Here is a 57,671-nt window from a genome sequence, read left to right on the forward strand (position 1 = left end):
CGAACCAACATCTGGACGTCGGCTCCAACACCATCACGGTGGTGGTCACGGCGGCAGATCATTCAACCAAGACGTACACCTTGACCGTCATTCGCGCAGGTTCCAGCAACAACGACCTGAGCAATTTGACAGTCAGCGCGGGCACCCTTGATCCGGTCTTCGCTGCGAAAACCGTTTCCTACACGGTGAATGTCGGCAACGAAGTCACCGATGTAACCGTCACTCCGACGGTTGCTGATTCCACCGCGACCGTAACCGTGAATTCGAAGGGTGTCGCCAGCGGCGATGCTTCGCAGCCGATTGCTCTGCATTCCGGCGAGAACATCATCACCGTGACGGTCACCGCTGAAAACGGAACGCCGAAGACGTACACGATCACCGTGAACCGCGCTCCGTCCGGCAATGCCGACTTGAGCAACCTGCAACTGAGCAGCGGTGCTCTGAAGCCTGTCTTCGCTTCCGGAACGATCGCGTACACCGCAACGGTGGGCGCATCGGTCAACAATTTGACCGTCACCCCGACCACTGCTGATTCCAACGCGACCGTAACGGTAAACGGTGCAATCGTCGCCAGCGGTCAAGCTTCTTCTGAAATCAAGCTGAAAACCGGCGAGAACCCGATCACCGTCGTGGTCACCGCGCAAGACGGCACGACCAAGACGTACACCGTGACGGTCACCCGCACTCCTGCGCAAAACAACGGGGGCGCAACTCCGGGAACCGGAAACGGTAACGGAAACGGCAAAGTGACGGTCGTGGTCACCGGCGGCGGTTCCAATCCGGGCTCTTCGATGGAAGACCTGACGAAGAAAATCGGCTCCACCCTGAACATGTCCGCGACGATCCTCGGCACGGACGGCAAACCGCTGAACCTGCCGGCCATCCCGATCGACAGCAAAGGCACGTTCCAACTGCCGAACGTTCCGGCCGGCACGTACTCGATGGTCTTGAACGTGGTCGCTCCGAACGGTGAAAAACTCGCCGGTCAAAAAGCGACCCTGACGATCGACGGCAGCGGCTCGGCCACCATCCAAATTCAATTGATCGACCCGTTCGGCGTCGTCCGCGATTCGATCACGCACCAACCGATCGACGGTGTCAAAACCACGCTGTACTGGGCTGACACCCAACTCAACCGCGACAAAGGCCGCACGCCGAACACGCCTGTCCCGCTTCCGGAACTTCCCGACATGGCTCCGAACCAAAACCACAACCCGCAAACCACCCGTGACGGCGGTCAATACGGTTGGATGGTCTACCCGGATGCCGATTACTACATGATCTCGGAAAAAGACGGCTATCTGCTCTACGACAGCCGCCAAGACCTCCGGGATGAAGCGCAAGGCGACACGAGCTACATCCGCAACGGTCTGATTCACGTCGGGCAAACGATCGTGCAAATGAACTACGACATGACGCAAGCGTCTGCCGCTTCCGGTGTCCACAAACCGTACATCTACGGCTACCCGGACGGCACGTTCGGCCCTGACCAACACCTCACCCGCGCCGAGTTGGCGGCGATTCTCGCACGCCTGCTGCCGGATGACGCCGGCAAATCGGCAACGCCGAACTTCACCGACCTGCAAACTTCGCACTGGGCGTACAGCTCGATTGCGAAAGTCTTCGGTCAGAAGATCATGATCGGCAATCCGGACGGCTCCTTCCGTCCGGATGCAGAAGTCACCCGTGCCGAAATGGCAGTGGTCATCGCGAAGCTCAAACAGCTTCCGACCGCTCTGGACACGAACTTCTCCGACATCGGCAGCCATTGGGCGCGCCAATTCATCGCCCAGGCGGAACTCGCAGGTTTTGTGACCGGATACCCGGACCAAACCTACCGCCCGGACCAAGCGATCACCCGCGCCGAAACGGTTGTGATCATGAACCGCGTGCTGGGGCGCCACGTGCAACACGTCGACGCACCGTCCCTGTGGTCGGACGTTTCCCCGGACTTCTGGGGATACGCCGAGATCATGGAAGCGGCGCAAGAGCATGACTACCAACTGCTTCAAGACGGCACCGAAGTCTGGAAGCAAAACTAATCAACAAAAAAGCTGACGTCCTCAGGACGTCAGCTTTTTGTTAGGGCCGGCAGAGCAATAATCTTCGAAATCACCTGTTCCGCCGGCATCGGACGGAAGTAGATAAAGCCCTGCACCAAGTTGCAACCGTGCTTCCAGAGAAAATCCACCTGTTCCTCCGTCTCCACCCCTTCGGCGATGACTTCCAAGCCGAGGGTTTGCGCCATGGCGATGATCGTGGAGACGATCGGAGCTTGGCTGGTTCGGGATTCGATGCTCTGCACAAAGGAACGATCAATTTTGAGGGTTTGAATGGGGAATAAGTTTAAGTACTGCAGAGAGGAATACCCGGTGCCGAAATCGTCGATCGAGATGGAGATGCCCAGTTGGGACAAGTGGGTCATCGTGTCCTTGACTCGTTCCACGTCCCCCATGACCACGCTTTCGGTGATCTCCAATTCCAAAAGCTTCGGCGGCAACCCGGTCTGCCGGAGTTTGTCCAACACTTGTTCGACGAAGTCCTCTTGGTGAAACTGCATCGCCGACACGTTCACCGCCACCCGCAAGGGATGGCCTTCGTCTTGCCAAGCCTTCGCCTGCTGACAAGCCAACTCCAGCGCGATCTCGCCGAGCTTGATGATCAGCCCCGTCTCTTCGGCAAGCGGAATGAAGTCGCCCGGTGAGACGACGCCGCGCTCCGGGTGCATCCAGCGAATCAGCGCTTCCACGCTGTCGACGCTGCCGTTTTGAATGTTGACTTTGGGTTGGTAGTACAACACGAAGTCTTTGTTGGCGACGGCGATCCGCAAGTCGGATTCCAACGAAAACAGCTCGGCGGGGTCGCGGTCGGAATGGCTGTAGATCTCGATGTGCTGGCGGCTGAGCTTGGCTTTGTGGACGGCAGCGCCCGCGTGTTTCAACAGCGTCTCCGCGTCATGGGCGTGCGTCGGATACAGCGCCACACCCACATGCGGGGTCATGAACATCTCTTTGCCCTCAATATCGAACGGTTGACCCAATGCATGCAGCAAGTACGAGAGAGTGTCCATAATGTCCGCGAACGTCTTGCGGTCCGAAATCAAGACGGTGAATTCGTCCCCGATCAGACGGGAGACGACGAGCCCCCGCGCGGAACACTCCTCTTGCAGACGCTCTGCCACCTTGATCAGGAAGCGGTCGCCGAACGCATGCCCGAACGAGTCGTTGATGTTTTTGAAGCGTGAAATATCCAAATATAACAAAGCTGAAATCGTACGGTTCTTCTGCGCGCGAACGATCGAGTCTTCAATCGCCTGCGTCATCCATCGCCGGTTCGGCAGCCCCGTCAGATCATCGTGATACGCCATCCGCTTCAAGCCGTTTTGCATCTGGTTGAATGCGGTCACGTCCTTGATCATCCCGTAGACGCCCACCACTTCTCCATTGACGAAGATCGGAAGTTTGAGCGCTTGCACTTCGACTTCTTCTCCCCGCACGTTCAGCAAACGTGTCTCATAGGTTCCCGTCGTCAGGCCCAATTTGGCCAGGCGGAACTTCTCAGCCGAGAGCTCGCGGTCCGCCTCGGAAACAAGCTCCAGAAACGGCCGGTACAGCAACTCCTCCAAACTATGGCCCGTGATCGTGCCGCACGCTTGGTTCAGCGACACCAACCGGCCCTCCAGATCGAGCGAGAAAATCGCATCAGGATGATGATCGAACAGCGAGCGATACCGCTGCTCGCTCTCTTCCAACAGTTGCTTGGCAAGTTTGCGTTCGCTGATGTCCCGTCCGATGCAGATCACGTGTGTGAGGTTCCCCGATTCATCGAGCACCGGCGAACCCGTCACCTCGGCGTCAATCCAACCGTTGGCAGACAAAAACCGCGTCTCGAGCCGAATCGTCGATTGCGTGTCCAGCACGTTTTGAAACATCGCTTCGGCAAGTTCCACATCCGCTTCATGCACAAAATCAAAAGCGCTCCGGCCCACGGCTTGGCTCGCATCCACGCCCAAGACGTTCATATATGAAGGAGAGGCGTACTCGATCACAGCTTCTCTGGTCAAAACGGTGATGATGTCGGTCATATAGTTGCTCATCTGGTCTAGATGGTAGGACAGAACCTTGAGCGCGCTTTCATCCACGCTGTCTCTGTTCTTGACCATATTCGAACCCACCCCTTCCCCACCCTCTGTCACTCTCGCACTACTTCGACAAAAAATCCAAACTTCCTCCATTCATAAACCATTAATAAACCGGATTAATCCCCGAGAAGAGAAAAAGCTGACACCCTACTGGGCATCAGCTTTTCTTCCTTGCGGGCAAGCGTTCAATATAGGAACGGGACAACCGTTCCAATTCCAAAACTTTGGTCATGGAAGAACTGTACTCCTCGGTACCCTCTTGGCGTTCATGGGATTGGAGGTTGATCGTCACAGAGCCGTCCGACAGATACAGCAGATCGTCTTGCACAAACGACCCCGTCGGCAGGTAGAACAGTTCGCCGATGCGGTTGTGCGTCTGGTTGAGCAAGTCTTGCCCGAAGTGAATCTGGTCGCCAAGCGAAATTCCAAGCAAGTTGGCGAGCGTCGGCAGCGTGTCGACTTGACCTCCGACGTTATGCAACGTTTCGCCCTTGACGCCCGGCACGTGCATGATCATCGGGATGTTCAACATGTCGGTCGTGTCGTACGGATGCCCGGTCAACTTGGCGATCGCTTGGCGGTCTTCCTCCGACGCCGACTCGGCGTGAAACGCGAAGTGGTCGCCGTAGAGCGCGATCACGGTGTTGTCCCAGAGGCCGTTTGCTTTCAACTGGTCAAAAAACGTCCCCAGCGCCGCATCGGTATAGTGTACCGCATGCAGGTAATCGCCGAGCATCGTGCCTTGGTCTTCCGCCGGCACTTTCAAGTCATCGGCACCGTCCGGCAGTTTAAACGGATGGTGGCTGGAGAGCGTGACGTAGTTGGCGTAGAAGGGCTGGCCGCGGTCGGCGCGCTCCTTCAAGAGCGGAATCGACTTGCTGTACAGCACGTTGTCGCTCGCGCCCATGCCGATCACGTCGTCGCTGCCGAAATAGGATTTGTCATAATACTGGTTGTAGCCCATGTTCGGATACATCTGGTTGCGGTTGTAGAAACTCGCATCGTTGACGTGCATGGTGAACGCGTCGTACCCGTTGCTCTCAAGCAGTTTCGGGAGGCTCGGGAAGTCTTTGTCCTTGTAGATCGTCGACATCGCGCCGTTCTCCAGCGGATACAGCGACGTGTTGGTGATGAACTCGGCGTCGGACGTGTTGCCTTGCCCGATCATCGAGTTGAAATGGTCGAAGTACAGGCTTTCCCCGAGCAACTTGTTGAGGTTCGGGGTGATCTCTTGCCCGTCGATCTGCTTGCCGAGCACGAAGTTTTGGAACGACTCCAACTGGATGACGATTAGGTTCTTGCCTTTCGCCGCCCCGAAATCGCGCAGTTGCGCCGGGTCGGTGATCTCCTTGAGGTCGTTGATCGTGTCTTGCGTGATCGGACCGGTGTCGTACTGGTTGCTGCGCGTCTCCTTGATCGCTTGAAACGCTTCGGCGTTGAGGAGCCCGACATCCTTGGCGAGCTTCGACGGGTCGAGCGAGTCTTGCTCGCTCTTGGCGTAGATGTTCCACGTCGACACCAAGAGCGAGAGCGCCAGCACGACGCCCCAGACTTTGCGCGGGAACAGCCCCGGCGTGGTGAAAATCGGTTTGCGGATCACCGTCAGCACCAGCACGACCAGCAAATCGATGTACATGATCGCATCGGTCGGGTTCAACAGCACCGCGATCGAATCTCCCACCGATTCGGCTTCACCGAGCAGATACAGCGACTCAATCGGCGGAATTCGGTGGAACTGCCGGTAGTAGACCAGCACCGCCAAGTAGATCGTGGAAAGCAGGAAACTGAGCAGGAAATAGACGACGTTCTTGCCCCGTCGGAACAACAGTTCCACCAGCCCGAACAACAGGACAAACGCACTGAGCTCCACCCCCACCACGCTCCAAAACGTGGTGTCTTCGTACATCCACTGCCGCACGTGCAGGGATTTCAGGATCATAAACACCGTATAGAAGACAAAAGGGCTTCGCAATACCTTCAGCAACAATGGCTTCATGGTTTTGTCAACCTTCTTTTCGTTAAGATTGCCCCCTAGTGTACCAAACCCAGATGACGAAATCATGTTGAACGCAAAAAAACCCGGCATCGCCGCCGGGCCTTTTTTTACCAGAGAATTTATACGGTTTTGACTGTCTGCATAACATCGCGGGCGAAGCGCTCCATCTCTTCCAGTTGCGGAGAGAATTGCAGGAGCAGCAGGTCGACGCCGGCTTCCTCGTACTCGCGGATCTTCGCTTGAATCTGCTCCGGCGTGCCGATCAGCGCCGGGCGCAGGCCGCGGTTGGAGACGCTGTAGTCTTGGAGCGTGATCTGCTGCTCCAATTGCGATTTCGACGTGAAGTCTTGGAAGCCCGCGTAGCCGCTGAGGTCGTCCTTGACGTCGGTGATGCGCGCCAATTCCGCTTGCGCTGCTTCTTCGGTGTCGCGGCAGATGATGTACGCCGCCATGCCAAACGATGCGAACGGCGGGAGGCCGGCGTCGGCGCGGCGTTTTTTCATGTCGGCGATCTTGGTGCGGACTTCCTCCACCGTGCCGCCGTGCATGACGTAGGCGTCGCAGGACTCGGCGATCAGTTTCTTGCCGCGCTCCGATTCGCCGCCCGCGTAGAGGATCGGGTTCGGGCGCTGCACCGGCTTCGGCGACAGTTTCGCGTTCTCCACGTTGTAAAAACGGCCCTGGTACGAGAAGGTTTCCTGCGTCCAGAGACCTTTGAGCACGTCGACGAATTCCTGCGTGCGCTCGTAGCGCTCGTCATGCTCGGCAAAGTGGCCGCCGTACTGGCGCGCTTCTTCCGCCCACCACGCCGAGACGATGTTCAGGGTGAAGCGACCGTTTGAAATCCGGTCGATGTTCGCCGCTTGCTTGGCGCAAACCGCCGGGTTGTGATAGCCAGGACGCACGGCGGTCATGATCTCGATCTTCTCGGTGACGGCGGCGAGCGCCGCGGCGGTCGACCAAGCTTCGAGCACGTCTTGCTCCGGGCCTTTGATGTCGTTGAGGTAGAGCTCGGCGATCAGCGTCGTGGAGAAGCCCCACTGCTCTGCTTTTTGAATGACTTGTTTTGCGTAGTCGAAGGTCGGCGGCATGTTCTCGTCGTCCACATTGCGCAGCCATCCGCCGAAGATCGGCAACCAGAATCCGTATTTCATCTCACTCACTCCCTTACGTGTTCGATTCTCAGCAGCAGTTGCAACCCAATCCGTGGCGATGGTGCAACGGGTCGGCCGCAGCGGCGATTTCCGCTTGCGGCGACGTGATTTCCCGGACGTATCGGGTCAATTCCACAGTCATGTCATAGTAATTGAACGGCGTGATCAAGTAGAGGCCGTTGAAGTGTTGAACGGCGACGTCGAGCAGTTCCTTGGCGATCTGCACGCCTTCGTGACGGGCTTCCACGCCCTCGAAGCGCTTGATGCGCTGAAGCGTCGACTCGGCGATTTTGATCCCCGGCACTTCGTTGTGCAGAAACTCGGCGTTGCGCGGGCCGGTCAGCGGCATCACCCCGATGAAGATCGGCACCGGGATGTGCTTCGTGGCTTCGCGGATCGCCAGCAGCGTCTCCGCGTCGTACACCGGCTGCGTCATGATGAAGTCCGCGCCCGCTTCCACTTTGCGCTCCAAGCGGGCAATCGCCGGTTCCAAGTTGCGCACGTGCGGGTTGAACGCGGCTCCGACGACGAAGCGGGCTTTGTTCTTCATTCGACGCCCGGAGAACGCAATTCCTTCATTAAGTTGTTTGACCATGCGAACCAAGTCGAACGAAGAGAGGTCGAACACCGAAGTCGCCCCCGGCAGGTCGCCGACGCGCGCCGGGTCGCCGGTGATGACGAGCACTTGGTTCAGCCCCAGCGCATGCAGGCCCAAGAGATGCGATTGCTGCCCGATCAAGTTGCGGTCGCGGCAGGCGACGTGCGCGATCGCCTCGATGCCGAGTTCGCGCTTCAAGATCGCGCCGAGCGCCATGTTGCTGACGCGGGTGGTCGCCAGCGAATTGTCGGCGAGCGTGATCGCATCGGCGCCCGCTTCTTGGAGCGCTTTGGAGCCGGCGATGTACTTCTCGATGTCGAGATCGCGGGGCGTGTCGTATTCGACGATGATCGTGTGGCGCTGCTTCACCAAGTCGACGATGTTGGCGGTCGGCGGGAATTCGATGCGCGGGGTCTCGCGCTCCGGCGTTTCCACGCGGGTTTGCAGCACCGGGTTGATGCGCGGCACGCGCTTTTGGCCCGCCACGGAGTCGGCGATGGCTCGGATGTGTTCCGGCGCGGTGCCGCAACAACCGCCGATCAGCGCGACGCCTTGGTTGAGCAAGCGCGTCGCATAATCGCCAAAGTAGGCGGCGTTTGATTTGTATTGAACTTTGCCGTCGATCATGCCGAGTCGCCCGGCGTTCGGGTAGACGGAGATCGGCATGCCTTCGGGCACGATCGCTTTTTCCAAGGAGCCGAGCATTTCGGCAGGACCGAGGCGGCAGTTGAGGCCGACGACGTCGGTGCCCGCCGCTTGGAGCTGGCGGAACGCTTGCGTCAGCTCATAGCCGTCGCGGGTGCGGCCGACTTCAAGAAGCGAGAGTTGCGAAATGATCGGCGTGCCGCTCGACGCCGCCAGCGGGCGGATCACATCCAAAGCGAGCAGCAGCTCTTCGAGGTCGTAGAAGGTCTCGAGGATCAAGCCGTCCACGCCCTCATGAAGCAGCGCGACCGCTTGTTCCTCGTAGATGTCGCGGTACTCTTCCCACTCCGAGCCGCGCACGCGCCCGGCGAGAATCGAGCCGACGGAGCCGATGACGAACGCCTCGCGCCCCGACTCTTCCACCGCTTGACGGGCGATCTGCACCGAGGCGCGGTTGATACGCGTCGTGCGGGTTTCCAACCCGTAGCGGGCGAGCGAATCGCGGTTTGCCGCGTAGGAATTCGTTTCGATGACGGTGGCCCCCGCCTCCAGGTACGCCGCGTGCACGTCCCGCACCCAGTCCGGCTCCGTCAAACACAACTCTTCGGTGGACGCGCCGATCGCATTGCCCTGCAAATAGAGCAGAGTCGCCATCGCGCCGTCCCCGACCAACACATCAGACCGCAAACGCGCTCGAAACGCATGCTGTGAATTCACTTGGTTTTCCACCCCTTCTTCTGCTCGTGTGAGTTCGAAAAAATAAAAAGAGCCTCTTCTCAGGCGTCCAAGAAGAGGCTCATTGTCGATAACAATGGAAACAGATCCTCTCTTATCTGCCAAAACGAACTCGCGGTCGTTTTGCTGGAATTAGCACCATGTATTGCAATGAATACCGGTTGCCGAGGTTTCGCAGGGCCAGTCCCTCCACCTCTCTGGATAAGAGTTGCTGTATGAAGTTTGTGAACATTCAACCTTGTTTAGCATACATCGGATGTCTACCCCTGTCAATGAAAAAGGGCGGAACCTCCGCGGCCCCGCCCTTTTTTCCAAAAAACGAACTGGCACGCGCGTACCGGCTCTTAGTTGTAATTCACCCACACGCTCTTGATCTGCGTGTAGTTCTCCAGCGCGTACTGCCCCATCTCGCGGCCGATGCCGGAGTGTTTGTAGCCGCCAAACGGAGATGCGGCGTCGAACATGTTGTAGCAGTTGATCCAGACGGAGCCCGCTTTCAGCGAGTTGGCGACGGTGAACGCCGTTTTCATGTTCTCCGTCCAGACGCCCGCAGCGAGGCCGTAGGTGGAACGGTTGGCGCGGCGCACGACGTCTTCGATGTCGTCAAACGGCATCGCCGCGACGACCGGACCGAAGATCTCCTCTTGCGCGATCGCCATGTCGTCTTGCACGTCGTAAAACACCGTCGGGCGAACGAAGTAGCCGCGCGCGAGGTCGCCTTCGCCGCGCTCGCCGCCGATGGCGATCTTGGCGCCTTGCTCCAGCCCTTTTTCGATGTAGCCGGTGACGCGGGTTACCTGCTCTTCGGAGACCAGCGGCCCCATCTGGGTTTTCGGGTCGATCCCGAAGCCTTGGCGGACCGAACTTGCGTGCGTGACCATGTCGGAGAGCACGTTGTCATACTGGCTTTTGTGGATGAACAGGCGCGAACCCGCCGAGCAGACTTGGCCTTGGTTGAAGAAGATCGCCTGCATCGAGCCGCGTACCGCACGGGAGAAGTCGGCGTCCGGGAAGATGATGTTCGGCGATTTGCCTCCGAGTTCCAGCGACACGCGCTTCAGGTCGACGGCGGCGTTGCTCATGATCAGCTTGCCGACTTCGGTGGAGCCGGTGAACGCGATTTTGTCCACGTCCGGGTGCGTGACCAGCGCGTTGCCCGCCGTTTCGCCAAAGCCCGGCACGATGTTGACGACGCCCGCCGGGAAGCCCGCTTCTTGGACGAGTTTCGCGAGGTAGAGCGCGGAGAGCGGCGTTTGCTCCGCCGGTTTCAAGACGACGGTGCAGCCGGTCGCGAGCGCCGCGCCCAGTTTCCACGCCGCCATCAACAGCGGGAAGTTCCACGGGATGATCTGCCCGACGACGCCGATCGGCTCGCGGCGGACGTAGTTGTGCATGTTCGGCACGTTGACCGGGATCACGTCGCCGTGAATTTTCGTCGCCCAGCCCGCGTAGTAGCGGAAATGTTCGACGGTCATCGGCACGTCGAAACCCTTGGCTTCGGAGATCGGCTTGCCGTTGTCGAGCGATTCGATCTCCGCGAACACGTCGGAGTCGCGCTCGATCAAGTCTGCCAAGGTGTAGATCAACTTCGCGCGCTCCGCCGGCATCATGCGGTGCCACGGGCCCGCTTCAAACGCGTCGCGGGCGCACGCGACGGCGCGGTCGATGTCTTCCTTGTCCCCTTCGGCGACGTACGCGAGGATTTGGTTGTTCGCCGGGTTGTAGACCGGGAACGTTTTGCCGGAGACAGAATCGACGAATTGACCGCCGATGAACATTTTTTTCACGGTCTTGGATTTGACGAAATCGACGGTGCGCGGGTTGAGTTTATGAGAAATCGCTTCCACTTGGTGAATCCCCCCTGTCCTTCTATGTACAGCCTTCTAGAAGATATGAGGGGATCTGACAAAAAAGACCCGCTCGCGTGAGGGCGGCGGGTCTCTTTCTTAGAACGAGTTTTTGACGACGATTTGGTCGAGGCCGAAGCGGGCGGACGGACGAGCCGGTTCTGCCGCTTTGCCAAGCGAGATCAGGACAGACGGGATGTAGCGGGACGGCACGTTCAGCGCTTCGACGATTTTCTCTTTGTCAAAGCCGCCCATCGGGCAGGTGTCGTAGCCGTAGGCGCGGGCTGCCAGCATCAGCTGCATCGCGATGTACGACGAGTTGCGGATCGCTTCGTCGCGCGCGCCTTGCGGGTTGTTGTCGTACGCGGCGTTGATTTGGCTGAGCAGCGTGTCATAGACGTCTTGCGGGACGAAGCCTGCGTCCAGCGCCGGTTTGAAGACCGGCACCGCGTTTTTGTCCGCTTCGAGATCGCCGAGCACGAGGATGACGGCGGACGCATCGACGACTTGACGTTGTCCGTAGGCGATCGGGAGGAGTTTTTCCTTGACGGCTTGGTCGGTGATCACGACGAGTTTCCAGTGTTGCAAGTTCCAGCTCGACGGCGCGGTCGCCGCCAGTTCGAGGATGGCGTTCAGTTCGGCTTCCGGAATTTGATGGGAAGCGTCGTACTTCTTGACAGCGTGACGCTCGCGCATCACTTGTTCTGCGGTTGCTTGGTTATGTACGGATTGGCTCATGGGTGCACGTCCTTTCGCATGATTCGTTTCTAGAGTACCCAGTTTCGTATCGATCATAACAAAGTCGCTTTCCTTTGTAAAGTAATGAGATGGTAAAGCGCCATCTGTGTCGTTCTGTGTTCGTTCTGTGTTAGTATAGGAGGGAATGAAGCAGGAGGTTACAGATGGCGGATTACATTTCGGATTTGCGGGCGATGGTCGGCAATGCCCGCGTGATTGTAAACGGCGCGTGCGTCATGGTGTTCGACGGCGAGGGTCGTTTGCTGTTGCAACAGCGCCGAGACAACGGTCTCTGGGGATTGCCCGGCGGCCTGATGGAACTCGGGGAGAAAATTGAGGACACCGCCCGCCGCGAAGTATGGGAAGAGACCGGGCTGCGGCTTGGGAAGCTGGAGTTTTTCGGCGTGTACAGCGGCAAGGAGCGCTTCGTGGACTTGCCGAACGGGCATCAGTTGGCGATGGTGCGGTTTGCGTTTACCTGCCGCGAGTACAGCGGGACTTTGCAAGCGCAACCGGATGAGTCGCTGGCGGTCGGCTGGTTTGCGCTGGACGATCTGCCCGAGAACTTGTTCCCCAACCAGCAGGAAGTGATTGACGATCTGCTCTCCGGCAAGCCGACTCCGATCCTCGATTGAGGAAAAAACGACCCGCCCGCGAGGCTGGGTCTTTTTTTCGGAAGGTTTCGGGAAGTCGTTGTTGAACTAGTGGTTGAACGTTCAAACAGTTGACAGGAGGACAGCTCAATTATGCCCATTCCTTTCAATAGGAAGTCTTTTCCGCTCTACCCGTTGACCGCTCTCGGCACCGCCGCGATGATCTATGCGCTGGTGAATTCCCAGTGGCTGCATCCGTCGTTCTTCATCACGCTGGCGTTGATGTTGGCGCTGGTTGAACTGTTTCCGATGCGGGTTGGCAAAATCAATTTCGCGTTCACGTTTCCCATCCTCTATGCGATGCGCTTTGCAAACGACGCCGAAGCGACGCTGGTGATTTCCGTGTTGATCGTGGCTTCGATCAACATGATGCAAGGCAAACCGTGGCAGAAAATTCTGTTTAACATGTCGACACGGGCGGTGGCGCTGCTGTTGGCGCAATTTGCCACGATGCTGTTGCCGCACTTCGTCGGGACGGCGCACACGGTTCCCAACGCCATTCTCGATCTGTCGGTGTCGTGCTTCGTTTTTTCGACGGTGACGACGCTGCTGGTGCGGTGGTATCTCTATGGAAACGCCGACCCGCGTGAAAAGCATATGTCGTATTTGCTGTTGTGGTTCGTTTCGGTGACGATGGGCATCTTGTATGACGGGTTGATGCTGTGGATGGCGTATGACCCGGCGTACGCCGGGCCCGGCTATGTGGGGACTTTATTCTATTTCATTCCGTTGGTCGCCGTGACGTATGTGGTGCATTTGTTGACGAACTTGACGCGGGCGAACAAGTCTCTGGAGACGCTGTTCGTGGTGTCGCAGTCGATCAACCAGCAAAACGACTTGCCGACGATGTTGTCGCAGGTGATTTCCGAAGCGAAGAAGTTGGTCGGCGGCTCGCACGGGATGCTCTATCTCGTGGAGTCGGACGGGACGCTCAAGCGCGTGATCGGCACAACAAACGTCAACCCGCTCAAGCGCATCCCGATGCAGGTCGGGATCGTCGGACTCGTCGCGCACACCGGAAAGCCGATGCTGATTCACGATGCGGAGCGCGACACGCGGGTGTTGCGCACGGAGACGCAGGAAGACACGCGCTCGCTGCTCGTCGTGCCGATTCACATCGAAGACCGCGTGGTCGGCGTCATGTCGCTTGGCAAACAAGCTCCCTATGCGTTTCGCGATGACGACCTCAAGATGATGACGATCTTCGCGACGCACGCGGGGGTGGCGATGCGAAACGCGCAGTATATCGAGGAGCAGGAAAAACGCCTGCTCTTGGAAGAGCGCAACCGACTCGCCCGCGAGATTCACGACGGACTGGCGCAAGATTTGGCGTCGGCGATTCTGCAAGTGGAGATGTTGAAGCGCAACGCGCCGCATGAGATGCAGAAACCGTTGATCGACTTGCAAGAGAGCGTGCGCAAGACGGCGACGATGGTGCGCCACTCGATTTACTCGTTGCGCCCCGCACCGTACACGCACGTCGGCCTCGTGCCTGCGCTGCGGGCGCACTTGGATGAAGTGCGGGCGGCGACGGGCATACAGACGCACTTTCAATCGAAAATCTGTGCAGAGAAGCTGCCGTCCAAAGTTTCCCAGACAGTGTTTGCAATTTGCACGGAGGCGGTGAAGAACGCCGCGAAGCACTCCAAAGCGACCGATCTGTGGGTGACGCTGGAATGCGACGGGACGACGGCGATGTTGCAAGTCAAAGACAACGGGGTGGGCTTCCACTTCGGACAGGCGATCTTGCAAGCTGCGGACCGGAAGAGTTTTGGGATTGAGAACCTGCACAGCATCGCCGACGATGCCGGAGGGATGCTCGATTTCGTGACGGCGCCGGGCGAAGGGACGCTCGTGACGCTGGAAATCACACTTGAGGAGGAAGAGAGCGATGAGTATTCGCGTGTTGCTTTGCGATGACCATACGATCCTGCGCGACGGATTGCGCAACCTGCTCGAGGGCGAGCCGGATCTGGACGTGGTCGGCGAAGCATCCGACGGTCACCAAGCGATCGAGGCCGTGCGGGAGTTGCAGCCGGACGTGGTGTTGATGGACATCAACATGCCGGGCATGGGCGGCTTGGAAGCGGTCGAGAAATTGACGGCGGAGATGCCGGACATCCGGATTCTGATCTTGACGATGTACAACCAAGAAGAGTACCTGTTCCGCACGATCCGCGCCGGAGCGAAAGGCTATTTGTTAAAAGACTCGCCCGTTTCGGAAGTGGTGGAAGCGATTCGCAAAGTGATGAGCGGCGGGTCGGTGCTGAACCCGAGTCTTACGGACAAGCTGCTGGCGTCGTACCGCGAGCCGAAGGAAGAGACGGCGGAGAAGCTCTCTCCCCGGGAGTTGGAAGTGTTGACGGCGCTGGTGCAAGGGCTGTCCAACAAATTGATCGCCGAGCAGTTGTTTATCTCGGAGACGACGGTGAAGCTGCACATCAGCAACATCTACCGCAAGCTCGGCGTGAAGAGCCGGTCGCAAGCGATCATGTATGCGGTACGGGAAAAGCTTGTGGTGTTTTAAGAAAAAAAGCCCCTTTCGCAACCGGAGACGGATCCGGGCGAAGGAGGCTCTTTTTTTGTTCGCTGTCGGGCTGGGCAGTCGAGTTTAGTCGACACCCAGCACCCAGCCTTCCATGCCCGCCCGCTTCCGTTCTTCGTCGTTCAACTTCGGGTGGAAGAGAGGGAGCAATTCGTCTCGCTGATCCAATTCGGCCAGCGCCGTCACGCAAGCCTCGGCGTCGTTCTCATCGGTGCGTTGTCCGCGGTTGTAGAGCGTGGGGTACACCTCCACGAGCACATGCCCATGCGCCGGGATCTCCCAACCGTCAAACGGCCACGCGTGCAGCAAAATCCCTTGCTCGCGGCAAAAACGGCGCAGGTGCGCGAGGTACGGCATCCCAAACAACGACTGCAACCCGACCGCTCCGTTGCCGCCCAACTGATAGATCGGCTTCAGACTCCGATTGCGCGTTTCCACCAGTCGACGTTCCGGCAGCCTCAGTTCCGCGTGCGGGAAGTTCGGTTTTTTCACCTGCGCGCGGAAGTGAGCCCCCCAGAACGGGCCGGTCGAGTGTCCGGTGCGCGCGGCGATCACGGCGTTCGCTTGCGCCGCCCAGTCGCGCGGGTTCCACTCCGACAGACACGACGCCGCCGACTTCAACAGAGCCAGCAAGTCGTCCCACGACCGCTGCGTCTCTCCCGTCACCGCCTCGTAAAACCCCAGAGGAAAACTGTAGCTGTGATCCACGCCGAGCAGAATCCGCTTCTCCCCCGCCCCTTGCAACAAGCCTTTCCACGCTCCAAAAAGCGACGCCCGCGTATGATGCACAAGCGTCACGTCCCGCCCGTCGCCCTTCGCCAACACGATGTGCTTGCGCTGACCCGCCAACGTCTTCGCCCCGCTGTAATCGGCAAACGCGTACCAATCAAACATCCGACCCAAACTTCTCACGCTCCATCTCTTGAATCACCGTCATGCGCTCGGCGAGGTTCGAGCAGTGAAATTCCCACTGCACGCCGTCCGGGTCGAGGAAGTTGACCGCCCGCCCGATTCCGCGCATCACCGGCTCCCGCACGATCGGCACGCCGTGCGTCCGCAAGTGCGCCACCGCTTCGTCAAACTCTTCCAGCGAGACGGTCAGCGCGATGTGGTTGACGCCCTTCTCCCCTTGCACGTTGGCGTTCGACGGTTTCTCCGACACGCAAAACCATGTCGGCCCCGATTCCAAATAGGCGTAATCCTTGCCTCTCTGCACGAGCTTCATCCGCAAGATCTCTTGGTAAAAAACGAGCGAATCCGCCAAGCTTTCCACAAACAGCGTCACATGATTCAATCCGCGTGTGGTAAACATACAAGCCCTCCCTCTACTTCCTGTACTTCCCGTCGGATGTATAGTACAATGACGACGACATTTTGGCGAGAACGTGTTGAGGTGATTCCGACTTGTTTGCAGCATGGAGACGTATCCATCAGGCGCTGGACGCCGTTTCTCTTTTTTCCCGTGTGGCGCATCTGCCGTACAGCTTGTGGCTGGACAGCGGCGCGCACGGCCGCTACATGATTCTCGCATGGGACCCCGTGCGGCAGTTGGACTTGCGCCATGACGACGCGGAGTGTCCGTTTGCCGCCCTCGATCGTCTGACAGCCGAAGCTCCGACTCTGAACGACCTGCCTGTCGACGCACCGCCCTATCTGACCGGCGTGCTCGGTTTTCTCGGCTACGAGCTCGGCTGGAACTTGGAGCGCATCGGAGAACCCAAACCCAACCCGCACCAAATTCCCGACGGCGTGCTGATCCTCCCCGGCAAAGCTCTCATCCTCGACACCTTGGAAAAAACCACCTGGGTCGTCGCCGTCACCGAAAGCGCAAACGCCGAGCAAGCGGTGGACGAACTGCTGGCACAAGCGCTGGCGTCGCACCGCGAATCGAGTCAAGCAAGCAAAGCGAGCGAGTCGGCACAATCTGCCGCATCGGCAAATCCTGCCGCATCGGCAAGTCCTGCTGTTTCGGCAAATCCCGCCGCGACAGTCAACTCCGACGCCGCGCTTCCCCGCGTGCTCCGCCCGCTGCGTCCCGAACTTTCCAAGGCGGATTATCTGGAACGCATCCGGCGCGTAAAGCACTACATCCGCGAGGGCGACATCTTCCAAGCGAATTTCACCTACCAGATCGCCGTCGACGTCGCCGACGCCGATCCGTGGGCGCTCTACTTGCATCTGCGCGAGACGAACGGCGGGCAGTATGCCGGTTATTTCAACATCCCCGGCTATGTGATCCTCAGCGGTTCGCCCGAGTTGTTCCTGCGCTGGGATCAGACGGACATCGAGACGATCCCGATCAAAGGCACGCGCCCCCGGGGAACGGACGCCGCCTCCGACCTCGCCCTGCGGCAAGACCTCGCGACCAGCGAGAAAGACCGCGCCGAACTGCTGATGATCGTCGATCTCGAACGCAACGACCTCGGCAAATTCTGCCGCCCCGGCACTGTCGAAGTGCCCGTGCTGTTTGATCTGGAAGCGCACCGCACCGTCTGGCACCAAGTCGCCGTCGTGCGCGGGAAACTGCCGCCCCGCATCTCGGCGGGCGAGATCCTCAAAGCGACGTTCCCCGGCGGCTCGATCACCGGCGCGCCGAAGATTCGCGCCATGCAGATCATTCACGAATTGGAACTCTCGCGCCGAGGCATCTACACCGGTTCGCTCGGCTTCCTCGACGCGCGCGGCTTGGCGGGCTGGAACATCGCCATCCGCACGATGACGTTTACGGACGACCGGGAAATTCGCCTCTACGTCGGCGGCGGCATCGTGGCGGACTCCGACCCCGAGGACGAATACGCCGAAACGCAAGTCAAAGCCCGCGGCATGCTCCGCGCCCTCGACGCCTGGTCCCAAGGCCGCATCCGTCCGGACTGGTACTGAAAAAAGCCCAACACGTCACCGTCGACGCGTTGGGCTTTCTCAATTCTCTGCTTTCGATTTTCTGTTTCCGATTACTTCGTGCTCACCGGCTGCCCCGCTGCGTGAGCCAGCACATTCTCGATCATCCGCAGCCCCAACTGGTTGCGGGCGCTCATGATCGACTCCGGGTGGAACTGCACCGCCGAAATCGGCAGTTCGCGGTGTTCCACGCCCATCACGATGCCGTCATCCGTCACGGCGGTCACGCGTAGGCTCTCCGGCACGTCGGCCGCATAGAGCGAGTGGTACAGCCCGACGGTGAACTGCTCGGGCAGACCTTGGAACATCGGGCTCGCCCCCTGTTGCTGAACGGTTGCAGGCTTCCCGTGGCGCGGGATCGGCAGTTGACCCAGCGAGCCGCCAAAGTGCTCGACGATCCCTTGCAGCCCCAAACACACGCCGAAGACCGGAATCTCCCGCTGCAAGCAAAGCGCGATCGTCTCGCCAAGCTGAAACTGCTCCGGACGACCCGGCCCCGGCGAGAGCAGCACGAGGTCGAACGTTTCTCGGGCGTCTTGCAAAGTTTGCCGTGCCAACGGCGAACGCAGCGTGACGACGTCGGCACCCGTTTGGCGGAAGTAGTTCGCCAGCGTGTGCACGAACGAATCTTCATGGTCGACAAACAGCACGCGCTTGCCCGCGCCCGGACGGTACGGCGGGCGGCCGGTCAACTTCTGCGGTTGATACCGGTTGCGGACGCTGCGAATCGCTTGCACCAGCGCCGCCGCCTTGGTCAGCGTCTCCGTCTCTTCGTCCTCCGGCACCGAATCGTACAACACCGTCGCGCCGACGCGAATTTCCGCGACATCGTCCTTGATGCGAATCGTGCGCAGGGTGAGTCCGGTGTTCAAATCGCCGTTGAACGTCAGATACCCGACAGCGCCGCCGTACCAGATGCGCGGCGCGTGCTCGTTCTGCTCGATCCAACGAGCCGCCGCCGGCTTCGGCGCGCCGGTGATCGTGACCGCCCACATGTGCGTAATAAACGCGTCGAGCGCGTCATACTGCGGTGCCAACTGCCCCTCGACATGGTCGACGGTGTGAATCAAGTGCGAGTACATCTCCGTCTGACGGCGACCGATCACTTTGACGGAGCCCGGCACGCAGATGCGCGACTTGTCGTTGCGGTCGACGTCGGTGCACATCGTCAGCTCCGACTCGTCCTTGCGCGAGTTCAACAGCTCGCGGATGCGGTCGGCATCTTCCACCGCATCGGCTCCGCGCTTGATCGTCCCGGAGATCGGGCACGTCTCGACGCGGTCGCCCTCCACGCGCACGTACATCTCCGGCGACGACCCGACGAGGTATTCGTTGCCGAGGTTGATGATAAACCCGTACGGGCTCGGGTTGATCTGCTTGAGCTTGGTGAACACTTCGGACGGGCGTTCCGCGCAGCGTTCAAACAGCGATTGCGTCGGCACCACTTCGAACATGTCGCCCCGGCGGAAGTGATCCATCGCCCCGCGCACGATGTCCGCATAGCGGCCCGGCACATACTCCGGCAGCGGTTCGTTCGGGAACTTCCGCTCCGTGTCGCGGCCCTCGCGCGGCAAACCCGACGTGCTGCGGCCGTTCACTTCAAATTCATAGCGCAGACGATACGCCAACCCCATCTGGTGGTCGACGACGGTTAATTCGTCCGGCAAGAACAACACGAGATCGGACTGCTCCTCGTCGCGCCGCTGCTTCAATTCCATCGGCTCCAACTGATAGATCAAGTCGTAGCCAAACGCGCCGTACAACCCCAAGAAGCTGTCGTCATCCGACGCAAACAGCTCTTGAAACGCGCGAATCACCGTAAACACAGACGCTTGGCGGCTGCGCTGTTCTTCATAAAAAAACGCATCAGACTGGCGGATGGTGCCTTGCAACAAAGTGGAAGTTCGCTCGGAGAGGGAGATGTCCGGGTGGGCATCTAAAAAATCGCCGACGAGGCCCATCAGGACCTCGCCGCGCGAATTGAGCGCTGTGAGGGTGAAGTTCCGGCCTGAAGCAGACGCTCGCACCTCCAACGCCGGATTGAGAAACCCGGTGTCCCAACGGGAGTATCGTCCCGGATACTCATACGAACTGGAGAACAACGCCCCGCGCCGCGAGTCGATCCCGTGCAGGATGTGCTCGACGGCTCCTTGCACCTCCACTTGCTCCAACGTGCGGGAGATCAGGATGCCTTCGCGGGTGGTGTAGGTCTTGACTTCAGAATCCAACTTCAAATTGGAAAGAATGCTCATGGGAAATTTCCTCCTCTGTGATAGGAGGACAACAGAACATATGCTGTTCACTAACCTCTACTCTGCTGTCCTGACTCGTCTCATCTCAAACTCTAAGCTCTGTGCTCTAAACTGGTTAAATTATAACACCGCTTCAACGGCGCGGCAATCGAAGCTTACAAAAAACGATTCACCCGCCGGAACCACTCCAACTTCCGCAGATCCACGTCCGGCGCATAGGATTTCAAAAACACCGGCACCCACGACTCGCCGACATTATAGACGACGCTCTTCACCGCGATGGCGAGATCAAGATAGCGGTCGGCGGTCCCCAGCGCGCCCCAATCGACATACCCGGAGACCGCATCGCCTGCCGGAGTCAGCATGACATTTGGGAAACTGTAATCGCCGTGAATGACGACCAGGTCCTGCTCCGTCGTCTCCGGGCGGGATTGGATCAGCTCTTGCAACTCCGCTTCCGGATTCTCGATTCCTTCCTCCATCAAGCCGCTGTGCAAATTGATCTTGGCGACTTGCAACAGCACGTCTGTGCGCATATCATACGGGCACAGATTCACGGGCAACGTTTCGTGCACGCGGCGCAACCCGGCCGCCAAGAGCGGCACGATGTCGGCCGCGCGTCCCGCAAAGTGCTCGTCGGCGGCATGCACCCCCGGCACTTCCGACATCAGCAGGTATTCAAACACGCCCTCTTCGCGGAAATCCAGCACGTCCGGCGCCGGCAAGAACTGCGCCGCCCAGCGCGTGCGCTCCGCTTCAAACGCCAAGTCCGAACCCGCCAAGCGGCTCATCATCTTGAGATACCGGGTCGGCTGCCCCTCCAACCCGATCAAGCGATGCAGCGTGGCGCCGGAGCAGCCCACGGTCAATTCCTCCCATCGGCAGTTGCCGATCACTTCCCGAAACGTCTGGTTCATTACCAAACCCGCCACCCTTCCGCCACGATGTCCATCCATTTGTTGTGCGTCTTCGCATACAGAGCGCTCAGTTCTTTTTCCAGCGCGCGCTCGTCATCCGGCGACAATTCGATGCGCGGGGTGGATTCCACGCTCTTCATCAACTCGATTCGGTACGCGCTCGGCGGATGGGTGACGTCCAAACGGGAGTCTTCCCGCAAACTGAGGCGGCGCAAACGTTCGATCTCCGTATCCGGGATGTTCGCAACTTCACTTCGCAACAGCGAGACGAGGTCTTCATGCTTGTTGAAATAACACTTGTGAATCGTATACTGGAACGTCTGCGTCCAGAACAATTTCTGCAGCATCGACTCCATCGCTTCCCGTCCGCTCTGTTGCATCGCCAACAAATCCGCGTAATACTCCGCCCGCTGCGAATCGCGGAACAGCAAGTGCACCAATCCCATGCCAGTCCAGATCAAACTATACGCGAACAAGCGCATCAAGAGCAGCACCGGCATCAGCAGAACCCCTAGCAAGCCATTGCCGAACAGCGAAACCGGATAGATCATTTCCGCCCAGGTAAACAAATTCTCGTACGCCTGCGACACATAGAAGCCGCGGTTGCTGTCTCCGTTGGCTCCGTGCGCGGTCTCATGGGCTAGCAACGCCACTTTTTCCTGACCGTTCAGCACGGACAGGAGCGGCACCCCGACCCCGATGTACTTCTTGCCAAGCCCCGCCGAGTAAAAGTACGCGTTGTAATCGTGGGAGAAGACCAACCCGTCCACGCGCTTCGTGCCCATCGAATCGGCGAGATCATCGACCAATTTGTACAGCGTCGAGAACTCGTTGCGGTCGAGGAGGTGTTGCTTCTTCGGTTTTTTCCGCCATTTTGGAAGCGACACCCACGCCAACAGCGCCACCACCGTCCCCCAGATGTAACACGAAACCATCCCCTCCGTGACCGCGACGTAATACAACCAAGCCGCCGCCGCCACAAAAATCAACGTCACCCCGTGCACGACGGTCGCGATGGCGTACGCGAGCAACTTGGCGGGCGTGAACTTTCTTTTCAATGAAGAGGCTCGTCCTTGTACTTCTCGGAACAGACCTTCGCTCATCTTGGAGCCGAGTTGCAGCATGACTTTCTCAAAGCGGTTGGCAGGCTCCCGCTTCTCTTCGTCCGCCAAGTTCCAGTTGCAGCTCGGGCACCACGATTTGTACCCCGGCGTGTGCGGCAAGCCCGCTTTGCACTCCGGGCATTCTTTCCTTGTTTCTTGCGCATTCCCCAATGCGTTCGGAAGCGTCGCTGTTTGACTCATCTCTTTGCAATCCCCCATCGCTTCGATTCAACATGTAATTCTGCAATTCTTCACTTGTATTTTATTCGCCCCGCCGCTTTCTTCAACCTCCCTAATAAAAGGCCCAAATTCCGCCAAATCAGCGGATTCAGGCTCTTCTTGGCGTTGGCGTCCGTTTTTTCGCTTGGTGGCTTGAACGGCTGTTGCGATTATGGGGGGAGTCGGAGCCGGGCAAAAGCAGTCGATTTGTTATGAGGATTCCGATTTCCGAGCAGGTTTGCTACAATTGCCCTGTTGTGTCAATTCAATAGCCGGAATGGAGGCTGTATCACAATGAAATTTTCGGAATCCCTGCGTCAGAAGGTCGAAGCGAGCTGGCAAGCGAGTTTTGACCACCCGTTTGTCACCGGAGTGGCGGACGGGTCGCTTCCTTTGGAGTGCTTCAAACATTATGTGCTGAACGACTCCTACTACCTCTCTGTCTTCGCAAAAGTACAGGCGCTCGGCGCGGCGCGCGCAGGAGACCTCTACACGATGTCGCGCATGGCGCACCACGCCCAAGGCACGTATGAAGCGGAGATGGAGTTGCACCGCAACTTCACCGTGCGCCTTGGGATCACCGATGAGCAAAAAGCGGCGTTCCAACCGGCGCCGTCCGCGTACAGCTACGCCAACCACCTGATCGCCGTCGGCTACACGGGGACGCTCGGCGAGATTCTCGCCGCGATCTTGCCGTGCTACTGGCTGTATTGGGAGATCGGCAAGCGCTATGTCGGCGTAGAATCGCCGGAGCCGGTCTACCAAGACTGGATCAACGCGTACGGCGGCGAGTGGTTCGGCGAATTGGTCGCCGAGCAGATCAACCGTCTCGACGAGTTGGCGGAAGCGGCGTCGGACGAAGAGAAGCGGCGGATGGAGCGTCATTTTATTTTGAGCAGCGACTATGAGTATTCGTTCTGGCAGATGGCGTACACACTGGAGAAGTGGCCATTTGCAGAGAAGGAGACGGTATCGAAATGAACGTGATCTACTGTTTGACGCCTGCCCCGTATTGGCAGCAATTCGAGGGCAAGGCGGAATACCTTCCCCGCGATTATGAAGAGGAAGGCTTCATTCACGCGACCAAGGGGGACGACCTGTTGGAGCGCGTGATGAACCGCGTGTATACGACGTATGAAGGCGAGTTGTTGCTGCTCGTGATCGACGAAGACCGCGTGAAATCGGAGGTCAAGTACGAGCAAGCGAGCGACGGCGACCTCTACCCGCACATCTACGGCCCGCTGAACACCGACGCGATCGTGGAGATTCGCCAGATGGAACGCGGTCCTGCCGGCTGGACGGTCTAAGATGGAGCCGATTCGGCTCGGCGCGTTGATGCAGCATCCCCCGTTGATCATCCCCGACATCGGCGGCGACGAACGCGCACTCGTGCGCGAGACGGAGCTTGCCAAACATCCGCTCCAATGAAGAGCAAGTGCAAATCGCGCTGGAGAAAGCCGGGATTGCGACTGATGAGAAAGGCGTGTAGTATTACCGGTTTGAAGTGACGAGGTATCACTAAGAAAAAAAGAGACCAGCCTTGACGGGGCAGGTCTCTTTTTAATGATCGCCGTAGAGGGCGAGGTATTCCTCCACCCCTTGAAGCGCCGCGGTGATGAATGTTTGATCCGTCGTGAACTCAGCCTTTATGGCGATCGATCCAAGGCCATAGTCGTTCCAATAGCATTCGACCTGCACTTTGCCTACCTTCTCATAGGTCAAATTCAAGATCATTTCATGCCCGATCGTCGAGAAGGACACCGTCCCCTCTAAGTTCTCGTTGCTTTGCCGCAACGCTTCGTAAAAAGCACGCACCAGTTTCTGCGATGTTCTTTCATCTTTCAAGATACGAAATGTGCCACACTTGAGATCAATCATTACTTGGAGGAGTTGACCATCATACGGGTCGTCTTCCTCAAACCCCTTCAACTCCACCCGAACATGTTCCCGTTCATTTCTCACGTTGAAAATCTCCATCTCAACCCGCCCCCTCTCTGTTTCCCCTCATTCTACCATCGCCGCTGATTCTTTGGTAAACTAATCCCAGAACTTCTCAGAAAGCTAGGTGACCTCTAGATGGCATACGCAGAAATCAACGGCACCACCCTTTACTACGAGACGGCGGGCAGCGGATATCCGTTGGTGTTCATCCACGGCTTCAACTTGGACTCCCGCCTGTGGGACGAGCAGTTTGCCGAATTGCAGAAGCATTTTCAAGTCATTCGCTACGACATGCGCGGCTTTGGACAATCCGGCCCGGCAGCGGGCGACTTTTCCAACTACGACGACCTCGCCGCACTGCTCGACCATCTCGGCGTCGAGCGCGCGCATGTTTGCGGTCTGTCGTTTGGCGGCTACTCCGCGCTGGAATTCACCGTCGCGCACCCGCAGAAAGTCAACAAGCTCGTTCTCGTTTCCAGCGGACTCAACGGCTTCCCGATGACCGATGTGCGCAAGGAAGACATCGCGACGTTCAACTCCGTTGTGCAAACGGGAGACGTGAACGCCGTCGCCAACGTGTTCGCCAACCAGTGGCTCGAAGGTCCTGGCCAAGCGCCGGGCCGCGTCCCGACCGAAGTGCGCGAACGCTTCCTCGACATGGTCTTCCACGCGTTCGCCCTGCCGAAGCCGGAGAACTTCCCGAAATTCCTTCAGCCGCCTGTCATCGAGCGCTTGCACGAAATCAAAGCGCCGACCCTGATTCTCGCGGGAGAGCTCGACTACCCGGACATGTCGCAAATCGCCACCCTGCTCCACGGCCGCATCACGCTCTCCGAACTGGTGGTGCTCCCGAACATCGCGCACATCATCAACTTGGAAATCCCCGTGCAGTTCAACGACATGGTGCTCGATTTCCTCCAGATGTAAGAAAACCGCGCCTCGCTCCGGCATCCCAACCCGCAAGGAGCCCGGCAGTACGCCAACGCGATTCTGGCAACGCTTTCCTTACCGTTTGCAAAAGAGTCTCCGACCAGCACGGGTCGGGGACTTTTTTTGCCTCGAATCTGGTACAATGAGTGCTAGAAATGGGGTGGAAATATGTTACAAATCACAAAACTGGATGAGCGCCATATCGCCGACTTGGTGGCGCTTTCAGATTCGATCGGCTGGGATTATGCCCCGCCGGAATTGCGGTTTCTGCTGTCGGTCGGTGTGATGTACGGACATGTCGACGAGGAAGGTCGTGCCGTGTCCAGCGCGGCGGTGTTTCCCTATACGGGGCTTGCGTCGATCGGCGGCGTGATGGTCGACCCGAAGTACAGGCGTCTGGGTTTAGGAACGAAGGTGATGAACCGTGTCTTGGAGGACAAGCCCGGCATCCCGGCGATGCTCGTGGCGACGGCGCAAGGGCAGTTGCTCTATGAATCGATGGGATTTCATACCGTCGGGACGCTGCATAAGTTTTTGGCGGACACGTATGTGCCCGTTGCTGATGTGCCGCTTCCGGACGGGTATGAGTTGACACCGCTGAATCCCGCCGAACTGGAGTGGGAGCGCCTCGTACAGCTCGATGCTGAAGCGATCGGAGCGGTGCGCCGAAGATTTCTGGAACGACGAGTGCAACAAGCGGTCGACGGACTTCTCCTGCGCCGGGCGGGGTCCGTTGTCGGATTTGCCCTCGCGGTCCAAGGCCCGGTCTACCGCGTCATCGGCCCCGTTGTCGCGCCCAATGCGGAAACCGCGCTTGCGATGGTCGATACTTTGGCGCGTCGCCATGACGGAGCGCTTCGCATCGACATCCCCTCGGAACAAACCGAACTGACCCGTGCCCTGCCTCCCCGCGGCTTCCGTCTCGCCAACGTCCCGCCCGTGATGCTGATCGGTGCGGAACACCTGCCGCCGCGTCAGGGCACCCTGTTCGCCATTTCCGCACAAGCCTATGGATGAGAAAAAAGGATCGATCTCGCACGGACGGCGGGGTAGATCCTTTTTTCTTCTCTATAAACGATGAAGAAGCTCGTCATACTCCTTCCAAAACTTCTCCGTGAGCTCCCGTTCCCACTCATCAAAGATCTGCTTGGGCGTGCTGAAATAAAACTCTTTGGCTTGGCGGGCGAACGACAGCACTTGCTCTCGATAGCGTTCTCTGGACATCCGAACCTGCAAACCCGGATAAAACTGTTTCCCTTCTTCTTGGCTGTACCACGTGCGAAAGTCGTCCAAGATGACATCGTCCCCCTCAAACCGCACATTCCAGTCCGCACAGACGTAACAACCCATTCCTTCCAGCAACCCGCCGCAACAGTTAAACATCGGCTGGTGACGAAACTCGACGGTGTGACGCCCGTCCCGCAAGGATTTCAGCAAGAGTAACCCAGTCACGTTAATTGTCCAATTCTGCTCCTCGTCCGAGAGCACGATGTCATGGACTTTGAGGAAGATGTGGCCGTGCGAGCAGATGTCATACGACCCGGCGTCCGGGGAACTCCACTCTTGGTGCAAGATACGAAGTTCAAACGACAAATTTTTATCTCCTCCCGACAGAAAAAAAGAACCTGAAGCGCACACTCGCGCCTCAAGTTCTCTACTTCTACCAAAACGTTACTTAACCTTCCGCGAAGCCAGTTTGGCTTGGGTGAACAGCAGGAGGTAGTCATGGCCGCCCGCTTTGGAGTCGGTGCCGGACATGTTGAAGCCGCCGAACGGATGCACGCCGACGAGCGCGCCCGTGCATTTACGGTTGATGTAGAGGTTGCCGCAGTGCATCGTCTCCAACGCTTCGGCAATCCGCACTTCATCCGTGGAGTAGAACGAACCGGTCAGACCGAACTCCGTGTCGTTGTAGATCGCAATCGCTTCTTGCCAGTCCTTCGCTTTGGCGATCGCCAGCACCGGGCCGAAGATTTCTTCCTTCATGATGCGGGCGTTCGGCGCCACGTCTGCAAACACGGTCGGCTGGATGTAGTAGCCGTTGCCCGCCTCTTCCGCTTTGCCGCCGCCGGCGACGAGACGGCCTTCGCTCTTGCCGATCTCGATATACTCAAGGATCTTGTTGTAGGCGTTCGCGTCCGACACCGGGCCGGTTGCGTAGTTCTCTTCCGGCAGCCCGATTTGCAGCTTCCTGGTCAGTTCCGCGACTTTCTCGACCACTTGGTCATACACCGACTCGACGATAATCGCACGGGAGCCCGCCGAGCACTTCTGCCCTTGGAACCCGAACGCCGACGCCACGATAGAAGCCGCCGCCGCGTCGAGGTCTGCCGTTTCGTCGACGACGATGCCGTCCTTGCCGCCCATCTCCGCGACGACGCGCTTGATCCAAATCTGGCCCTCAGCCGTCTGTGCCGCCAGTCGGTTGATGTGCAGGCCGACTTCCTTGGAGCCCGTGAACGAGATGAAACGGGTCTTCGGATGCGCGGTCAAGTAGTCGCCCACTTCTGCGGAAGAGCCCGGGATGAAGTTCAGAACGCCGCTTGGCAGACCGACTTCTTCCATCAACTCCACAAACATGTGCGCGATGACCGGCGTGATCGAGGACGGCTTGAGCAGAACGGTGTTGCCGGAGACGATCGCGGCGGTCGTCATGCCGACACAGATCGCGAGCGGGAAGTTCCACGGCGGAATGACGAAGCCGACGCCCAACGGAATGTAGGTCAGCATGTTCTCTTCCGAATCGATCTTCGGCAGCGGATGGTGAATGTTCGTTTCGCTGAGGCGAATCGCTTCGCGCGCGTAGTATTCCATGAAGTCGATCGCTTCGGCGGTGTCCGCGTCTGCTTCCGCATAGTTCTTGCCCGCTTCGAGGATCATCATCGCGGAGAACTCATGCTTGCGCTCACGCATCAACTCCGCCGCGCGGAACAGGTATTCGGCACGCTCGCGGGCCGGGACTTTTTTCCACGATTCAAACGCGGTCAGCGCCGATTGCATCGCTTGCTCGGCGAGCGCTTGCGACGCTTTGGAGACGCGGCCGATCACTTCGTCCGTTTTGCCCGGGTTGATCGACGTGATCTTGCCTTCGGTCTGAATCAACTCGCCGCCGATGTGCAGCGGGATGTCGCGTCCGAGTTGGGTTTTGATCTTGGTCAGCGCCGCTTCCATCGCCGCTTTGTGTTCCGGTTGGGTGAAGTCGACAAACGGTTCGTTCACAAACGGAGTGATCTTGCGGACTGCCGGTTTGGTTTGGGTGGTCATGTACGCCGGGCTCCTCTCTGATTCTGAATTCGTTCTCGATTAGTTCGCCACGTTTGCGGTTTCAAGCACTTGCTTGATTCGCGCAATCGCCCAGTCGAGTTCTTCGGTGGTGATCGTCAGCGGCGGTGCGAAGCGGATCGTGGTCTCGTGCGTTTCTTTGCAGAGCAGGCCCAGTTCTTTGAGCTTCTCGCAATACGGGCGTGCGCGTCCCGTCAGTTCCACGCCGATGAACAAGCCGCGGCCGCGAATGTCCTTGATCTCCGGGTTTTGGATCTCGCGGAGCTTTTCAATGAAGTAGGTTCCGAGTTCGAGGGAACGTTCGACGAGCTTCTCCTCTTCAATGACGTTCAGCGCTGCGATGGCGACTGCACAGCCCAACGGGTTGCCGCCGAACGTCGAACCGTGGGAGCCCGGTTCAAAGACGCCGAGAATTTCGCTGTCGGCTGCCACTGCCGAGATCGGGAACACGCCGCCGCCGAGCGCCTTGCCCATGATGTACATGTCCGGGGTGATCTCTTCCCATTGCGACGCGAACAGTTTGCCGGTGCGGCCGAAGCCGGTTTGAATCTCGTCGGCGACGAACAGGACGTTTTGCGATTTGCAGGTCTCATACGCTTCCTTCAAGAAGCCGTCGCGCGGGATGAGGATGCCCGCTTCTCCTTGGATCGGCTCCACGAGGAACGCGGCGGTGTTCGGCGTGATCGCCGCCTTCAGCGCGTCGAGGTCGCCGTACGGGATGATCTTGAAGCCCGGGGTGAACGGCCCGAAACCGCGGCGGTACGATTCGTCCGACGAGAACGACGTGATCGTGGTGGTGCGGCCGTGGAAGTTGCCTTCGCAGACGATGATCTCCGCCATGTTCTCCGGCACTTTTTTCACGTCGTACGCCCAGCGGCGGACGGCTTTGATGGCGGTTTCGACCGCTTCGGCACCCGTGTTCATCGGGAGGATCATGTTCTTGCCGGTCACTTGCACGAGCTTTTCGTAGAACTCGCCGAGGCGCTCGCTGTGGAACGCGCGGGAGGTCAGCGTGACTTTGTCCGCTTGGTCCTTAAGCGCTTGGATGATCTTCGGATGACGATGCCCTTGGTTGAGCGCGGAGTACGCGGAGAGCATATCCATGTATTTGTTGCCTTCCGGGTCATGAACCCAGACGCCTTCCGCTTCGGCGATGACGATCGGAAGCGGATGATAGTTATGTGCACCGAACTTTTCTGTTTGGTCGATAATTTGTTTGGTTTTGGTCATGAGGGTGTAACCTCCTTGAAATTGCCTTAGGCTTTCTTAGGATATGTAGATTGCAAAAAGCGTGCCAATCGTGAAACAAGCGATTTTTCGTGCAAGTTCGGTTTTTTTGTGCCAAAATAATTGGCAGGAGCAAAAAAGTTCGGCAGAAGGAGGCAAAAACTTTTGGCAGAGGGGCGTTTTTTTCCGATCTATGAGCAGATCTTGAACGAGATCAACGAGGGCGTGCATGTGATCGACGCGGACGGGACGACGGTGGTGTACAACCGCAAGATGACGGAGCTGGAATCGATGTCCCCGCAGGACGTGCTCGGCAAGAACTTGCGCGACGTGTTCCATTTCCCGGCGCAGGAGGAGTCCACCCTGCTGCGCTGTCTGCGCGAGGGGCGGGCGATTCGCAACGTGCGGCAGAGTTACTTCAACGATAAGGGCAAGCCGATCACGACGCTGAACAACACCTACCCGATTTTTGAAAACGGGGTGCTGGTCGGCGCGATGGAGATCGCCAACGATGTGACGAAGATGGAGCGGCTGATCCGCGAAACGCTGTTGGAGCAGGAAAAAGGCAACACGCGCTACACGTTTGCCAGCATCATCGGCGAGAGCGATGCGATCCGCGACGTGATCGAGCATGCCAAACGGGCGGCGAGGACGTCGTCCTCCGTGTTGGTGGCGGGCGAGACGGGGACGGGCAAGGAGCTAATCGTGCAGAGCATTCACAACGCGAGCCTGCGGGCGGAGGGGCCGTTTCTGTCCCAGAACTGTGCGGCGTTGCCGGATTCGTTGATCGAGGGGCTGCTGTTCGGGACGGCGAAGGGGGCTTTTACCGGGGCGATTGAGCGGCCGGGGTTGTTTGAGCAGGCGGAGGGCGGGACGCTTTTTTTGGATGAGATCAATTCGCTGAGTCTGCCGCTGCAAGCGAAACTGTTGCGCGTGTTGCAGGAGAAGACAGTAAGGCGCATCGGCGACACCAAGGACCGGCGCGTCAACGTCCGCATCATCGCGGCGATCAACGAAGACCCGATTGAAGCGATTTCGCACGAACGCCTGCGCAAAGACCTCTACTACCGCCTCGGCGTCGTCACCTTGATGCTGCCGCCGCTCAGGGAGCGGTCGGGCGATGTGGCGGTGCTGGCGGAGCACTTCATTCGCAAGTACAACCAGTTGTTTGAAATGGAGGTGGACGGGGTGAGCGACGAAGTGCGGGCGTTCTTCACCGGGTATGAGTGGCCGGGGAACGTGCGGGAGTTGCAGCACTTGATCGAGGGCGCGATGAACTTGATGGACGAGGAGCGCGAGATTGAGATGGTGCATTTGCCGCTGCATCATGTGCGGAGGAAAAAAATACTCGCGCCGATGGAGGTTTCATCGGAGGAGGCGGCTTTGGGTTCAGCGGAGACTGTAAAAAAGTCAAGTCAAGCCGGTCGTACAGGGAGCGTCGAAATCGTGGATTCCGCAGAATTCGCCGGCTCCGACGAGATCGAAAGTTCGCCCGTTCCCGGCACTCTCCGCGATAAACTGGAAGAGTTTGAGAAACACTACATCCAACAGACCCTCGCCCGCCACAGCGGCAATTTGTCGAGGGCGGCGAAGGAATTGGGCTTGAGCCGACAGAGTTTGCAGTACCGGGCGAAGCGCCTGGGACTGCGGGCGTAGGCTTTTTTTGCCAAGGGCTGTCCGGCGAGCCGTGCGATCCCATGCCGATTGGATGGAGGCTCTGAAGAGGTATGTCTGACACACATCAACACCACGAATTGCAACGCACCATGAAAAGCCGCCACTTGTTTATGATTTCGCTTGGCGGCGTGATCGGGACAGGATTTTTTCTCGGGTCGGGGTATACGATCGGACAGGCGGGGCCGTTTGGCGCGATTCTGTCCTACCTCGTCGGCGGGCTGATCATGTATTTGACGATGCTCTGTCTCGGGGAGCTGTCTGTCGCGATGCCGGTTTCCGGCTCGTTTCAGACGTACACGACGAAATTTATCGGGCCGGGCACCGGGTTTGCCGTCGGCTGGCTGTATTGGCTGGGCTGGGCGGTCACGGTGGCGCTGGAGTTGTTGTCGGCGGCGCAGTTGATGCAGCGCTGGTTTGCCGGCGTGCCGTCGTGGGTGTGGTGTTTGGTTTTTGGCGTGCTGTTGTTTTTGCTCAATGCGCTGTCGGCGAGGTCGTTTGCGGAGACGGAGTTTTGGTTTGCGAGCATCAAGGTGGCGGTGATCTTGCTCTTCATCGTGTTGGGGGCGGCGGCGATGTTCGGGTTGATCGGGTTTCGAAACGGACAAGCCGCGCCGATGCTCCATCATTACACGTCGATCGGGCTGATGCCATACGGGATTAAAGGTCTGATCTTAACGATGATTACTGTGAACTTCTCGTTTCAGGGGACGGAGTTGATCGGGATTGCGGCGGGTGAGTCGCAGGACCCGGAGCGGACGATCCCGCAGAGCATCCGCACGACGGTGTGGCGGACGTTGGTTTTTTTCGTGCTGGCGATCTTTGTGTTGGCGGGGCTGATTCCGTATCAGCAGGCGGGCGTGGTGGAAAGCCCGTTTGTGGCGGTGTTTGACGCGATCGGGATTCCGTATGCGGCAGGGATTATGAACTTCGTGATCTTGACGGCGTTGCTGTCGGTGGCAAATTCCGGGCTGTATGCGGCGACGCGGATGATGTTCGCACTCTCCAGCGAAGGGATGGCGCCGAAATCATTGGGTGCCGTAAACCGGCGGGCGGTTCCGCTGAATGCGTTGGTGTTGACGATGGTGATTGCGTTTCTGTCGTTGTTGTCGAGCGTGTATGCGGAGGAAACGGTGTATCTGTGGCTGATCTCACTGGCGGGACTCGGCGCGCAGGTCGGGTGGATTTCGATCACATGGTCGCAGTTGGCGTTTCGCAGGAAGTACGTGCGCGACGGCGGACGCGTGGAGGATTTGAAGTTTCGCACGCCGGGGTATCCGCTGCTGCCTTTGATTGCCACAGTTTTGAATGTGGCGGTGCTCGTGAGTTTGGCGTTTGATCCGGATCAGCGAATTGCGTTGTATTGCGGGGTGCCGTTTGTGGCGGGGTGTTATGGGTATTATTATGCGGTGGTGCGGAAGCAGCTAAATCGATAGAAGAAAAAAAGACTTCTCTAGATGCAGAGAAGCCTTGTTTCTAGTATATTCAATTTATGATAAAACTTTGAATCGGAGGGCATCGTATGAGTGAAATTCAAGTATCGGCTGAAAACTTGCATCAAGAACACTATCGGAATGTTTTCCTTGCACAAGATTTGCGTACAGTCATGCATACTATCAACAGTCAAGCGCGTGTTAGTTGGACGGGCAATTGCTACGATCATTATCTTGATATCTTCAACAAAATGAACTCATTTGCTGAAGGAATTGCTTTGGCACTTGAGAAGACGGCCGGCTACCTGGAAGAAGCAGCCACACTGTACGACCAAGCGGAGTCAACAGCGAAACGACAGTTTACCGGCTCTCGCTAACTTAATACTTTGATTGAAAACGAGAGTGGTTTATGGAGTTGAGGCTTCGAAACCACTCTATTTAGCGTTGGTAAGAGGCTTTACATCAGCCGAGAGAATGACGACACGCTCATCTCGAATCCCGAAAGTAGCAATGTACCAAACACTTGGCCCGTTTTTCGGAAAGAGATACCCCTGCTTTTCCAGAATGAAAAAACTAATTTTAGCGCTAAACGGTTCATCCGGGAGGATCTTCTCACTCCTTGCTTGCTCAATCACATCTGTCACTTTTTGAGGTTGGGAAAGTTGTCCAGTCTTGGAATTGTACGTAGCCACATATTGATCAGCTCCGTGGAAAAAGGAGTCCCTGTACATATTGATTACGTAGTAGTCCGGATTGGACATGAGCAGAATCGCTCCGTTCATATAGAAGCCCTTCGTAAGAAGTTCTTCTCGGATCTGATCCTTTTGTTCAAATGGCATGTCATCAGTAGGGGCATATCTTCCTTCTTTTACTTCTTGCAATCGGCTTTTTTCCCACGATACCTCATAGTAGTAGCTTGATACACTCGGCCATGATGTAGGCCCATAAGGCCCCTCCGTAAGAACAAAACATAGAAAGACCCCGACCAAAACCCACATCGAGGTAAATTCTCTCCACCCTTGCACCCATTGTACTTTTCGAAGGAAAAGAGCATAGAGAATAGCAACCCCATACACGACCGGAAACAGCGTAAAGCCCCCTACGAAGTAGTACGGCCCTAATACCTCAGGAAACAGAAGATACAGCAGGAAGGAGAGCATTACGCTCACGACCAAACCCGCAATGTTCACAATCCACCTTTTACTTTTTTCTTTCATCCTGCGGTACCTTTCCCTCGTAAACATACTGGTAGACATCCTCGCGCACTTCAGGGTCTTCGTGCATATCCGAATGGTTCAATTCATCGTACATTTTCCACGAAAATTGATCGTCGGAAGTAAATTCCTTCAGTTTTGCAGCGCTGTCCGGCAACACGACCCCGTCACCAAATGGGCCGTACGCTCGACCGCCTGCTGAGAACACTTGAGTGTCCGGATTGAAATCAGTCCGATCCTTATACAGTTCATGGATCGGGTTCGAGTCGGACCGCAAATTATTGATCGCTGGGAACCATTTTCCAATGACAGCATTCCCCAAGATTCCGCCGGGAGTAAAGTCCATCCCTACCATGGCGTACTCATCCACCTTGGACCCACCGATGGGAGAAGCTAAGGTCACCAACTTAGAGACGTCCTCTCCGCCTGTGTCCAAAATGTATTTGGTGGAAACAATGCCTCCCATACTGTGGGATACGACAATCATGTGCTTTGTGTGCGCATCCGCTTCAGCACGGGCCGCCATCAACTCATACGCTTTCTCTTGGTTCTCAAACGTCATAGATCCATCTTCAAATACAAATTGCACAACGGGGCGGTCCGTTGATTGATTCTCACCATATTCAACATTCACTTTACCATCACGTGTATATGTGTAGATAATTGAAGCCCCGCCAAAATCGTCCGCCATCGTTTTGAACGTGCCGACACCGCCTTCAAGACCGTGCATAAATACGACAGGCACTCCATGTGTGCCGCCTCGACGACGCGCCTCTTCCTGATTCTGAAACGCTAGTGCCTTCATCTCTTCCGCGCTCTCTCCATGCGGTCCTACAGCTTCGGGGTGGTCGTTATAATAATCAATCACAGATTGGTTCATGAGAATAGTGTCATTGAGGTACTCAACGAGTTGCTCGCCTTGATATCTCACGGACTGAACTCCGACGACACTTGGAGCATTGCCATTTCCGAAAAATCTTGAATTGGCAATCTGCTGAATATGATCTCCAAGTGTGTGGGCGTTCGGAATCGAGTACAGGATCGCCTGAAACTCCCGTGTCAAGTCATTATTGGTCTGCCGTTCTTCTTCTTGGATACGAGCGCGCAAATTGGAGGTTTCCGAAAACAGACTGCCACAACCTTCCGGATTCTGTTGGCTCATCCAATAGATTTCGTCTTCCAATTGAGCCAAACGATGCCTCATCCCGTTCAGTGCGTCCAAGCGGTCCGCCAGCAAATAAAGGGCGGAGGATGTCCGTTGGTAAGCCGAAACCCAGATATCCAAGTCTGAATCGGTCAGTTGCATCATCTCTTCATAAGCTTGAGCCGCAGTTCCTTTCCAAGCTAACGGCCCTTGAAACAGTTGCGCCGTATTCGACTTCAGTTGTTTCTTGCTCGTGCGAATCATTTCCGATTGCTGTGAAAAAAGTGAGGCCGCACGCCGAATCGGATAGCTTTCTCCAGAAAGACTCACGAATGTCCCCTTCTTTCTTATCCTAAAAATCCATAAACCGTATTGATAAGAATATTATATTCAAAATATAGAGAATATCAAATTCCACCCAATTTGACCATTGAGAAATTGAGTTGTGGGAATTCAATGGTTCTATAGAAAAATATTGACAGGAAATAGGTACCACAATAAGATAGTTATATAAAAAAGAAATCATATAGTGGCTTCAAAATGGTTATTACCGTAATAATCAATTGACGTCCACTCAATGGCTTAGGAGGAGTCAAAATGGATAGAAAGTTTAACGTAACAACGAGTGAACTTATTGGCGCAGCGAACTTTATGGAAAAATCTCATGGTGACATCACCACGATCTACACCCAAGTTACGAACCAAGTTCAGAGGTTGCAAGATGTATGGGGTGGTGATGCATCCCAAGCTTTCCAAGGCTGGTATCAAGAGTGGAAGAGTGGCTATGACCAAATGATGGATGCCCTTCAAAAATTCCATCAGGCGACTACCAAATCGGCGCAAGTATACGCCGACACAGAAGGTGCGGTTCAAAACGCCTTTAACCTGCGCTAATGTATTTTACGGCCAGTGCCAGCTTCTCTGGTACGGCCTTTTTTATTTCACCAAGGAGGTACTAGAAATTTATGTCCCTTGCCCTTGAAAAGTCCGCCCCGCCGCTTCTCGTCACTTTAGAAGGCTTGAACGGCTCGGTTGATGTAGAACTTTCCGGAGATGTTGCCATCTCCACGATGTTGCCCCTGTTGATCCAACACCCTCGCCTGACGTTGCCGGGTGCTCCGAGTACACCCTCTGAATGGACAATCGGGATCAAAGGCGGCCAAAAACTGGACCCGAACAACAAACTGTTTGATTACGGAATCCTCGAAGGCACGATCCTCCTCCTGCAACCAAGCTCCCAATACTCAAATCCGTTGCCGGAAATCGAGGGAGAGCTTTCTCTGCCCAACGAGAACAAACTGCTCGTCCTGAAAAAAGCGACCTCATCCCTCACCTCGATGTTTAAGAGAAAAAAGTAACACTTTACTCAAAGAAAAATCCCCTTGCACTTAACCCTGATAGTTTTGTATATTTATAACGAGGGTAATTCTTACAGATAAGGGTGATAGTAACATGGGTATCAAAAACTACAAGCAACTGGTCACAGGCATCATCATCGGTGCAGCTGTCACGACTTCCATTCCGGTCTTTGCAGGCGGCAGCGTGCAAGCAGCATTGACTTCCGTCGTCTTCAACTTCAACGGCACGCAAAAGCCGCTACCGGACGGCTATGCGGTCCTTTCTTACCAAGACCACACCTACGTTCCGGCTCGCTTCGTCGCGGAAAACCTCAACTCGGACGTGTACTGGGATGAGAACACACAAACCATCACGTTTAAAACCAAGGGCCAGTCTTCGAACTCCAGCAGCCCGTTTGGTGATCTGACTCCGGGTGGCGGTGGTACGAGCAACTCGAACGGCGGTACTACGAACAATGGTGGTACGACAAACACTGGCGGTTCTTCCGGGCACGTCGGCACTACTACTTCCCCGATCCCGGTTCTCGGTCAGTATTCGAACTATAAATTCTCTAGCGGTGCCACTTTCTATGACGTGAACCAAACCTTTACAAATGGTCCCATTCAAATGAAGGTATTGAAAGTCGCCCTTGACCCACAGTTTGATAAATATGGGGATCAGTATCCTGATTCTATGTATAAATCCCTTGCCATGGAAGTAGAATACACGAACATTTCCAAAGTACATGTATCTCACAGTGCTAGACTTGGCGGGTTTACGATTGCGGGTAACGAAAACAAATATATCCCCTGGGGCATTTTTACGGACAACTCACAACAAGAAAGCGACTATCAACCGGGCGAGAAACATAAATTTGTTTTCATTGACAAAGTCGCAGGTGACCTCAATAGCTTGAATTCGTTTGACTGGCTCATGACGGCGGTCTATTCGGATAACTACAAAGAATCGGCAGGCTCCAAAACTGTATCGATTAAATTCCGCTAGACAGGAAACTTCCCTGCGCACGGTTTGGGTCAGGTTTCAATCTAAAAAAAGCACCCCCTTCCACTACGATTAGTGAAAGGGGGTGCTTTTTCTACTCGCTCTCTTCCATAAACAACTGCACTTGCTTGTTCTTCTGATTCCGTCTCACCAAGAACCCGCGTCCCGGCGGGAACAGCATCGCCCGCTGGTTCCCGAGAATAAAGCCTTCGTTCGGATCCCCCGCCAAGATCACCCCCGGCGTGCTCATCTCCTTCAAGCGCGTCGGGAAGTTGTCAAAGCTCCGCGACGACCCGCCGACGCGTCTTGCCAGCACCGTGTGGAACCCGATATCCCGCGCTTGCAGCAGGTAATCCGCCAACTGCGTGATCGGGTTGCCCATCGCAGCCGACACCACTTCGTAGTCGTCGAGGATCAGGAAGTAATGCGGTCCGCTCCAGCCTTCCTTGGGATTCGGGGACAGCGCCGCTTGCGAAATCCGCGGATCGAGTTCCCCGCGCAACGCGAACACCGGGTCGTTGAGCATCTGCGCCGACCACGCGTAGTTCTTGATATACGGCTTGACCTCCGGATCATTCACAAACTCAAACATCATCCGGCGGAAGTCGATCACCAAGAACTGCACCTGCTCCGGCGTGTACCGCGCCATCATCCCGCGCATGAACTGCCGCAGGAACGACGTCTTGCCGGTCTCGCCGTCGCCGTACACCATGAAGTGCGGCTCGTTGCCCATCGGGTCCCACGATACCACGTCCAGCCGCGACTCCTCAATCCCGAACGGAATCGCTTTGCCTTGCAGCTGCTCCGCTTCCACTTCGCTTTGGCGAATTTGCAGCGGCAGAATCCGAATCGGCTGCACCTTCGGCCCTTTCCACGCGTCGACCGTCGCGTTTACAAACGCATCCGGAGCCGTGTCGCCCGTCACATCCAAGCGCGGCAGTGCGACTTGGAAGTAGAAACCCTCACGCCCCACACCGCGACCCGCGATGTCGCGCGGCATCACCTTCTGCGCCGCCCGGTTCACTTCGGAGTCGTTCGGCTCGTTGAGGCGCAACTCCAACCGACCCGTGATGTTGTCGCGAATCTTCATCCGCAAGTCCGCCCAGCGGTTCGACGCGAGGATGACGTGAATCCCGTAGTTCAGACCCGTCGTGACCAACTCGGTCACTTCGTTGTCCACCAGTTCAAAGTTCTCCGCCTGCAACTGCGCAATGTCGTCGATCACCAAGAACACATCGCCCGGCTGATCCAAAAACTCCCCGTTGGCGCGGCGCTCGCGGAACGTGTGCATCGTGTCGATCCCGTGCTGGCGGAACAACTGCTCCCGCTCGTCGATCAAGCCGTGCACTTGGCGGATCATGATCGGGAACTTGTCTTTGTCCGCTTTGCCGTACACCGTCCCGACATGCGGAGCCGCTTGCAGCGGACGAAGCAGACCGCCGCCGAGGTCGATCACGTAAAACTGCGCGTCCGACGGCTTGTGCGTCGCCATGAACGCCGTGATGATCGTCTTCAAGAACGTCGATTTCCCGCTCTGCGGCGCCCCGACGATCGCCAAGTGCCCCTCGTTGCCGAGGAAATCCAAAATCAGCGGCTCTTGCGCCTGCTGCAACGGCAAATCCAAAACCCCGACCGGAACCTTCAATAAAGTGCGCACCGGTCGCGTCGGCCACTCCGTGCCGTTGAAGAACGGGTAGTTCCCCGTGCTGAACAACGTCTGCAAAAACGGCTGCGGCTTCAACACGCCGTCGAGCGTCAAGTTGCGATCCAGCGGGTCCACCCATACTTGGTGCACGTCCTGCCCGAGCTTCTTGGCGTGATCCACCAACCGCTCGATGATCACTTCCATCTCCGTACGTCCGTCGGAACGCTTCTCCTTGGTCGCCGCCACTACGGTCATCCCCGGCAGTTGGAACTCCACGATGCGGCCCGACGCGTTGAACTCCCCGATCTGCACCGCCGCTTCCGGTCGGTCGGAGATCGGCGTGTACGGCCCCGATACGGACGCCGTTTTGAACAGGTCGTAGATGTGCGTGTCGACTTTGAGATAACCGACCCCCGGATACGACGGCAGATAGAACGCGTCCGGCGTGCCGATGACCGTGCGGGACTCCGCTTCCGAGAACGTCCGCAGACAGATGCGGTAACGCAGGTGCGTCTCCAGCCCTTTCAATCGGCCCTCTTCCAAACGCTGTGTCGCAAACAACAGATGAATCCCGATGCTTCGTCCGATCCGCCCGATCTTGACAAACAGATCGGTAAACTCCGGCTGTGCCGCCAACAACTCGCCGAATTCGTCGATGACGACGACGAGGTACGGCAACGGTTCCATAAACGGATTCGAAGCGCGTTTGTTTTGATACTGCTTCACGTTGTCGAGGTTGCCCGCCTCGCGCAGCATGCGCTGACGGCGATCCATCTCGCCGAGCAACGATTGGTAGAAGCGGTCGATCATCGAACCGTCGCCTTCGAGGTTGGTGATCATCCCCGCCGCGTGCGGCAGGTTGGCGAGGTCGGCAAACGCCGCGCCGCCTTTGAAGTCAACGAAGATGAAGTTCAACATCTCCGCGTCGTTGTTGACGGCAAGACCGACCACCAACGAGCGCAAGAGCTCCGACTTACCGGAACCGGTCGCCCCGATGACGAGACCGTGTACCCCCATCCCGTTGTCGGCCGCTTCCTTCAAGTCGACGATGACCGGCTGCCCGTCGACGCGCATCCCGATCGGAGCGCGCATCACCAACTCACGCGGCTTCGCTTGCCAAGTCGCCGCCGGGTCGACGTGCGCCGCCGAACGAATGTTCAGCAGGTCGGTCATCTTGACGAGGTCGGCAAGCGAGATCTGCGACGCTTTTTCACTCTGGACGAACGGCGCCAACCCGCGCGCGATGCCGTCCGAAGTGACCAGCGACAGACGTTCCGCCTGCTTGCCTTCCGCACGACGACCGCCAAACGCCATCTCTTCAAACGTGAACTCGCCCTCTTCGCCCACATGCACGCGGGACGCAAACGCCTGCGGGATCGAGTAGCGTCCGTCGACCAGCGAAAGCACGGTGATGCCCGCTTCCGCCGCCGAGTTGAACAGTTCGGCAAGCTCCGACGACTGCGAAATCAGCGTGTTGATGTCGATGCCGTCCAACACGAGGATTTGATGCGGGCCGAGCGGTCCTGCCGGTTGGTTTTTGCGTTCTTCACGGTTTTTCTTGACCTGCACGATGCGCGGCAGAATTTCTTCATTAAACATCTGGTGGAACTCCATCGCGTTGCCCGCCATGTAGCAAAGCGGGGTGCCGCCCGGCAATTTCTTGGTGGAGCGGGGACGGCGGCCGTGCGGGAGCCACTTGAACCATTGCCACTGCTGCTCGACTTCCTTGGTGAAGTAGACGAACATCTGCACATCTTCCGGCGCGTGGAACACGGCGACTTGGGTGAGCAGAGCGCGCGCCATCTCTTGGATCATGTGGCGTTTGCCGCGAATCGCCAGCGACCCGAGGTCTTTGAGCGGCAATTCGATCGGCGCGTTCTCGATCAGCTCAAATTTGGTGACGAGCGACTTCGCCCGGTAGATCAAGTTCTTGTCATACTCGGTAAACGGGTTCTCGTCCATCTCCAACTTCGCTTTGCACGACAGCGGCACCGGGCCGCGCCCCATCGACACGGTCAAAAAGTCCTCGTCGCTGCGGTTGCGCTCCCAGATCCGTTCGCGCTGCTGGACAAACTTCAGCAACTGCTCCGGTGCCGGGAAGAGCGTGTCGTAGTAGCTTTTTTGACGAAGGGAGAGCTTTTCCAACTTGTCATGCTGTTCGTCGAGGTAGTTCACGTACTTTTTCTTGACGGAGCGCTGTTGGGACATGCGGTTCTTCTTCTGCATGACCACTTGGACGATCGCGGTGATGATCGAGATCGCCGCCATGATGGAGGCGGCAAACGCCATCGTCGCATTGTGGTAGACGGTCGACATGATGTACGCCGAGGTCATGGTCAAGCCGGCCGTGATGATCGACATGATCAGCCCGTTCTTGCTCGGCGGTTGCAGCGGCGGCGGCGCGACGATCTTCACGTCGTCCTTGGGCAACGGTTCCGGATAGGTGCGTGCGGGTCTGTAGTATTGAATTCCGTTCATAACGTCCTCCTGTCTCACTTCTTGAACAAGCGGCCGAACAATCCTTTGCCGCCCGCTTGCGTGCGCTCTTCCTCCAGCGTCGTGCGCAGGAAGTTCTCCGGCACGAGCAGTTCAAGGATCGGCATCAGCGCGCCGTCGAGCTCATCGTCCACGTCGATCAACCGCGCTTCCCAAGCGGCACGGTAGAGGTGTTTCAAGGATTGCGCCGGAATGGTGGCGAGCGGTTTTTTCGGGAGGCACTGCCAGAGCAGTTTCTGGTCGACGCCGGCGTTGTACTTGTTGACGACGACGTGTACCTGCAAGTCTCCGCGCGCCTCGGCGTGAAGCAGGTCGCGAATCAGCAGATACTCCTCGGTGGGCGGCGCGCCGTCGGACGGCGGCATCAAGCGTTGCAGCAGCACCGGGTCGGGGTCGACGACGAGGAACACGGTATCGAATTCCTCAAAAATATCGGCGTCAAACCCCTCCTGCGAAAACGACGCATCGTAAAAAATAAACGGCGAGTGCCGCAGCTCGTACACCAGCTTCATGATCTCTTCGGCGGACACTTCGCCGTTGGGCAGCTGCGGGTGGTTGAGGTACATCGCGATGCCTTCGTAGAGCAGTTCGGATTCTTTTTTCAAGAGGCCGTATTCCAAAACGTGAAATGGCGGTTTGTAGTCCGGCATGAGCTCGGCGACGTTTAAGTGGTCGTACAGCGTCGGGCGGTTGCCCGGATGTTCGACCAGCGTGCAATGCAGCGAGCGGTTGGCGATGGCGGTGGCGAGGCTCGTCGTAAGAAACGTCGCGCCCGCCCGCGGCGTAAGACTTAAGAACATACAGACTTTGCTCTGCATCGAAACGTAGGAGTGCACGGGGACGGCGACTTTGATTTCGCGTTCGACGATGCGCTCTTTTTCGATGATTTTTTCGACTTCGACGATTTTTTCCTTCTCGATGATGCGGACCGGGCCTTCGTGCTCGTCCTCGTCGGGAAGTTGGGGACGAACCGGTTCAAGCGGTTCGTTCTGGGCCTGCAGCAACGGAGCGATGCGGCGCACGACCTGGTTGGCGGTGTCGCGCAGGTCTCCGTAGAACAGCAAGACTTCGACGCCGTAGCGATGCGCGAGTTCGTTGGCTTCCTGCGACCAGCGAAGCGTCGGGTCGAGGATCAGCAACTCACAACGGCCGGCGGACAACTGAGCCTGCAGGTCCGCCTCGGACTGGAGGTTGTCGCTCCATTCGAGGACGGGGTACGGCAGGAAGGTTTGCAGCTTCTGGCCCAACGGGGCGGAACCGAAAGCGAATAAAATTTTCATCTGTGTATCCCCTTACCTTCATTGCGGCTGTGTAATGGGCGTTAATCTATTTCCCAAGTAAGTTTTATTATACCAAAAATAGTCACCTCTTTGACGAAAAAAAACACCCGACCGCGCGGGCCGAGTGCATTTTTTAGTGCGTGACATTGGAGCCGAAGTCGTCCCGTGACGATTTGTCGGCGTCGTAGAACACCACGTCGCCGTAGTCGAGCGGGAACGGGTACGGCTTGCCGTATTTGTTGGTTGCCGAGGAGGTGAAGCCTTCCATCGACCATTGGTTCATTTTTTCCCCGTGAATGTATTGCAGGTGCGGGTGGTTGATGTCGGCGTGCTGGATCGACTCGATGTTGAAGTTGACGATGATGTACCCGTCATGCAGGAAGACTTTCGAATGGTCGTTCAGCGGTCCTTGCGCCCAGAGTTTGGTTCCCGCTGGCACCACGTACGGCGCGGCGGGCAGGGAGTATTCTCCGTACCAGTGCTGGACGGACGCGTACTGCCGCTGAGCGTCGACGCTGGCGGTGTAATACTTCGCCGGCGGATCAAACGTGCGCAACGGTGCGGTCAGCTCCAACAGGGAGTAGTTGCCGGCGAGCGTCTTCTTGCCGGCCGCGTAGAGGTATTGATCCACGTAGGACTGACGGTTGGTGTATTTCGTATTGTAATGGTCGAAGTAGTAATTCGCCGTGTCGGTGATCGCCGTTTGGTTGACGTTGCGCAGCGGGTCGTTGAGCACGACGTAGCGCTGGACTTTGTCGTCCGTGGAGCCGACCTGAACGAACTGCTGCTCGTTGGTGCGGTAGTAGAGGTCGACCGGGATACGCCCTCCGGAACCGTCACGTTTGATAAAAAAGAAACTGGGCGTGATCCGGATGCCGTCGTCGATGCTGAACATATTGCCTTTGGTTTTCAGTTCGAATTTGAAGTGGTAGCCGGTTTTGACCGCGGTGTTGTCATAGCCTGCGAGCGGCGAACTGCCGGGCAGGATCGGCAAACGGTACGGGTAGGTATTGCCGCGCGGGTTGCCGTCGATGTTTTGATAGCCGATCCAATACTTGGCGCCTGTAGGCGAAACGCCGTCGCTTTGGCGGAAGACGTATTGCCAGTTGTAGTCCGCCACGTCGGTGATGCGAAAGTCGTAGAGTCGTCCGATCACTTCGACGGGGATTGATTTGTAGGCGACGTAATTGCTCAGGTCGGTGTTGGCGTAGGTCTGCGAGGCGGCGTTGTCGCTGGATGCGTTGATGGCAATCTCGCGGAATTCCACTTGGTAATCGGCGCGCTCGTCCACCCAGACGGGCATCTGGAACAGGGTATCGTCGGAGTAGATGTCGATCCAGGTGCGGGCGAGGATCGGTTGGATGCCGTCCGCCGGAAACACGTCAAACGGAAACCGGACTTGCCGCTTCTTCGTGTACTTGCTGTAGTCGCGGGTGCGGTAGCCGGGGATTTCCAAATGTTCGGCGACGGTCGGCATGTAGACGTGGAACGGCCGGTCGAGGATCATCGCGCTGACGCCGGGCGTCGCGTGTGTTTTTTGGTTGTGCTGCCAGTCGTCCGTCGAGTAGGACGGGTTGACGACCGGAGTGTGGACGGTGACCCATTGGTTATCGAACTTGATGTCAAACGGAGTCGGCGGGTTGTTGGTGAAACTGCCGTCGACTTTTTCATACGTGACTTTGCCCGTGATAGAAGTGCGGGCTTGGTTCGGCAGCGTGTCCGGGATGTGAATTTGATTTTTGTACATCACGGGGTCTGCTGTCATCTTGGCGATGTCAATTTTGCCCGGTTTCGGCGTGCTTTGCGGTTGCTGGACGGGTGTATCGTCCATGATCAATTTGCTGACACCGTTGTCGTTGAAGTTGAGAGAATCGTTCTTACATGTGATCTGCGCGACGTCCGCTTCGGCGATCGCGTTCCAGCCCTCGTCCGCAGGCGGCGACTCACCCGGACTCAATGTAACGGTGCCGTAATCATGCGGGATTTCTTGACTGGGATCAGCCGGAGACATCTGCAGATGCTGGCGCTCGTCATCCGAGTGCGACACATCCATGCTGATGGTATAGTCCGGCGGAATCGTCACTTTTTGCGGCACGTCGAGGGCGTAATTGTTCACATCCGCCTGTTTGATCTTGTAGACTTCCAATTGTTTGATGACCCAGTAGGAGAAGTTGCGTTTTACTGTGATGGTCTGGTCCTTAGGCACGGTTTTCGGCTCACCGGGTGGCGGCATCGTACCGTCCGGATTGGGAACCGGGTCGGGCGGCGGAATGATGTACGTTTTTTTGAAGTGCACTTTGTAGGTTTTTTGCCCGACGACTTGTTCGAAGCTGTAGCGGAACAAGTATTCCTTGGAGTTGACTTTCGTGTACAAGTATTCAGAGGTCGGAATGCCCTGTTTGACATCGAATTTCTCGCCGGTTGGAGAGGCCGAGTCTGCTTTGACTTCACCGACAGGAGTCGTGGTCATGTCGGAGTTGGTTTGCGGCGGGTCTTGGGGAGGCAACGGAAGATTGTGAATCTTGAAGGTAGCCGTTACTTCGCCGTTGGTTCCGCTTTTGGAGGCGCGCGCGACTCCGTCGTAGAGGACGAAGTGCACGGTGTACGTGCCTTCCTTCCAATCGTCTCCGGTTTGAAGCGTGTCGGACTCGTTAAAAACGTGCGGGTCAGTCGCCGACCACGACCCGTCGCAGTTGTCGCTGCCGCAGTCGATTTTTTGGGCATAGGGTTCGCCGGTTTCGTCGTTGTACGGGAAGTCGGTTCCGTTGCCGACGAGATCGGTGATCAGATTGCCGTCCGGGTCGGTGACGTAGACGCTCTCGTAGTGCGCCCGTGTGTAGGCTGCGTACGTTTTGGCAACCCGGCTGATCGAGATGCTGTCGCCCGCTTGGACATCGTTGCTGCTCAGCGTAATCGAGCTGTCGGGAGCGGGGGTTGGGTAGACGGAAAACAGAGGGAATGCGGATTGACGGTTGTAGATCGAGTCGTATTGGACGAGGAAGCGGTTGGAAGAGGCTCCCTCGTAGTAGCGGATGTTGCCGCCGCAGTAGGCGAGTAATAAAGGGAGGTGGATAACTTCCCAAGAGTTACTTTTATCTTTCAAAGGTGAAGCGAGACCAATATCGCTTTTGATCTTGTTTCTAGCAAACTGTGGGTTCCCGCCCATTTTTGAAATCCAGCTGTCGATATCACGATACGAGAGAACCAGATACCCGTTGTCCGTTGTTTTCGCCTCATCATCAAAATGCAAAAAGCGACCTGTTGTTTGGTCGGGGAACAATGCGTATCCAAAAACCAACTGGGCAGTGATTTTCTCGGCGTCCCAGTATATATCTGTACCACCATGAATCCCTTGCTTATCTAGATCAGCGAACGTGAGAACATCTCCGGTTTTTGTAGAAGTTACTGGCACAATATATCCCGGACTTATCCCTTGACCTTGACCGTAATAACCATCCGGTACACTTGGATTTAACGTAACAGCAAGAGCTTCGGTTATCATGACCAGTGAGCAAACCAGAAAAGCCATGATCGCCAAGAAATACTTCATATTTAATTATTCCTCTCCTGCATTTTAGTACTCTACTGACCAAACCCCGTTTTTATATCTAAGTGTCGCGATCATATATACCTTTGCATTGTTATGATTCACATAGGCAATGCCGATATGATCACTATTTAGAGAGTTTACACTAAAAGGTCCTTGACCCTTTTTTTGATTTGTATCATCAGTCCCCACATACCAATACAACGAGTCCGTGCCGGTATCCGGAACTTGAATTGTTGCTTGATCGCCTTGCAAAGTTACTCTTGCCCGAAGAAAAGCTTGGACATGCTGTTGCACTTCCGCTTCTGTGTAGCCTTGACGCAAATTTTCGTCTACGTAAATGTTTCCGAACGAGTATGTCCCGTCCCCGTTTGGAACCAAGTTGTTTGCATTCGAGGTTTTGTTGTAGTAAACCTTGTCATCCGGTACAAACTTTGGGTACCCCACTTTCATAAGCGTTGTTTGCAGCATCAGAGTTGCCTCTGCACGAGTAACCGTTTGTGTATACTTAAAAGTTCCATCCGGGAAACCGTGAACAACACCGAACCCTTCCAGTTGCCCAATTAACTCCCGAACTTGTTGCGGTGTTTGACGGATGTCTTTAAACGTAAAATGATAGTCGGAATTAAAATCAAAGAAATGCGGGAACATTTTTTTATCAGGATACACACCTCGATACCCGTCAAATCCACACAAGTTCCATATCAGCTCCACCGTCTCACCACGGGTAAGCGGTTTATCAGCGTCAAAAGTTGTACCCCAATCGAGGTTGTCAAAGAGGCGCTTTTCTCTTGCAACCTTCACCTGCTTCTCATACCACGTCCCCGCAACGTCGGTAAAACCGCTGTCCACATCAGCCGTTGGGCGATCCACGATGTTGTAGAGAATCGTCAAAAACTCTGCCCGCGTGACCGTGTTGTCCGGTTGGAACGTCCCATCAGGATAGCCGTTGATCAAACCGACCGACGAAAAGCTTTTCAACGCCGGAGCAAACCAAGCGTCGTCGGTCACGTCTTTGTACTTCCCGGTTTCCGCGTGCGCCGTTGCAACGTGCGTCGCACTCCCCACCGTCGTCAAAACCCCCGCCGCCAACACCGCGGCCATTGCCGCGCTCCATCTCTTTTTCATCCAAATCCCTCCAATTTAGTACTCTGTTGCCTCCATCTTAGTAGACTCCACTCACAATTTCAATAGTCCTCAATCCCAGCTTGACCGTTCGTGCACGTCCATGGCATGTACCCTTTCGAAGCGGCGTCTTTTTCATCGGTGAACGTCTCTTTGCGCTCGTAGTTCGGCTCCATGTGGAATTGCGGCAGACAGCTCTCCCGCAGGTAGTACATCCTTCCTGCTTTCGGTCCGGGCGACTTCCCGACCACACCGACGATGGCGTCTTTTTTTACAATCCGCGCACCGCCGAGGGCGTAGTTGTTGTAATACTTGTCCCCCATCGGAATCCCTTGGATGAACGCCAGCAACCCGATGTCGTCGACCGTGTTGTTCCACTGCTCTTGGTCGATCGTCGGGAACGTGAACGTGTATGCGATCCCTTGCGACTTGGCATACGCGTTGTACCGGTTGATCTCGTTCTCCAAATCCTGCTGCAACGCCCCGACGATCGTCTCGCGCCGAAACGCGTCAAACGCCGCATGGTCGGTCGCCCACGTGTGCAACTCCTTGGAAGCAAACCCGTACAGCGGATTCTGGTAGTACGAGGCGTTGACTTTCTTCTCCACGTCGTCGAGCGAGCCTTCCTCCCAACGGTTGTGCAAACGGTCAAACACCTGCACCGTGTCGTCCAGCGTAAACCCGATCGAGTTGTTCGAGGAGTCGGTGAACACCCACGGACGCTTTTCAGTAAAAACGTGCCTGTACTCCGGGTCCCCCTCGGCGTTTTGGTACTGCTGCGGCTCATAGAGATAGTAGCCGTCAAAGTCCACCACCATCACCGCCGGGATATAACTCAATAGCGTCCCTTGCGCCGCCTCGTCCTGCGCGTCAAAACTCAAAAACAGCGAATGCAAAAACGCATCCACCGCCGCCTCTTTGTTGGCGCGGTACTTTTTGAGCGACCCGTATCCGGCTTCAAACTCCTGCTTCTCGTTGAACGTCAGCGCCTTGGCTCCGTCTTGCACCGCCGACGTGACCGCTGCGTTGTAGCGGGTTTCGAGGTTGAGCGACGCTTTCTGCGCGGTGACATGCCACCCGTTGAACACAAAAAACGGCAGCATCAGCAACACGGCGATAATAGCAAAATTGGTGATCTTCATGTCTTGGCGTCACTCCCCTCTCGTTTTTTCCCCTAAAAAAATCTGTGGCCCCCTCACGCGGAGGGAGCGACAGATCGTTGGAAATGCAATTATTGCTGGATAAACTTCAACCCATGAATGACGTTGGAGCTGTCGCGGATGATGGAAGCATTGAACTTGCCAGCCGGGTTGATGTAGGTCTTTTGGTCTTGCTTTAACGCTTCGCTCAAGTCCGAGTAATTGGACGGTTTGGTGGAAGAAGTGGTGGAATCATACGAGACAACCCCAGTATCTTCGTCTACCACGCCGTTGTACCAAGTGCCGCCGGAAATCTTTGTCGTCGTTCCCGAAGTGGTCGTGGTTTTGTTGCGGCCGGTAATGACGAGAATCCCGAACTGCTTTTGCTGGTTGAACTTGCGCAGCGCGTTGACAACCTGCGAGCCGGACACGATCGTGCCGTCATATACGGTGAACGACGTGTCGGACAGCTCGCGTTGAATGCCGGAGAAGTTCTCTTGCGCGTTCTTCGTCGCTTCTTGCGCCGAGATGAACATCACGACCGCGATGGTGATCAACGCGATGGCGAGGAAGATCCCGGCCGCCATGACCAAGGCTTTCTGAGCGTTACTCATCGTTGTGTATCCCCTTTTCCCCTACTTGTTTTTTCTAGTAATCTTCGTTCAGGACCATTCCGCCGTACGGGATGACGATTCTCTCCGTTTCCGAACTGCCGTTGTTCAAGAAATCCCGCAACAGCGTGGCGGCTGTTTTGTTGGTGTTCACCACCGTAACCTTGAAGAAGTCGCCTGCATTCAGCTTGTACACGCGGCTCGGGTCGTCCAACCCCTTCGTTTGGTCGTCGGGGAACAGCTCGTCCATGATCTGCTGCGTGTAGAACTCTTCGTAGTTCACTTGGTAAGACCCTAGAAACGAAGCGGTCGGCTTGGTCGGCGTCGTGTCCGAATATACCGGATCGTACCGCTTCTGCTGACGCTCCATCTGGACGTCAAACGTATTGCCCGTCTTCTGCAACTCGTCAAAAAAATCATTGTACATCTGCGGCGTGATATACCCCTTGTTGCGCACCGAATCGGTAAACTCGGTGACCGCCTTCAACGCCACCATATACGAGATGTCGTCTTGGCGCTCATACCCTTCCGACATCGGATAGAAGTAGAGCAACAGGATGGCGAGAATCAACGCAAACACTTTGGAAATTGAATCCATCCCTCATCCCCCTCTATGATGTCGTCGTGTAGCGAATGGAGGTCAACGTGCCTTGGGTGTCGCGCACGAGGTTGACGTTGAATTTGGCCTTCAAGTTGATGACGCCGACGCCCGTCGGATCGGAACGGTCAACACCGTCGACGTAGATGTGAATGCCGGAGTCTTCATACTGATAAATCGTTTGCACGACGACGGACCCAAGGACAGGGTCGCTCTGCGAAGTCTCTTTCAGTGTAGTCGTTTGAGTGCGGTCCATGTTTTGCGTGGTCACGTAGGTTTGATCCAGCGCCTTGGACGTGCTGGTGAACAAGTAATAGCCCACCGAAAGGGCGGAGAGAAACAATATCATCGCGACGCTCAGGTAGAGCATCTTGATCGTCGTGCTTCCCATGACCCTACTCGGCTTGTTGCACGAAACGAATTTCCTTCACGACGTTCGACTTGTCGCGAATGACGGTCGAGTTGAAACGCCCCGACGGATTGACGTACTGCGCTTGCGACACATCGTCTGCCAGTGCCGCCGTGCCGATCATGTAGTTGATGCCTCCACTTTGAACCATTCCTGTCGCAGACGGCTTCAACACAACGTCCCCCAAGGTAGCGTCGGCTTCCGAAATCACATCCCCGTACCACGCGCCGTTTGCATCACGGCCGGTGATGACGTGGATGCCGAATTCCTCACGTCCGTTGTACTTGCGAATCGCGTTCGTCACTTGCGAGCCCGTAACGACGGTGCCGTCATACACATTAAACGCCGTGCTCGACAGCTCGTTTTGAATCCCGGAGAAATTTTCTTGCGCGGTCTTGGTTGCCTCCTGCGCGGAGATGAACATAACAACCGCGATGGTGATCAATGCAATCGCGAGAAAAATCCCCGCCGCCATCACCAGTGCTTTCTGTGCGTTACTCATGACTGAAACTTCCTCCTTACTGTATCGTCGTGATCTGAGTGAAGTACGTGCTCATCTGGTTCATCGACATCCAGATCAGCGGGATGACCAGGTACAGAAACACCAGCGCATACATCGGCACAAATCCGATCATCTTACCCCAACTTGCCTTCTCGTTGATGATGCGCTCGTACTGTTCTTTGCGCTGTTCTTGGTAATACACCCGTTCGGTTTCGAGATCGTCGAACGCTTGGCGGATCGGAATCTTCTCGACGGCGACCAGCAAGCGCTCGACGGTGCGGACAAACGGCACGAACGGCGCGTCTTCCTTGAGCTGCTCCATCGCTTTTTCCCCGCCCGCCTCGTAGTCCATGAGGCAGATTTGCAGCGGTTGACGGAAGACGACGGCGAAGCGCTCCATCCATTCCAAGATGTTCTCCACGGAGATGCGCTCGATTTCGCACAGCATCGCGATGATCGTGTGGAACTGGTCGACCTCGTTTTGCATGTCCATCTCGCGCATCCGCCGCCGAAACTCGATCATCCACAGCGGCAGGTAGTAGCCGACCGTCGCGACCCCGACGGCGATGACCAATTCCCACCACTTGAAATATTCGTTCTCCAGCGTATCGAGCTTCTCCAGCACCCGCGCGGCGTCTTTGTTGATCACATCCTTGGTTGCGTCGCGGCCCGCTTGGGCTTTGACGGCGGCGCGGACCAGCTCTTCTCTTTTCTTCGGGTCCGGCTCGTCCTTCACGGCGAGGATGATCTTGCGGTCCGACACGGTGATTGCCTCGGCTTTTTTTTCTTCTTCCGGGGAGAGCTGACCGAACAGCGTGGTGTTCTTCGTCGGCGCGTACAGCACGTTCTGCTTGGCGACGTGGTGGATGTAAAACATCGTCGACACCAAGATCAGAAACGACGCGAGGCACAGCAAGATCCGCTGGAGATACAGCCATTCGATCGTCAGCGGCGAAGACGTGTCTTTCAACAGCCGCGTCAGTTTAAAGTGCTGCTTGGTGTGCTGACCCGGCACCAACCGGTCGACCACCCACGCCGCGGGTTTCCACTCGTAGACGCGCTGCTCCCACTTGATGCGGTTGGCTTTGGCGGCATACTTGCCCTCGTCGTTCTCCTGCATCTTGCGCAAGAGCACATACGACAGCAAAATCACGGCAAAGATCACCATCTTCGTGAAAAAACCGATCTTCCCCGCGTAGAAATCATCCATCGACGGAAAGTGCCCCCGCGCCCACACCTCAATCGGCTTGGTGAAAAACACCGGGGCGAGCGCGATGATCGTCAGCCCCGAGAACAGATAGCGCAGCCGGTCGCGGCGCAGAATTTCCAAATTGATCTCTTGGGTGAGGCGGCTCAGACCGTTTAAGTACATCGAGCCGTTGTTGATTTTCTTATCCCCGTACTCTTTGACGAGAAACGAGATGCCCGCAAACGCTTTGAGAAAGCGCGACGGCGCGACTTCGTAGTAATTTTCCAACTCGTCCTGCGGGTCGTTGGCGGTCAGCACTTCATAGATGCGCTCGGCATGCAGCTGCGCTTCATACTTGGAGACTTGGCCCGCTTCGTAGATCGCTTCTTCGACCATCCCGTGCTGGTGGTAGTAATGCCGCACGTCGGTCATCAAGTGCGACAATTGCTTCAGCAAGCGGTCCTCGACCCGTCCGACGAACGTGTCGATCAACATGCCGTTGAGAACCACCGTCGCCACGACGACCATCGCGAGAAACACAGGGTCCCGGTTGATCAAGACGAGCAGCAATACCCCGACAAACAGAATCCCGAGCGTCAAGTAGGCGATCTTCATCGTCTCTTTGCGCATCGTGAACTCGTCGTAAGAATGAATCGTGGAGAGGCGCTTGCGAATCTTCGCGGTGTAACTTTCGAGAAGCGGCGTGCGCGAGAAGATCACATACGACTTCTGAAAAAAATTCACCAACCGTTGCCGGGTGGTTTTTTGCTTCGGCTCGATCAAGTCCGTATAGCCTTTGTTGACTTGATACGCGGCACTCCCGCCCTGGCGGCGGCGCAAAATCTGAAACACGATCAGCAGGACGAAGAACAACCCCAGAGAGATGCCGATGATCGTATAGAGGAGGACGTTAAGATTCAAGCTCGGTCTCCCTCCAATGCTCGCGGAGGAAATCGCGGAACAGCTCCGCGTCTTCCTCCGACATGTGCTCGCACATCTCCGCCAGATTGGAATCGGAAATCGGATGCACCGCCACGTACTGCCCGTTGCGGAATTCGATGATGTTGCGCGACTCAAACCATTGGCGGTCGGTGGTGCGTTTGAAATACTCGGTCGCCGTGCTCATGAAGCGGTCGAGCTTGGCTTCGAGGCTGTCGGCGGTCTTGTAGTCTTCCGGGTAGGGCAAGTGTTGGTAGTCGAGCGGCACGCACTCTGTGATCCGTTCGATGTAGCGCTTCCCGTCAAAGTCCCGCTTGAGGTGAATGTCAAAGTTGATGACGGAGATGACTTGCTGTTCGGCGATCGTCTCGTTGTTGAACATCCCGGTTTTGAGCAGGGAGTTGCGCAGCGAGAACACCAAGTCGCGGAATGTCTTGGCATGGTGCGTAAACAGCGTGAACAGCGACGCGACCTGCGACATCTGGATCATCCACGCCGCGACCGGGTCGGTCGCGACTTCGCCGAGGATGTTGACCGTGCCGTCCGTTTTCTTCTGCACGTCGAGGCCCGCTTGTCCGGAGATCGTGTCGGTCTCGCGAAACGAGAGAATGTTGCGCTCCGGGTAGATTTTGCGCAGATGCAACTCGAACGCCATCTCTTGCACGCGCACGTTGAACGCGGCGTTGATGTAGCGAACCATCGCCATGAGCAGCGTGGTTTTCCCGGAGCCCTGCGCCCCGGTGACCGCCGTGATCCGGCAGCCCTTGACGAGATACTGAATCAGCGTGATCGGAAGCTCGGCTCCCGGTTGGCGGATCAACTGCTCCAAGGAGGCGTTCGGCACGTCGAACTTGCGCACGAAAAACGCCCACGACTCTGAGAAGTTCGGACGGACGACGACGACGCGGGAGCCGTCTTTCATCTCGTTGACTTTAAAGCCGTTGGATTCGGAGAGTTGACCGGGGTTGTTGTATTTGTAGATGTTTTGGCAGACGCGTTTGAGTTCGAGTTCCGATCCGAACGTGATGCACTGCAAGTGGATCGATTTCCCCTTGTAGAACAACCAGATCGAGTCGTGCGACTTCGGAATCGGCTTTTGCATCTGTTTGGTGTACATCTCAAACTCGCCCGTTTGCTGGATGAACGACGCCGGCAGACCGGACACCCCGCCGGAGATGCCGTCGATGTTCATGTCGCGGATCTCGTCGATGACGGAGAAGCCTTTGTAGGTCTGGTAGATGCGTTGGACGATGATGTTGAGTTTGTCTTCAAACAGCAGCCGGCGGATTTCCTTTTTGAAAATCAAATCGATCTCTTGCGTCGTGATGATGTAGGACGGGGTGTTGCCGTCTTCGATCACCTGCTTGCGGCGGTCGAGATCGTACTTTTGGATAAGGGCGGAAAGCGCGTCATAGCCGTGCTTTTTCTTGAAGTGGTAGAGCAGGATTTCGAACTTGTCCTGCGCCGTCAAGCGTTGGCGGTCTTCAAACGGAATCACGAGGTTGATGTTCGTGTCGTTCAAGCCGTAGGTCTTCAGGAGCAGGTCGAAGATGAAAAACTTCACGTAGTTTTTGTCATTGATGTCCCCGGAGGTGCAGCCTTTGAGGGCTTTTTTCAGTTCGGCGCGCTTGTTTTTGCGGCGGCGGAACTCTTCGGCGGAGAGGCCCAGATCGTAGAGGTTGGAGTTCGTCATCTCGTGCAGGGTGCGTTTGACATACTCGGTCAAGGCGTCGAGGGTGAACTTGCGCTCGTCGGTGACTTTTTTGTCGGGGAGGTCCTTCTTCTCGGTGAGCTTGAAGAACACGAACACGCCGACCAAGAGCAGCACGGCGACAATCAGCAGGATGTTGATCCAAAAAAACGACATCAGCGTGCCCTCCTCACTCGTCCATCTCCAGGTCGAGACCCAGACGGTCGACGATTGCTCGCGCGAGGCGGCGAATCTCCTGCATGAAGAAGTAGTTGTCGTGTTGCTTGTTCACGCTGCGGTTGCGCAGGAAGAAGTCCAACACTTTGCGGTCGTTGAGCGCATCGAGGAAGTCGGTGCAGTACGGCACGGTGTAGATCGGGTCTTTGTACCGGAAGCGGCGCGCGATGTTTTGCGCGGAATACTTCGACGCCGGGTCGTACGAGCCCAAGACCACGAGAAACGGCTTCTCGTTGAGAATCTCCGGCCAGTCCTCCTTGGAGAAAAACCGCTCCAACAAGTTGATGTTCTGGTTCAAGTTGACAACGATCAAGTCGGAAGATTGCAGCATCGTCATCGACAGCTGGTTTTGCTGCCCGGAGTTCAAGTCGATCAGCGACAGATCGTAGAACTGATTGGCGGCGTAGAAAATCCCTTGGATAACTTCGTGGATCGACTCAAACAACGCTTCATCCGGCTTGGTGGTGCCGGTCAAGAGGTCGAGGCGGTCCTTGAGAATCGGGTTGGTGTAGTCTTGGATGATCTCCGGAGCGAGGCGGCCGCTGCGCGCGAGGCGTTCCAGCGCGTCCAAGCCCGTGTCGTTGAACGTGATCATCGAATCTTCACGTCCGTTGAAATACTTCAAAAAAGCCGACTCCAGCGTGGAGCGTGACCAATGCGTATGGGCAACCAGCGTGCGCAGGGCGTATTCAAGGCCGATGACCGTGGCCGAAGCGACCACGTTGGCTGTCGTGGCGACCTGCCCGTGCGCGTTGCCCCAAAATGCGACTTGTCCCATTGCTTACTTGCTCCTCTCTGCCAGTTTGAATGCTTTCTTGATGTCGGAGTCCGGCAGTCCGGAGATGAGGAGAGCGAGTTCTTGAATCGATTGCTTGTACGATTTGGACAGGCGCTTCATCACCAGTCGTTCGTTGAATTGGTTCTCGATCTTCACCGCGTAATCCACGTCGTCAAAAAACACCGGATACGACGGGTCCGACCAGCGGATCGGATATTCGGAGATCGTCGACTCCACGTACTCCTCGTTGATTTGGCTTTCCACTTCGCGCAAGATCACTTTCTGGAACAGCACTTCGCTGTCGTCGTCGCGCGCGGAGAAGAACGCTTCGATCAAGTCTTGATTGGAGCGGATCGTGCGCTTCTCATAGGTGGTGACCAGCGCATGGTGCGCGATGTCCCCCCACGACGCGACGGCGTCTGGACGGTCGGTGTCGATCAGCAGACAGTCATACGCGTCGAGTTTTTCTTGCTCGCCGTCCATGTAGGATTGCAGGTCTTCATAGGAAGCGAATCCGTTGGCGACGTCGAACCCTTCGAATTCCGTCACGCGGTACTCGGCGTCGATCTTCGGCACGGAGTCTTGGTAGACTTGCTCGCGTGTGGCATCGACGAGGAGAACTTTCTGGTCGGCGAGCGCCAGCACTCTGCCGATGTAGAGCAAGAGGTCGCTTTTGTCGCAGGCGCCTGCAAACAGCATTTTTTTCATGATTCAGGCACCCTCCTTACGGCGACACGACGTGGTCGACGTTGGTTTCAAAGATAGACTTCTGCGTATCGGCGGATTGGTTCGGTGCCGACGAGCCGGGGGCTGCCACCGCGGGCTTGCCCGTTTGCGGGCCGCTCGGAGATTCTTGCGAGCCGGATTGAGAAGCGGTGCCGGAACTGTTCGGTTTTGCCGCGCTCGAAGAGCTGCCCGCGCCCGGATAGAGGCTGGAGTTCGGAGCCGGACCGTTGAAGTTGATCGCCGACAGCGGGCTGCCTTCGGCCCCCTTGACTTTCAAGTTCGCTTCCAAATTCAAGCGCGCCTGTTCTTCGAGGTTGTACTTGGCGATCGAGAGAATGTTCGGGTCGGCTTGGATGCGCGTGCGAACCATCGCGTTGACCGGATAGTCGACTTGCGATTTGTTCTGCACATACGGGTCGACGTACGAAAGCGCGTAGATGGTCGCGCCGTTTTGGAACGCGTCCACGATAGCGGATGAGAACGTCTGGATCTCCCGCTCGTTCATATCAAACCAGATCGTGTTGTCGAGCAGGTTTTTGACTTTTTTCTTGGAGAGGACGATGTAGTCCTGACCGGTCGGGAACTTGATGCGCACGTCGAGGAATTGGTTTTGCTTGAGGTCGCTTGGCAGTTGAATCAAGCGGAATTCCTGCGAGCGGATGTCGTCGGGCGTGATGCCTTCTTCGTAGAGCATCGCTTTGGTGAGGGGAGTGTTTTTCTTGATGGTGATTTTGGAGTACTTCCCTGCCGCGCTGTTGCTCTCGGTGATGGTGTCATCGGGCACCGCGTCGTTTGGAACGTCGACGGCGACAAGATCGCCCGCGTTGATCGACGTGCCGACTTCGATGTCCTTGCCGGCGACATAGACTTTTTTCTTGGTTTGTTTTTCCTTCTCCAGAAGCTGTTGGCTCTCTTGGAGTTGCTTCCGGTACTCGGCTTCCTGCTGCACCTTGACGTTGTGTTCGTGAATGATGATCGAAACGAACACCCCGGATGACAAGATAGCCATCCCCAAAGCTCCAATGCCACCGGCGATCAACAGTTTCTTCGTTCGTTGACTCGTTCGTTGTCGTAAAACGGACATGCCTTGTGTTTCACTCCCCCATTGCTCTGACTAAATGACGACAATTCCAA

Annotated in this window: 46 protein-coding genes and 1 riboswitch; of the genes, 15 read left to right on the forward strand and 31 right to left on the reverse strand. The window is 56.7% G+C overall.

Translation table 11 applies throughout. From position 1 onward, the window contains the following. Positions 1-2,042 (forward strand): cadherin-like beta sandwich domain-containing protein (locus EL26_RS23790; protein WP_173424622.1); only part of this gene is annotated, 2,042 nt, incomplete at its 5' end. Positions 2,043-2,071: 29 nt separating this feature from the next. Here the strand turns inward: EL26_RS23790 and EL26_RS12730 are convergent. The 6 genes from EL26_RS12730 to EL26_RS12755 form a co-directional block, all read right to left on the reverse strand. Then, positions 2,072-4,162 (reverse strand): putative bifunctional diguanylate cyclase/phosphodiesterase, encoded by a 2,091-nt coding sequence (locus EL26_RS12730; RefSeq protein WP_052036321.1) that lies wholly within the window; start codon positions 4,160-4,162, stop codon positions 2,072-2,074. 136 nt (positions 4,163-4,298) lie between these two features. After that, positions 4,299-6,137 carry an LTA synthase family protein gene (locus EL26_RS12735; protein ID WP_038089335.1) on the reverse strand — a complete coding sequence of 613 codons (1,839 nt, stop codon included), beginning with the start codon at positions 6,135-6,137 and terminating at the stop codon, positions 4,299-4,301. A 119-nt stretch (positions 6,138-6,256) separates the two neighbouring features. After that, on the reverse strand, positions 6,257-7,291 hold the full coding sequence (locus EL26_RS12740) for an LLM class flavin-dependent oxidoreductase (protein WP_038089338.1): 1,035 nt from the start codon (positions 7,289-7,291) through the stop codon (positions 6,257-6,259). A 28-nt stretch (positions 7,292-7,319) separates the two neighbouring features. Then, positions 7,320-9,251, reverse strand: coding sequence for a bifunctional homocysteine S-methyltransferase/methylenetetrahydrofolate reductase (locus EL26_RS12745; RefSeq protein WP_052036333.1), 1,932 nt, complete (start codon positions 9,249-9,251; stop codon positions 7,320-7,322). Positions 9,252-9,360: 109 nt separating this feature from the next. Next, positions 9,361-9,477, reverse strand: a riboswitch (SAM riboswitch). Positions 9,478-9,613: 136 nt separating this feature from the next. Then, complete coding sequence (locus tag EL26_RS12750; RefSeq protein ID WP_038089340.1) at positions 9,614-11,116, reverse strand: aldehyde dehydrogenase family protein; 1,503 nt, start codon at positions 11,114-11,116, stop codon at positions 9,614-9,616. Between the two features lie 99 nt (positions 11,117-11,215). Further along, positions 11,216-11,854, reverse strand: coding sequence for a nitroreductase family protein (locus tag EL26_RS12755; RefSeq protein WP_038089343.1), 639 nt, complete (start codon positions 11,852-11,854; stop codon positions 11,216-11,218). Between the two features lie 164 nt (positions 11,855-12,018). On the opposite strand from EL26_RS12755, the gene EL26_RS12760 reads away from it, so the two are divergent. The 3 genes from EL26_RS12760 (at position 12,019) to EL26_RS12770 (ending at position 15,034) form a co-directional block, all read left to right on the forward strand. Then, the gene (locus EL26_RS12760) at positions 12,019-12,489 is read left to right on the forward strand and encodes an NUDIX hydrolase (protein ID WP_038089346.1); all 471 of its coding nucleotides are present in this window, start codon (positions 12,019-12,021) and stop codon (positions 12,487-12,489) included. Positions 12,490-12,600: 111 nt separating this feature from the next. Continuing rightward, entirely contained in the window at positions 12,601-14,427 is a 1,827-nt protein-coding gene (locus EL26_RS12765; RefSeq protein ID WP_038089348.1) for a GAF domain-containing sensor histidine kinase, read from the forward strand. After that, positions 14,399-15,034: a response regulator gene (locus EL26_RS12770; protein ID WP_038089351.1), complete on the forward strand. Its 636-nt coding sequence runs from the start codon at positions 14,399-14,401 to the stop codon at positions 15,032-15,034. The genes EL26_RS12765 and EL26_RS12770 overlap by 29 nt, the downstream gene beginning before the upstream one ends. Positions 15,035-15,118: 84 nt before the next feature. Here EL26_RS12770 and EL26_RS23795 read toward each other — a convergent pair whose 3' ends face one another. Further along, positions 15,119-15,946 carry a hypothetical protein gene (locus EL26_RS23795; protein ID WP_052036322.1) on the reverse strand — a complete coding sequence of 276 codons (828 nt, stop codon included), beginning with the start codon at positions 15,944-15,946 and terminating at the stop codon, positions 15,119-15,121. Then, positions 15,939-16,364: a VOC family protein gene (locus EL26_RS12780; RefSeq protein ID WP_052036323.1), complete on the reverse strand. Its 426-nt coding sequence runs from the start codon at positions 16,362-16,364 to the stop codon at positions 15,939-15,941. Before EL26_RS12780 ends, EL26_RS23795 begins: the two co-directional genes overlap by 8 nt. A gap of 92 nt (positions 16,365-16,456) precedes the next feature. Here EL26_RS12780 and EL26_RS12785 point away from each other — a divergent pair, with 92 nt between their 5' ends. Continuing rightward, positions 16,457-17,932: an anthranilate synthase component I family protein gene (locus EL26_RS12785; protein ID WP_052036324.1), complete on the forward strand. Its 1,476-nt coding sequence runs from the start codon at positions 16,457-16,459 to the stop codon at positions 17,930-17,932. A 71-nt stretch (positions 17,933-18,003) separates the two neighbouring features. Here EL26_RS12785 and EL26_RS12790 read toward each other — a convergent pair whose 3' ends face one another. From EL26_RS12790 to EL26_RS12800, 3 genes are all read right to left on the reverse strand, one after another. Beyond that, positions 18,004-20,202, reverse strand: coding sequence for an anthranilate synthase component I (locus EL26_RS12790; RefSeq protein WP_038089354.1), 2,199 nt, complete (start codon positions 20,200-20,202; stop codon positions 18,004-18,006). A gap of 155 nt (positions 20,203-20,357) precedes the next feature. Then, positions 20,358-21,119 (reverse strand): aminoglycoside 3'-phosphotransferase, encoded by a 762-nt coding sequence (locus tag EL26_RS12795; RefSeq protein ID WP_038089357.1) that lies wholly within the window; start codon positions 21,117-21,119, stop codon positions 20,358-20,360. Further along, complete coding sequence (locus EL26_RS12800) at positions 21,119-22,423, reverse strand: M48 family metallopeptidase (RefSeq protein ID WP_038089360.1); 1,305 nt, start codon at positions 22,421-22,423, stop codon at positions 21,119-21,121. The genes EL26_RS12795 and EL26_RS12800 overlap by 1 nt, the downstream gene beginning before the upstream one ends. Before the next feature lie 312 nt (positions 22,424-22,735). On the opposite strand from EL26_RS12800, the gene tenA reads away from it, so the two are divergent. Next, positions 22,736-23,422, forward strand: a complete 687-nt coding sequence (gene tenA, locus EL26_RS12805) for a thiaminase II (protein WP_038089362.1) — start codon at positions 22,736-22,738, stop codon at positions 23,420-23,422. Further along, a complete protein-coding gene (locus EL26_RS12810; RefSeq protein WP_238546108.1) occupies positions 23,419-23,748 on the forward strand; it encodes a DUF952 domain-containing protein in 330 nt (109 codons plus the stop codon). The genes tenA and EL26_RS12810 overlap by 4 nt, the downstream gene beginning before the upstream one ends. A 253-nt stretch (positions 23,749-24,001) precedes the next feature. On the opposite strand, the gene EL26_RS12815 is transcribed toward EL26_RS12810, so the two are convergent. Further along, complete coding sequence (locus EL26_RS12815) at positions 24,002-24,418, reverse strand: WapI family immunity protein (protein ID WP_038089365.1); 417 nt, start codon at positions 24,416-24,418, stop codon at positions 24,002-24,004. A gap of 99 nt (positions 24,419-24,517) precedes the next feature. Here EL26_RS12815 and EL26_RS12820 point away from each other — a divergent pair, with 99 nt between their 5' ends. Together EL26_RS12820 and EL26_RS12825 are read left to right on the forward strand one after the other, a co-directional pair. After that, complete coding sequence (locus EL26_RS12820; RefSeq protein WP_038089369.1) at positions 24,518-25,309, forward strand: alpha/beta fold hydrolase; 792 nt, start codon at positions 24,518-24,520, stop codon at positions 25,307-25,309. Positions 25,310-25,480: 171 nt separating this feature from the next. Further along, complete coding sequence (locus EL26_RS12825) at positions 25,481-26,329, forward strand: GNAT family N-acetyltransferase (RefSeq protein ID WP_038089372.1); 849 nt, start codon at positions 25,481-25,483, stop codon at positions 26,327-26,329. Between the two features lie 51 nt (positions 26,330-26,380). Here EL26_RS12825 and EL26_RS12830 read toward each other — a convergent pair whose 3' ends face one another. From EL26_RS12830 to EL26_RS12840, 3 genes are all read right to left on the reverse strand, one after another. Further along, a complete protein-coding gene (locus tag EL26_RS12830) occupies positions 26,381-26,905 on the reverse strand; it encodes a hypothetical protein (RefSeq protein WP_038089376.1) in 525 nt (174 codons plus the stop codon). A 78-nt stretch (positions 26,906-26,983) separates the two neighbouring features. Further along, the gene (gene pruA / locus EL26_RS12835; protein ID WP_038089379.1) at positions 26,984-28,576 is read right to left on the reverse strand and encodes an L-glutamate gamma-semialdehyde dehydrogenase; all 1,593 of its coding nucleotides are present in this window, start codon (positions 28,574-28,576) and stop codon (positions 26,984-26,986) included. A gap of 39 nt (positions 28,577-28,615) precedes the next feature. Beyond that, a complete protein-coding gene (locus tag EL26_RS12840; RefSeq protein WP_038089380.1) occupies positions 28,616-29,824 on the reverse strand; it encodes an ornithine--oxo-acid transaminase in 1,209 nt (402 codons plus the stop codon). A gap of 162 nt (positions 29,825-29,986) precedes the next feature. Between EL26_RS12840 and EL26_RS12845 the strand changes: the two genes are divergently transcribed. The 3 genes from EL26_RS12845 to EL26_RS12855 all read left to right on the forward strand — a co-directional run bounded on the left by EL26_RS12845 (position 29,987) and on the right by EL26_RS12855 (position 33,305). Beyond that, positions 29,987-31,477 (forward strand): sigma-54 interaction domain-containing protein, encoded by a 1,491-nt coding sequence (locus EL26_RS12845; RefSeq protein ID WP_152559260.1) that lies wholly within the window; start codon positions 29,987-29,989, stop codon positions 31,475-31,477. A gap of 71 nt (positions 31,478-31,548) precedes the next feature. Next, on the forward strand, positions 31,549-32,931 hold the full coding sequence (locus tag EL26_RS12850; protein ID WP_052036325.1) for an amino acid permease: 1,383 nt from the start codon (positions 31,549-31,551) through the stop codon (positions 32,929-32,931). Positions 32,932-33,017: 86 nt separating this feature from the next. Further along, on the forward strand, positions 33,018-33,305 hold the full coding sequence (locus EL26_RS12855) for a WXG100 family type VII secretion target (protein ID WP_038089382.1): 288 nt from the start codon (positions 33,018-33,020) through the stop codon (positions 33,303-33,305). Positions 33,306-33,362: 57 nt separating this feature from the next. On the opposite strand, the gene EL26_RS12860 is transcribed toward EL26_RS12855, so the two are convergent. Further along, on the reverse strand, positions 33,363-34,145 hold the full coding sequence (locus EL26_RS12860; protein ID WP_038089384.1) for a hypothetical protein: 783 nt from the start codon (positions 34,143-34,145) through the stop codon (positions 33,363-33,365). Beyond that, entirely contained in the window at positions 34,129-35,616 is a 1,488-nt protein-coding gene (locus EL26_RS12865; RefSeq protein ID WP_038089390.1) for an alpha/beta hydrolase, read from the reverse strand. The genes EL26_RS12860 and EL26_RS12865 overlap by 17 nt, the downstream gene beginning before the upstream one ends. Before the next feature lie 267 nt (positions 35,617-35,883). Between EL26_RS12865 and EL26_RS12870 the strand changes: the two genes are divergently transcribed. The 3 genes from EL26_RS12870 (at position 35,884) to EL26_RS23800 (ending at position 37,629) form a co-directional block, all read left to right on the forward strand. After that, complete coding sequence (locus EL26_RS12870; RefSeq protein WP_038089393.1) at positions 35,884-36,180, forward strand: WXG100 family type VII secretion target; 297 nt, start codon at positions 35,884-35,886, stop codon at positions 36,178-36,180. A 71-nt stretch (positions 36,181-36,251) separates the two neighbouring features. Then, complete coding sequence (locus tag EL26_RS12875) at positions 36,252-36,644, forward strand: EsaB/YukD family protein (RefSeq protein ID WP_038089395.1); 393 nt, start codon at positions 36,252-36,254, stop codon at positions 36,642-36,644. A 94-nt stretch (positions 36,645-36,738) separates the two neighbouring features. Next, positions 36,739-37,629 (forward strand): stalk domain-containing protein, encoded by an 891-nt coding sequence (locus EL26_RS23800; protein ID WP_052036326.1) that lies wholly within the window; start codon positions 36,739-36,741, stop codon positions 37,627-37,629. A 91-nt stretch (positions 37,630-37,720) separates the two neighbouring features. Here the strand turns inward: EL26_RS23800 and EL26_RS12885 are convergent, their stop codons facing one another. The 14 genes from EL26_RS12885 to EL26_RS12950 form a co-directional block, all read right to left on the reverse strand. After that, entirely contained in the window at positions 37,721-41,749 is a 4,029-nt protein-coding gene (locus EL26_RS12885; protein WP_038089398.1) for a type VII secretion protein EccC, read from the reverse strand. A 14-nt stretch (positions 41,750-41,763) separates the two neighbouring features. After that, complete coding sequence (locus EL26_RS12890; protein ID WP_038089401.1) at positions 41,764-43,047, reverse strand: CpaE/TadZ family protein; 1,284 nt, start codon at positions 43,045-43,047, stop codon at positions 41,764-41,766. A 133-nt stretch (positions 43,048-43,180) separates the two neighbouring features. Beyond that, on the reverse strand, positions 43,181-46,150 hold the full coding sequence (locus tag EL26_RS12895) for a DUF5704 domain-containing protein (RefSeq protein ID WP_152559261.1): 2,970 nt from the start codon (positions 46,148-46,150) through the stop codon (positions 43,181-43,183). A 471-nt stretch (positions 46,151-46,621) separates the two neighbouring features. After that, entirely contained in the window at positions 46,622-47,722 is a 1,101-nt protein-coding gene (locus EL26_RS12900) for an S-layer homology domain-containing protein (protein WP_038089404.1), read from the reverse strand. Between the two features lie 59 nt (positions 47,723-47,781). Next, on the reverse strand, positions 47,782-48,861 hold the full coding sequence (locus EL26_RS12905; RefSeq protein WP_038089405.1) for a hypothetical protein: 1,080 nt from the start codon (positions 48,859-48,861) through the stop codon (positions 47,782-47,784). Positions 48,862-48,950: 89 nt separating this feature from the next. Beyond that, positions 48,951-49,472, reverse strand: a complete 522-nt coding sequence (locus tag EL26_RS12910) for a hypothetical protein (RefSeq protein ID WP_038089409.1) — start codon at positions 49,470-49,472, stop codon at positions 48,951-48,953. Between the two features lie 34 nt (positions 49,473-49,506). Next, positions 49,507-50,067 carry a hypothetical protein gene (locus tag EL26_RS12915; RefSeq protein WP_038089412.1) on the reverse strand — a complete coding sequence of 187 codons (561 nt, stop codon included), beginning with the start codon at positions 50,065-50,067 and terminating at the stop codon, positions 49,507-49,509. Between the two features lie 13 nt (positions 50,068-50,080). After that, a complete protein-coding gene (locus EL26_RS12920; RefSeq protein WP_038089415.1) occupies positions 50,081-50,458 on the reverse strand; it encodes a hypothetical protein in 378 nt (125 codons plus the stop codon). Positions 50,459-50,462: 4 nt separating this feature from the next. Then, complete coding sequence (locus EL26_RS12925; protein WP_038089418.1) at positions 50,463-50,978, reverse strand: hypothetical protein; 516 nt, start codon at positions 50,976-50,978, stop codon at positions 50,463-50,465. A gap of 16 nt (positions 50,979-50,994) precedes the next feature. Beyond that, positions 50,995-53,088 (reverse strand): hypothetical protein, encoded by a 2,094-nt coding sequence (locus EL26_RS12930; RefSeq protein WP_038089419.1) that lies wholly within the window; start codon positions 53,086-53,088, stop codon positions 50,995-50,997. Beyond that, complete coding sequence (locus EL26_RS12935; protein ID WP_038089423.1) at positions 53,078-54,973, reverse strand: Flp pilus assembly complex ATPase component TadA; 1,896 nt, start codon at positions 54,971-54,973, stop codon at positions 53,078-53,080. Before EL26_RS12935 ends, EL26_RS12930 begins: the two co-directional genes overlap by 11 nt. 13 nt (positions 54,974-54,986) lie before the next feature. Further along, complete coding sequence (locus EL26_RS12940; RefSeq protein WP_038089425.1) at positions 54,987-55,811, reverse strand: hypothetical protein; 825 nt, start codon at positions 55,809-55,811, stop codon at positions 54,987-54,989. Between the two features lie 3 nt (positions 55,812-55,814). Next, positions 55,815-56,519, reverse strand: a complete 705-nt coding sequence (locus tag EL26_RS12945; protein ID WP_038089427.1) for a hypothetical protein — start codon at positions 56,517-56,519, stop codon at positions 55,815-55,817. 16 nt (positions 56,520-56,535) lie between these two features. Then, positions 56,536-57,546 (reverse strand): SAF domain-containing protein, encoded by a 1,011-nt coding sequence (locus tag EL26_RS12950; protein ID WP_052036328.1) that lies wholly within the window; start codon positions 57,544-57,546, stop codon positions 56,536-56,538. Positions 57,547-57,671 lie beyond the last annotated feature (125 nt).

Origin of the sequence: Tumebacillus flagellatus, from assembly GCF_000714935.1 — a bacterium.
GTDB classification, from domain to species: Bacteria; Bacillota; Bacilli; order Tumebacillales; family Tumebacillaceae; genus Tumebacillus; species Tumebacillus flagellatus.

Coding starts and splice junctions, on each gene's coding strand:
- EL26_RS12730 (WP_052036321.1), bottom strand. CDS start 4,162: ATGGTCAAGAACAGAGACAGCGTGGATGAAAGCGCGCTCAAGGTTCTG.
- EL26_RS12735 (WP_038089335.1), bottom strand. CDS start 6,137: ATGAAGCCATTGTTGCTGAAGGTATTGCGAAGCCCTTTTGTCTTCTAT.
- EL26_RS12740 (WP_038089338.1), bottom strand. CDS start 7,291: ATGAAATACGGATTCTGGTTGCCGATCTTCGGCGGATGGCTGCGCAAT.
- EL26_RS12755 (WP_038089343.1), bottom strand. CDS start 11,854: ATGAGCCAATCCGTACATAACCAAGCAACCGCAGAACAAGTGATGCGC.
- EL26_RS12760 (WP_038089346.1), top strand. CDS start 12,019: ATGGCGGATTACATTTCGGATTTGCGGGCGATGGTCGGCAATGCCCGC.
- EL26_RS12765 (WP_038089348.1), top strand. CDS start 12,601: ATGCCCATTCCTTTCAATAGGAAGTCTTTTCCGCTCTACCCGTTGACC.
- EL26_RS12770 (WP_038089351.1), top strand. CDS start 14,399: ATGAGTATTCGCGTGTTGCTTTGCGATGACCATACGATCCTGCGCGAC.
- EL26_RS23795 (WP_052036322.1), bottom strand. CDS start 15,946: ATGTTTGATTGGTACGCGTTTGCCGATTACAGCGGGGCGAAGACGTTG.
- EL26_RS12780 (WP_052036323.1), bottom strand. CDS start 16,364: ATGTTTACCACACGCGGATTGAATCATGTGACGCTGTTTGTGGAAAGC.
- EL26_RS12790 (WP_038089354.1), bottom strand. CDS start 20,202: ATGAGCATTCTTTCCAATTTGAAGTTGGATTCTGAAGTCAAGACCTAC.
- EL26_RS12795 (WP_038089357.1), bottom strand. CDS start 21,119: ATGAACCAGACGTTTCGGGAAGTGATCGGCAACTGCCGATGGGAGGAA.
- EL26_RS12800 (WP_038089360.1), bottom strand. CDS start 22,423: ATGAGTCAAACAGCGACGCTTCCGAACGCATTGGGGAATGCGCAAGAA.
- tenA (WP_038089362.1), top strand. CDS start 22,736: ATGAAATTTTCGGAATCCCTGCGTCAGAAGGTCGAAGCGAGCTGGCAA.
- EL26_RS12810 (WP_238546108.1), top strand. CDS start 23,419: ATGAACGTGATCTACTGTTTGACGCCTGCCCCGTATTGGCAGCAATTC.
- EL26_RS12815 (WP_038089365.1), bottom strand. CDS start 24,418: ATGGAGATTTTCAACGTGAGAAATGAACGGGAACATGTTCGGGTGGAG.
- EL26_RS12820 (WP_038089369.1), top strand. CDS start 24,518: ATGGCATACGCAGAAATCAACGGCACCACCCTTTACTACGAGACGGCG.
- EL26_RS12825 (WP_038089372.1), top strand. CDS start 25,481: ATGTTACAAATCACAAAACTGGATGAGCGCCATATCGCCGACTTGGTG.
- pruA (WP_038089379.1), bottom strand. CDS start 28,576: ATGACCACCCAAACCAAACCGGCAGTCCGCAAGATCACTCCGTTTGTG.
- EL26_RS12840 (WP_038089380.1), bottom strand. CDS start 29,824: ATGACCAAAACCAAACAAATTATCGACCAAACAGAAAAGTTCGGTGCA.
- EL26_RS12850 (WP_052036325.1), top strand. CDS start 31,549: ATGTCTGACACACATCAACACCACGAATTGCAACGCACCATGAAAAGC.
- EL26_RS12855 (WP_038089382.1), top strand. CDS start 33,018: ATGAGTGAAATTCAAGTATCGGCTGAAAACTTGCATCAAGAACACTAT.
- EL26_RS12860 (WP_038089384.1), bottom strand. CDS start 34,145: ATGAAAGAAAAAAGTAAAAGGTGGATTGTGAACATTGCGGGTTTGGTC.
- EL26_RS12870 (WP_038089393.1), top strand. CDS start 35,884: ATGGATAGAAAGTTTAACGTAACAACGAGTGAACTTATTGGCGCAGCG.
- EL26_RS12875 (WP_038089395.1), top strand. CDS start 36,252: ATGTCCCTTGCCCTTGAAAAGTCCGCCCCGCCGCTTCTCGTCACTTTA.
- EL26_RS23800 (WP_052036326.1), top strand. CDS start 36,739: ATGGGTATCAAAAACTACAAGCAACTGGTCACAGGCATCATCATCGGT.
- EL26_RS12885 (WP_038089398.1), bottom strand. CDS start 41,749: ATGAACGGAATTCAATACTACAGACCCGCACGCACCTATCCGGAACCG.
- EL26_RS12890 (WP_038089401.1), bottom strand. CDS start 43,047: ATGAAAATTTTATTCGCTTTCGGTTCCGCCCCGTTGGGCCAGAAGCTG.
- EL26_RS12900 (WP_038089404.1), bottom strand. CDS start 47,722: ATGAAAAAGAGATGGAGCGCGGCAATGGCCGCGGTGTTGGCGGCGGGG.
- EL26_RS12905 (WP_038089405.1), bottom strand. CDS start 48,861: ATGAAGATCACCAATTTTGCTATTATCGCCGTGTTGCTGATGCTGCCG.
- EL26_RS12910 (WP_038089409.1), bottom strand. CDS start 49,472: ATGAGTAACGCTCAGAAAGCCTTGGTCATGGCGGCCGGGATCTTCCTC.
- EL26_RS12915 (WP_038089412.1), bottom strand. CDS start 50,067: ATGGATTCAATTTCCAAAGTGTTTGCGTTGATTCTCGCCATCCTGTTG.
- EL26_RS12920 (WP_038089415.1), bottom strand. CDS start 50,458: ATGGGAAGCACGACGATCAAGATGCTCTACCTGAGCGTCGCGATGATA.
- EL26_RS12925 (WP_038089418.1), bottom strand. CDS start 50,978: ATGAGTAACGCACAGAAAGCACTGGTGATGGCGGCGGGGATTTTTCTC.
- EL26_RS12935 (WP_038089423.1), bottom strand. CDS start 54,973: ATGTCGTTTTTTTGGATCAACATCCTGCTGATTGTCGCCGTGCTGCTC.
- EL26_RS12940 (WP_038089425.1), bottom strand. CDS start 55,811: ATGGGACAAGTCGCATTTTGGGGCAACGCGCACGGGCAGGTCGCCACG.
- EL26_RS12945 (WP_038089427.1), bottom strand. CDS start 56,519: ATGAAAAAAATGCTGTTTGCAGGCGCCTGCGACAAAAGCGACCTCTTG.
- EL26_RS12950 (WP_052036328.1), bottom strand. CDS start 57,546: ATGGCTATCTTGTCATCCGGGGTGTTCGTTTCGATCATCATTCACGAA.